Raw genomic sequence first — 57,314 nt, 5'->3', positions numbered from 1 at the left:
CGACGGGAAATGCTTTTTCCCGAAAGGATCAGGTCGTACAGAAGACCAGTAAACTGGCCCGTTGCCTGGGGGCTACGCTTTTGATGCAGCAGCAGGTGTTCCGTAACCGTGATGTCAGCCATTGGGGGCTCCTTACAACATCCAGAAAATTGAGAGGAACAATTGAGCCTTTACCCCTGAAAAGAAAAACCCGCCAAGTTAGCAAAAAACTTTACGAATCTTCCGCCGCAACAAAATTGCATGACAAAACTGGTTGCCAGCATGCGGACTTTTCAGGTTGCACATCTTCCAAAATACTTGCGCCGCCTCGGGGCGGCGCAAGTTTAGTCCAGAATGCGTCAGTTCCGCGGCCCGAAGGGGCTTGGCCGCCCACCCGGCAGTGCCGCTGGCTCTTCGCCAGCCGGAGCTGCGGAATCAGGCTTGGCCGCTGCCGGTGCTGCAGCTGGCGCCGCAGCCGGGGCATCGGTCTTGCCGCTGCCTGCGCTGCCGGTGGCGGCAGGCTTTGCAGCGTCATCGCCGTCCTTGGGGCCAAAGGGGCTGGGACGGCCGCCAGGCAAGGTAGCGGCATCTTCATCAGGCGCTATGCCAAGGCCGACAGGCGGCTTTTCCTTACCCTTGGGTGCAGAAGCGCTGGGGGCGCGGTCAACAGAGGCATTTTCACCTGCAAGCTGACGTTCCTGCACCTTGCGGCGTTCGGCATTTTTACGTTTGAGCAGCATGCTGTCCTTGCTGCCGGGCTGAATGTCCGCCCCGCCAGCAGGCTTGGCAGAAGGCTGATCAGCCGTGGCAGTGGCCTGTTCAGGCGTAACGTCCACGTTCAGGCCTTCTTCAAAGCGGTTCTTGTTCTTGCGCGCTTCGTGAGGCGGCGGGGTAAGCTTGGGGCGATCCTTGGGGAAGAACGCGAGCCCCTGCTCCACGCTGCCATTGCCCTGCGGGAAATTGCCCGATTCGGCTACGGCAAAGACCAGAGGCACATTACCCAGGAAACGCACGTTATAGTAGAAGGTGCCGTTCACGTTGGTGCAGGTGCCGGAAGTGCTCTTTGCGGTCACTTCGTCCCAGTTCACGCCAGCAAGCGGGGTCGAGGAGAAATCATACTTTCCTGGCCAGAGCAAAGCCTGCGGAGAAAGAATGACAACGTCCTGCGGCGTCTGGGAGTATTGCATGAGCGAACGCATGTCGAAGTTGGCAACAACAACACCGAGGAATTCCGTTCCGTCATAGAGCGGCGAGGCAAGCAGAATTTCAGGCCCAAAGGAGGAATTCTGCACGTCGGCGCGCAGGGCGCGCGTGCTCTGCTTTTTGTCTTCATAAAGCAGCGGAATGAAATCCAGCGGCTTCATGGGATTGGCAGGTTCCTGCCCAAGAATGGTGCCGTCGTACTTTACCCCGGCAAACCCACTGACCCAGGGGAAGGAGGTAAGGAAGGAAGCAAGCCACTCGCGCGTCGGCGGTTTGTCGGCATTGAGCATGGTCCGCTCAAGGCGGGTCAGCTCAACGTCAATACCCATCATGCTGTGCGTGAGGGAAAGCGCCTGGGGTGAAAGATTGCCCTTTTCTTCAAAATCCACAGTGGCCGGGGGGCTCACATAGGTGTTCCACAACGACTTTGTGGATTTCCAGACGTTCTTGGTGGGCTGGTATGAGCTGCAACCCGTTACAAGAGATGCAGCAAATGCCAGCAAAAAGAAATAACGCACATATGATTTCAACACAGTGTTCTCCCTCATTAACTGTGCGCTCTGGCTTCGACACGTTCAGCCAAAGCTTCAAGCATGCTTATCAGCTTGTCCTTGCCGCTGGCATGTTCTGCCGTTGCAGCGGGTTGGACAGGATCTACCGTCTGGGCGTTGCCCAGCCGCGCAGTCAACGTAGTAATGCGCTGACGCAAATCAGCGCTTTCTTCCGGATGTACCGCTGCTGCAGCAAGCTCATGGTAAATATCAAGTGCACCCTTGATGTCACCCTGTTCTGCCAGCACTTCGGCCATAGATCGGGTACGCAGCGAAAAACGCTCCTCCCCATCATCTGCATCGTCTACAACAACAGCTTCGGACTGTGTGACCGGGGCAGCATATGCGGCATACGCATCTGCACCGCGAGCCAGCATGGAAGGAGTGCCTTCCGATTCTGCTGGCAGGGCCTCATCGTCCGCCATGGCAAGATCAGGATCAAAATCAATGGGATCGTGAGCGTCAACGTCATCAATATGCGCATCAGCATCAAGCGGAGCACCCGCGTCATGCATGGCGGGTGCAAGGTCGGGAGCGGTTGCCAGGACAGGAGCGGCAACAGAGTGCCCAGCCGCCTCTGCCACGGGCGCTGCGGCCCCAGCTGCTGCCTGGTGTGCAGACGTTGAAACTGCTGCAAATGCCGCCTCATGTGCGGATGGGGCAGCAGAAGGGATGACGGCCTCGGAACGAGCCTGCAAACTGGCCCCAGCAGCGGTTCCAGCTCCAGACAGGGAGGCCAGCCCCTGGTTGATGACCTCGTGCAATGATACCGGCCCCTTTGAAAAATTGAGGGCCAGAAAACGCAGCACGGCGGCAGTATCAGGCGCATCGCCAGCAGCATTGATGCAGGCGGCCCATGCCTGCCAAAAGCCTGCATAGGTGGAAAACATTTTTGTCAGCCTGCCCACCTGCTTTTCGCAGGCTTCGAGCCGATTGGCGGTGTGCAGCAACTCTATGAGAAAAAGTCTGGCTTCAAGAAATTCCTCGTGCCGGGCAAGCCCCTGCTCCAGAATTTCAACGGCTTCATCTGTGCGGCCAGCTTCGGAAAGCAGACGCGCCAGAGGAAAAAAGACCTTGGAATTGGGCTCAAGCTCCAGGACTTCTTTATACCATTCAATTTTTTCCGTCATGGTTTCTGCTCCCGCCCCGTTTTCGCCACCTCGCCAAAAAGATAGAGCACCTCATTATCGCGAATATAGTGGAGGCGCTGACGAATGACTTTTTCCATATACTGGCTGTCGGACTGCAAAAGGCGAATTTCACGGCTCAGAGAGAGGTTTTCCGCATCAAGGCTTGCAATCTGCTTTTCAAGCTCGGCGTACTGGTGCTTGAGCTCACGGTATTCAATAAGGCCCGTGGGGCCCCAGACCATGCGGGCAAAAAACACCACATTGACAAGGCCCAGCACAACCAGAATGAAGGTACGCCAAAACATTATTGCAGCAGCCGTTGAGGTTGCGAACCGTTACCCGCTGAAAGACGCAGTTCTGCCAAAAAAGTGGCCGTGGCTTTTTCAAGCCGCGTAACGTCTTCTTCCGCAAGGTTCATCTGGTCTACCTGATGCAGATAATCCTTGAGGGTGTTCAGTTCCTGATCAAAGTGACGGCCCCAGACCCCGGCGCGCATGTCGGGCTCCAGCTCCAGAATGGTCTGGATGCAGTTTTTCAGGCGGATCTGCAACGTACTCATGCGTTGTTCCCGTTAGCCTGCCTGTTTACGCGTATTGCGGTAAAAATCATAGCAATAGTTGGCCCCTGAAACCACGGCCAGCACCAGCGCTATATAGAGCAGCACAAGGCCTAGCAACCGCAGATCCATGCCCCACAAGGGATAATGCAGGGCCAGAGGCACAATGGCAAAAATCTGGAGCACAGTCTTGGCCTTGCCGAACTTGTCGGCGGCAAGCACGATGCCCTCGTCAATGGCAATGGCGCGCAGGCCTGTGACCACAAGCTCGCGGCATACAATAATGATAACCACCCAGGCGGGCGCCCAGTCCAGCTTCACAAACATAATCAGCACCGAGCAGATCAGCACCTTGTCGGCCAGCGGGTCCAAAAACTTGCCCATGCTGGTGACCATATTGGAGCGGCGGGCGATATAACCGTCTGCCCAGTCGGTAAGGGAGGCAAAAATAAAGGCCAGAGTAGCCAAAATGCAGGTCATCGGGCCTTCAAAATAGAGCAGCAAAACAACCAGAGGGGTCATTAAAATGCGTAACAGTGTAATTTTATTAGCAAGATTAAGCATTTTTCCTCTCAGGCGCTCCGTGCGAATTTTTTAAATCGTTACCACAAAAGAACACGGGAGAAAAGGAGAAAAAAGCTCCCCCGGCGACCGTGCACCAGCCGCCAGGGAAGCCTGCATTCTATTGGGGCAAACCCGCAGGGGCGCAATTAGCTGCGCGAACCGGCAAGGGCTTCCAGGCTGCCGTCGGCGGCAGCGGCAATTGAATCTGCTAGGCTAAGAAAGGCTTCCTTGGCTGCGCTTTCCGCTTCAAGGTACACCACAGGAATACCTTTGTCAGCCGCAACCACAGTTGTGGGATCCAGCGGCACAGCGCCGAGGAACTTGAGCCCGTAGCGCTTGGCGAGATCTTCGCCGCCGCCCTTCTTGAACAGGTCGATTTCCTGATGGCAGTGCGGGCACACAAGGCCGCTCATGTTTTCCACCACGCCAAGCACGTTGGAGTTGGTGTACTGCAAAAAGTTGATGGCCTTGCGCACGTCTGCCAGCGAAATTTCCTGCGGGGTGGTCACAACCACGCAGAGGGCATCGGGAATGGACTGCATGACGGTCATGTGCTCATCGCCCGTTCCTGGAGGGGAGTCAATGAGCAGAAAATCAAGGTCGCCCCACTTCACGTCCGCGATAAACTGCCGGATAGCTGAAGTTTTTTTGGGGCCGCGCCACAGAATGGCCTGATCCTTGTCTTGCAGGAACGTATCCATTGAAATGACGGAAAGATTCTCGTCATAGGCGGCAGGAATCATCAGCTGGGTGGCTTCGTCGATCTCGACAGTGCTGGTGAGGCCGAGCAGATTGGGCACGCTCGGGCCGTGCATATCCACATCAAGAATGCCGACCTTGAACCCGCGCCGCGCAAGCGCCGCTGCGGTATTGACGGTCACGGAGCTTTTGCCCACGCCGCCCTTGCCGCTCATGACAAATATCTTGTGGCGTATATGGCCCAAGCGGTCAGCGATTACGCGGTCCTGCTTGGCCATAGGGTCATTGCACTCTCCGTTGCCGCCATTGCTCTTTGCACTGGAGCAAGAGGACGCAGAAGAACAGGATGAACAGGATCCCATGACATCTCCTTCAATTGTAGCGGACGCTTACGACGGCGTATCTACCAGCCGTGATCGCCCACCAGATCTACAAAAACTACCGGCCCCAGGTCTTCGGAGCTAACGCGCCCCTGCTCTTTGCGCACGCGCACAAGGCGCTGCGTACGGGGTTTTGACCCTACAGGGATAAGCATGATGCCGCCCTCGTCAAGCTGATCAACAAGGGGACGCGGCACTTCCGGCCCGCCGGCAGTAACGATGATACGGTCAAATGGCGCGGCTTCGGGCATGCCAAGCGTGCCGTCACGCCGCTGCATGTGGATACCCCTAAGTCCCAGTTGCCGCAAGAGGCCTGAAGTAATTTGATACAGCTCGCGCATGCGCTCAACGGTAAAGACCGTGCAGCCGATGGTGGCAAGCACTGCGGCCTGATAGCCGGAGCCGGTGCCGACCTCAAGCACGCGCATCCCCCGCTGCACTTCAAGCAGCTGGGTCATCAGGGCAACAATATAGGGTTGGGAAATGGTCTGCCCGTAGCCGATAGGCAGGGGAGTATCTTCGTAGGCCTGGGAGCGCAGCGCTTCTTGCACAAAAAGATGGCGCGGCACAGCAAACATGGCCCCCAGCACCGCCGGATCGCTGATTCCGCGCGCTTCAAGCTGCTCGCGCACCATCCTGCGCCGCAGACGTTTTGGGTCCACGGACGGAGAAGGCTCGCGGGGCGTACCCCCAGCCGCAGAATATTTGCTGTACTGCATACTGCGGAAGTGAAAACAGATTTTTCCTGCCAAGTCAATGCGCCATCGGGGAGGCTTGCAGAGATATCAAGACAAGTTCCAGACTTTCCCTTGAAACTTGCCATTCTTTATGCAACCCTTCGGGAAGCGAGAATGAGGAGTCGGCAATGCGTAAAAGAAGTTTGTTTTCATCGGTACTAGGTATTATAGTGGTCGCCATTCTGGTTTTAGGCGGCTATACTTTTTTTAAAGATCTTGAAGGCCCTGCTGTTGATATTACACCAAATACAGGCAGGGTTTCAGCCGCAAGCGTCCTCAAGGTCCGTATGAAGGATCCGTCAGGCATCCGCTCCATTACAGTTGGCGTGCGAAAGAACAACGTCCTCAACGTCATCTACAGCAAGCACTTTGACCAGTATATCCCCGAACGCGAAGTGGATGTCCCCATGAAGGACGCCAACCTGCGTGAAGGTGCTTTTGAGCTTGAAATCCGCGCCACGGACGGGTCACTTGCCGGTTTTGGTCAGGGCAATACGCGCACCGTCCAGTTGCCTATGCGCTTTGATACGCAGCCGCCGCGTATTTCCGTCAAAACTCTGCCCCCCAACGTGCGCAGGGGCGGCACCGCCGTGGTGCGTTATACTGTTGATAAAGAAGTGAGCAATAGTGGCGTGCTTGTTGCTGGCTACTTTGTGCCCGGCTACATGCAAAAAGACGGCAGCTATATCTGCTTTTTCCCTTTCCCCTACACAATGACCGCCAGAGACTACAAGAACAGCGTTGAGATCACTGCCACAGACCTTGCGGGCAACGTCACCAAGAGCCACCTCACGGTCATGTCCTTTGAAAGAACCTTCAAGAGCGACAGCATTGAAGTGACGGACAACTTCCTGATGGCGGTTGAAAGCAAGCTACGCGATCTGGCCCCCGATGCCACAAACCCGCTGGAGTGCTACCTGTATATCAACAATCAGGTGCGCGCCGCCAATGTGCAGACCCTGCGCGAAATTGGGCGGGACACTGCCGCGGCCATGCTGTGGAGCGGCGTTTTTGAGCGTTTGCCGCGCTCTGCCCCGCGCGCCGGATTTGGCGACCACCGTTTCTTCAACTATCAGGGCAAGCCGGTGGGTGAATCCTATCACCTGGGATTTGACCTTGCTTCGGTGCGCAATGCCGAGGTGCCCGCCGCCAACAGCGGTCGCGTGGTCTTCTGCGGCAACCTTGGCATCTACGGCAACCTCATTGTCATTGACCACGGTCTGGGCCTCATGTCCATTTACTCCCACCTCAACGATCAGATGGTTAAAGTGAGCGATGTGGTGCAGAAAGGCCAGATCATTGGACACACAGGCAGCACAGGCCTTGCCTTTGGCGATCACCTGCACTTTGGCATCCTGGTGGGCGGCGTGGAAGTGACCCCCCTGGAGTGGCTTGACCCCAAGTGGATCAAGGACAACGTCACGGGGCGCATTGATGCCTCCATGACGCAACAGTAGTTGTCGCAGCAAAGAATAGTTTAGCGTTTCAATATCCCTTTTTACTCCCGCTGATAAAATTACGGCCTGCGAATTTTGAACCGTTCCACGAGTGGATGGTTTAAAATCAGCAGGCCGTAATTTTTTTATGCAAAGGGGCTTGAATTCTTTTCACGTTCAAGTGTAGCCTGAATTTATGAAAGAAAGTAAATAAGTTCTGCTTCTACTTTCATGAAGACATCAGGCCCAAATCACATAAACCTGTTTCATGTGAGGACTTGTACGTGTCTCCACCACTCTTTTACCTCGGCCTTGATATTGGCTCCACCACAGTAAAACTGGCGCTGCTGAACGGCGACGGCACTGTTGCCGAAACCCGCTACAGCCGCCATGGCACGGCAGTTCGCGCCACAATGGCAGCCCTGCTTGCCGAAGCCTCACGGCTCTACCCCACAGCCACCGTGCGCTGCGCCATGACAGGCTCCGGCGCTCTTGATCTCAGCAATCAGCTCTCCATCCCCTTTGTTCAGGAACTGCTGGCAACAGCCCGCGCCATTTCTTATGCTGCGCCGGATACTTCCGTTGCGGTGGAACTGGGCGGCGAAGACGCCAAGCTGCTCTATCTGGGGCAGGATGTGGAACTGCGCATGAACGAATCGTGCGCAGGCGGCACCGGGGCCTTCATCGACCAGATGGCCCGACTGCTCAGCACCGATGCGGGCGGCCTCAATGATCTGGCGGCACGGCATTCCACGCTCTACCCCATCGCCTCGCGCTGCGGCGTGTTCGCCAAAACGGATATTGTGCCCCTGCTCAACGGCGGCGTACCGCGTGAAGATATCGCGGCCTCCATCTTTCAGGCAGTGGTGGAACAAACCATCGGCGGGCTGGCCTGCGGCAGGCCCATTACCGGCAAAGTCGCCTTTTTGGGCGGGCCTTTGCACTTTCTGCCCGAACTCAAAAGTCTGTTCATCCAGAATCTTGATCTTGCGGAGGCGCACATTGCGCACCTGCCCCATGCCCAGTGCACTGCCGCCATTGGCGCAGCGCGTTGCGCCATGTCTCTTGAAGAGCACGAAACAGACGCCGAACCGCTCGATCTGGCCGACCTTGCCCGGCGCACCAGCAGCCTTTCGCACGCGCCCAAGGTCGCCGCAGAAAAAATCCTCCCTGCCATGTTTGCCGACAGCGCAGAATACGCGCGCTTCTGTCAGCGGCATGCAACAGCCAACGTGCTGCCTTCCGCCGATATCCGGCAGGCACGTGGACCACTGTTCCTGGGGCTGGATCTCGGTTCAACCACAGTCAAGGCCGTGCTGGTAGACAACGAACAGCGCATTCTTGATTCCTGCTACGCCTCCAACGGGGGCAATCCGTTACAGACCCTGCTGCCTCCGCTGGCAGACATGCTTGAGCGTATCCCTGACGGGGCATGGCTTGCCGCATCCGGGGCCACGGGCTACGGCGCGCATCTGGCGGAATCCGCCCTTGGGGTGGATACCGTGCTGGTGGAAACCCTGGCCCATTTCAAGGCGGCCACACGTCTTGTGCCAGAAGTCAGCTATGTCATAGACATAGGCGGCCAGGATATGAAATGCCTCAAGGTGGATAACGGCGTTATCAGCGACGTGAGCCTCAACGAGGCCTGTTCCGCTGGCTGCGGGGCTTTTCTTGAGAGCTTTGCCAAAGGCCTTGGCCTGAGCATGCAGGAATTTGTGGATATTTCCCTGTACGCCGCGCATCCGGCTGATCTTGGCTCGCGCTGCACGGTTTTCATGAATTCCCGTGTCACGCAAGCCCAGAAAGACGGCATGCAGATTGCCGACATAGCGGCGGGGCTTTGCTATTCTGTTGTACGCAATGCGCTGGACAAGGTGCTGCGCATCAAGAATGTGGCAGAACTGGGCGAACATGTGGTTGTGCAGGGCGGCTCCTTTCTCAATGACGCCCTGCTCTGCGCCATGGAGCGCACGTTGGGGCGGCATGTGCACCGCCCTGCGGCTTCCGGCCTCATGGGCGCATACGGGGCAGCCCTGGAATCTCTGGAAAAAGCGGAATGCGTCAGCGTTCGCTCTTCCATCACCGCCCCGCTTATCCGTGGGCTGGCCATGCGCACGCGCAGCTTCCGCTGCCGCGATTGCGGCAACAACTGCCTGCTCACAGAAACACGCTTTTCGCACGGTTCACGCCACATCGCGGGCAACAGGTGCGACAGGTTCAGCGAGGCGCGCCGTGGCGCAACTGTCACGGCTCCCAACCTTGTGGCCTGGAAAAACCAGCGCCTGTTCCGCTACGAACCGCTGCCGCTGGAATCCGCGCCGCGCGGCAGGCTGGGCATCCCCAGAGTTCTGAACGTCTACGCGCACTATCCTTTCTGGTTCACCCTCTTTACCTCGCTGGGATTCCGGGTTGAAGTGTCGCCGCCTACCAGCCGCGCCCTGTTTGCGGCTGGCCTGTCGTCCGTACCCTCCCAGAGCGTATGCTACCCGGCCAAGCTGGCGCACGGCCATGTGCTGGCCCTGCTTGAAAGCGGCATCAAGAGCATTTTCTTCCCCTGCATACCGCGTGAGGCGCAGGAATTTGCCGAAATGTGCGATTCCTTCTCCTGCCCGGTGGCCTGCGGCTACCCGCAGGTGGTGCGCGAGAATCTGCCGGAACTCAAGGATGCCGGGGCCGTCATGCACTCGCCCTTTGTGAACCTCACGCACACGGCATCGCTGGTGCGCAACCTCTGCCGCGAATTCAACCTGCCAAGGGGCGAAGTACGCTCCGCAGTACGGGCGGCACGGCACGAGCAGGCGCACTACCTGCGCGAACTGCGCGCCGAGGCGGAACACATCTATGCCGAAACCCTGCGCAACAAGGGCGTTCTGGTGGTTCTGGCAGGCCGCCCCTATCATGCGGACCCGCAGGTGCACCACGGCCTGCCCGACTTTATCGCCTCGCTGGGCGCTGCGGTCATCAGCGAGGACGCCATGCCCCGCAGCTGGACAGGCCACCGCATGTCCTTTCCCCTGCGGGCGCGCAATCAATGGACTTACGCCGCCCGTCTCTACCGGGCGGGATTGTGGGCCTGCGAGGCAGACCACGGCAACGCGCGGGTGGAGCTCGTGCAACTGACCTCCTTTGGCTGCGGCATAGACGCCATCACCGCCGACCAGATGCGTGAACTCATGCGCGCCCACGGCAAGCTGTATACCCTCATCAAGATGGACGAGGGCAATGCACTGGCCTCTGCGCGTATTCGTATCCGCTCGCTGCTGGCGGTGAGCCGCACGAGGTCTGGAGACAGCACAGCAACCTCAGTTTCCCAAGCACCGCCGGTATTCAGCAAACGCGACGCCACCACGCATACCATTCTTGTGCCGCAAATGGCCCCGCTGCATTTTCCCCTCATGACCCAGGCCATCGCGGGCAGCGGACACACCATCCAGTTGCTGCCCACGGTGAGCGCAGAAGCCGTGAGCCTGGGGCAGGCCTATGTAAACAACGATGCCTGCTACCCGGCCATCGTGGCTATTGGTCAACTGCTGCAGGCTCTGCGCGATGACGGGCTTGATCCACGCCGCACAGCCCTGCTGCTTTCGCAGACCTGCGGCCCCTGCCGGGCCAGCAATTATCCGGCTCTGCTGCGCAGGGCGCTTATGGAATACGGCTACGACCCGGTGCCCGTGCTCACGCTCAATGCTTCGGGGTCAGAGAGCCAGCCCGGTCTGCGGCCGGATCGCGCCCTGCTCTGGCGCATGCTGCTTGGCATGCTTGCCGGCGACATGCTGCAAAGGCTTTCGCTGTTTACAGGCACCTACGAATGCCATGCAGGGCAAACCGAAGACAGGGTGCAACACTGGCTGCAAACCCTGATACCGGTGGTGCGCAAGGGGGATGAAACCGCCCTGCGGCAACTGCTGCCCCGCCTTGTGCAGGATTTTTCCTCCATCCGCACTGCTCTGGCCCCCAAGCCTCGGGTGGCTGTTGTGGGCGAAATCCTGCTGACCTACCATGCAGACGCCAACAATCACATTGTCGAGCAGATCAGGCAGGAAGGCGGCGAACCGCTTTTGCCGGATTTTGCCAACTTCATGCTCTACTGCCTGCGCGATGCCGTGTACGACTGGCGGCATCAGGGCGGGAGCGCCTGGGCTGCGCTGGGCAATGCCCTTGTGATGCGCCGCATTGAAGGTGTGCGCCGCTATATGCGCGGCGCGCTCAACACCTCGCCCCTGAGCGCCCACGTCATGCCTGTGGCGCATATTGACGATCTGGCCCGGCTGGGCGAAAGCGTCATGTCCCTTGGCAACAGCGCTGGCGAAGGTTGGCTGCTGCCCGCAGAAATGCTGGAGTTTCTCGAACACGGCACAAACAACATACTCTGCCTGCAACCCTTCGGCTGCCTGCCAAACCACGTGGTGGGGCGCGGCGCGTTCAAGGCCGTGCGCCGTCAGCGCTCCGAGGCCAACATCATGGCGCTGGATTACGACCCCGGCAGCAGTGAAGCCAACCAGCTCAACCGCATACGGCTTTTCATGGCTATCGCCAGGGAGAAGGAAAAAGAAAGGGAAGAAGCCGCCCGCCATGCCCGGCATACCTACGCGGGCGCAATGGGAAGCGACAGAGCTTACTGGCAGCAATAAACCGCAAAAAACCGCCCGCTGGAGTATTCCGGGGGGCGGTTTTATTACCTGCACAAAATCACATCATGCCCAGCATATTATCTGAAGCATAAGGGAACAAAATGGCCTGTTCCAGATACGCTGAAAAAGACTATTCTTCGCGTGGGGGGAGTTCCCTGCCGCCTTCTTCAAGGCGTTGCAGAAACTTGTCGCGGCATTCGTAGCTGCAGAAACGGTGAACTTTTTCGCCGTCACGCACGGAAATAGAGCCATCAACGGCCACATACGCGCCGCATTCGGGGTCTTTGACCATTTCGCCAGCGGCAACCTTACGCTCCATTTCAGCAGCGCTTTCCTGCTTGCTTTCCTTCTGCTTCTTGTTCAGATCATTGGCAAAAAGGCGATATAGGGCGTAGCCCGCCAAAATCAGAATGAGCCACTTTACCATTTGTTATGCTCCTTAATCCCGTAGCACGGGTCGCGTAAGGCTGGAGTGCAGCCCTTTCAGGCATATTAAAGCCGTTGGGAACTGTATCACAGAGGACGGCACCAGTCACTGAAAAATTCTGTCCCCTTCCACGCGGCAGACTGTACGCGCCAGCCAGTCCCTCACGGGCAGGCCCTCTACAACGATCAGGGGCGCGATATCAAGCAATGGCCGCATGACAAAAGCCCGCACCGTCAGCCGTGGATGCGGCACAAGGCAATGGGGATCGGTGCTCCGTTCCTGCCCAAAAAGCAGCAGGTCAACATCAATCACGCGCGGCCCAAAACGCAATATCGGGTCAGGGCTGCGCACTCGCCCAAGCCTGGCCTCGATGTCCAGCAAAGCGTCCACAAGGCTGCAAGGCCGCCAGCTATCGCCAGGAAAAAGCTCAACCACCTGATTGAGGAACCAGGGTTGCTCCGTGTATTCCTGCGGTTCTGTCCGGTAGACGGGGGATACTGCGCCAATGCCCATTTCCGGCAGTCCCGCAAGGGCGTCCAGCGCTGCTGCAAGTTTTTCTGCCGCAATGTCGCAGTTAGAGCCGAGGCTCACATAGGCCCGCAGCTTTGTTTGATCTGCCATCAGGTTTCCTTCAAATAGGTTCAGCCCGCTTTTTAGCAAGGTTTGCAGCATATCTTTTTTCGCGGAAAGGATAAAGCCCACCGCAGGCAACGCATCCGGGCGGTTTTGATTGCAAAAGGCTTGCTCCGTTGCGGCAAGGCGGCTAGCATGGACACATGGCACATCCACGCACCAAAGCCCCTGTCCTGGCAACCCTTTTACCCCTGTGGCGGGATTTTTTGCTGGCCCAGCGCGGCCTTTCGCCCAATACGGTTGAAGCCTACGGACAGGATCTTGAGAGTTTTTTTCTGTACCGGCAGGAGCTGGCCCAGGGCGTGGCGGAAGATTCGCTGCCCGACCCCGATGAACAGGAGATTTTTCTGTACCTTGCCTGGCTGCGCGCGCGGCAGAACACGGGGCGCACCCTGGCACGCCGTCTTTCCGCACTGCGGGCATTTTTTGCCTTTGCCGTTGAAGAAGGCCGGCTGCGTAAAAACCCTGCGGAGTTGCTGGAAAACCCCAAATTACCGCAACATCTGCCGGAGGTACTGACCAGGGATGAAATGGAATCCCTGCTTGCCCAGCCAGACTTGCGCGACAAAAGCGGCAAGCGCGACCGCTGCATGCTTGAACTTCTGTACGCTGCGGGTCTGCGCGTTTCTGAACTGTGCGCCATGTGCGTGCCTGATCTTGACCTGCAACGCGGCCTTGTGCGTGTTTTTGGCAAGGGTTCCAAAGAAAGGCTGGTGCCTCTGCACGACCTGATGCAGCAGATGCTGGCAGACTATATCAGCGCATGCAGGCCCCTTTTTACGCCCACAGGCAACCAGCTTTTCGTCAACCGCTCGGGCCGTGCCCTTACGCGCCAGTACGTGTGGAAGATGGTAAAAAAATACGCGCTTGAGGCGGGCATCCGACGCGCCATTTCGCCGCATACGTTCAGGCATTCCTTTGCCACGCACCTGCTGGAGGGCGGCGCAGACCTGCGCGCCGTGCAGATGTTGCTTGGGCATGCCGACATAAGCGCCACAGAAATTTACACCCATGTGCAGGCCGAGCGCCTGCGCGGCATACACCATCAATTCCATCCCCGGAGCCGCCAGTGATCCCTGCGCCGAAAACGACCACACAGACGGCATCCGCCCAAACCACAGCCGACCAGACTCCCCCCGTACAGTTGGCGTCCGCTTCTGCGGCCTCAGCGTTGCAGCATACAGCCGGAACAACGCTCATCACCTGCCACGCCAACGCAGATTTTGACGCCTTTGCAGCCATGTTGGCGGCCCGATTTCTTTACGCCCCGCACGTGCTGCTCTTTCCCGGCACGCAGGAGCGGGGCCTGCAAAAGCTCATTGCCGGGCTGGATACGGCGGCGCTGGGCATAGTGGAAACTCCTGCCATCCCGTGGGACTCCATAACCCGCCTTGTGGTTGTGGATACCCGTCAGCGCGGCCGCATAAGCCATGTGGCCCAACTGCTCGACCGTGACGACGTGACTGTGGAACTGTGGGATCACCATCCGGATTCCACAGATGATATCACAAGCCCGCACACGCACATGGCGCACATCGGCTCTGTCACAAGCCTCATTGTGCAGGCCATTTCGGAACGGGGCCTCAGCCTCGGCGCGGACGACGCCACCTTGCTGGGGCTTGGCATTTATGGCGATACCGGCTCTTTCACTTATTCTTCAACCACGCAGGCCGATTTTATGGCGGCGGCATGGCTGCTCGGGCAGGGCATGGATGTGAACCGCATCGACGCTCTGGCCGCCCACGAACTCACAAGCCTGCACATTCAGGCCCTGAACAGCCTGCTGGAATCCACTCAGACATACAACATCAACAATGTTCAGGTAACGCTTTCAGAAGCCGCCATGGAGCATTATCTGGGGGATTTCGCCTATCTGGCCCACCGCCTTATGGAGATGGAAAGATTCCCGGTGCTGTTTGCCATCGGGCTTATGGACGACCGCATTCAGGTGGTGGCCCGCAGCCGTAACGAGGCCATTAACGTGGGCGACATCTGCGCGGCCCTTGGCGGCGGTGGGCATGCCTACGCGGCTTCGGCCTCGGTGCGCACCATGACGGTGCATGAAGTGCGCGATGTGATTTTGCGCCACCTCTACGCCCAGGCCTACCCCGATAAAACCGCGCGCGAATATATGTCTTCGCCCGCCGTGGGCATTGAGGCCACCGCCACCATTCATGAGGCGGATGAACTCATGCTCCACTTCGGCCTCAAGGCCGTGCCGGTCTTCATGCCAGAAACCCGCCAGTGCATCGGCCTGCTGGATGCCCTCACGGCCTCGCGGGCCAGCGCCCACGGCCTTGGCGCATCCACGGTAGAAGACTACATGACCCGCAGAATCACCACCCTGCCGCCAGACGCAACGCTCAAGGATCTGACCACCACCATCGTGGGAGGCCGCCAGCGCCTTGTGCCCATTGTGGAAGACGACACGATTATCGGCGTGGTCACGCGCACCGACCTTATCAATGTTTTTGCACAGGAGCCGGGCCATATGCCGGAGCCGCGCACAACCGGCGGCAAGGAGCGCAACCTTGGCAAGCTCATACAGGACAGACTGCCCCTTGCCAGCCGCAACATGCTGCACCTTGCGGGCCGGCTGGGCAGGGAACTCGGCCTGCCGGTCTACGCTGTGGGCGGCTTTGTGCGCGATCTTCTGCTCCAGCGCCCCAACCAGGACATTGATCTGGTAGTGGAGGGCAACGGCATAGCCCTTGCGCGGGCGCTGGCAAAGGAGCTCAACGGGCGGGTGCGCGAGCACCAGAAGTTCCTCACCTCGGTGGTCATTTATACTGACGCCTCGGGGGCCGAAGCCCGCATCGACGTAGCTACGGCGCGCCTCGAATATTATGAATACCCAGCGGCACTGCCCACGGTTGAGCTTTCGTCCATCAAGATGGATCTGTTCCGCCGCGATTTTTCCATCAATGCGCTGGCTGTGCGGCTTGATTGCGAGCCGTTCGGCCAGCTGGTGGATTTTTTCGGCGGTCAGCGCGACATCAAGGAGCGCGTCATCAGGGTGCTGCATACCCTGAGCTTTGTGGAAGACCCCACCCGCTGCCTCAGGGCTGTGCGCTTTGAGCAGCGCTATAACTTCCACATCGGGGCGGGTACGGAAAAGCTCATCAAAAACGCCCTCAAGCTCAAGCTCATGGACAAACTCTCGGGCTTTCGTCTGCTCCACGAGTTCCAGCATATCTGCGATGAGGAAGACCCTTCAGCCTGCATCCTGCGGCTCGACCAGCTCGGCGTGCTCGAGGCGGTTTCTCCCCTGCTGTCGCTCAATCCCACGCGCAAAAACCTGCTGCTGCGGCTTCAGGAAACGCTCACGTGGTACAGGCTGCTGTATTTTGAAGAGGCAGCCCAACCCTGGCTGGCCTTCTTTCTGGCCCTCAACCACAACATGAGCTATGCCGATACGGCCAACCATTATCAGCGCATGGGCCTGCCCGAACCACGGCGGGCCGACATTCTGCGCCAGCGCGAGCACATGCGCGTGGTGCGCGGCAAGCTGGAGCCGTGGCAAAAAGACCATGAGGCAGGCAAGGAGGGCGTCAGCGCCCTGTGCGCCCTGCTGCGGCCCCTTTCGCTCGAATGCCTGCTCTACCTCATGGCAGACACAAGCGATGCCTCCCTGCAAAAAAACCTTTCGCGCTACATTACCCAGTGGCGCAAAGAAAAAACGGATGTGAGCGGCGAAGACCTGCGCATCATGGGGCTGGAACCCGGCCCCGCCTTTGGGCGCATTCTGGACGCCGTGCTCGCTGCCAAGCTTGACGGCACCGCCGCAACGCCAGAACAACAGATGGATCTGGCGCGCAGCCTCGTGTGCAGTATCGCCGCAAAATCCGGCAGTGGGAATGAAGAACAAACCAGTCGGAATTCTTCACTTGCCCAGCGTTTATAAGAGGTGTATAGAAACCAACTATGAAACAACTATGGGCTCCATGGCGCATTGAGTACATTCTTGGCCCCAAGCCAGACTCCTGCGTGTTCTGCCTCCCCGATCATACGGCGGATGACGAGCAGCGCCTGGTACTGCACAGAGGCCGTATGGCCTTTGTCATCATGAACAAATTCCCGTATAATAACGGGCATATCATGGTGTGCCCATATCGGCACGTTATGCTGCTGGCAGACCTCAAGCCGGAAGAAACCCATGAAATCATGGATCTTTTACAGCAGTGCACGGTAATCTTAAAGCAGCACTTTAACTGTGAAGGCATCAATATCGGCCTGAACCAGGGGCAGGCAGCGGGCGCGGGCATTCGCGAACACCTGCACTTTCACCTGGTGCCGCGCTGGACGGGCGACTCTTCATTCATGGCAGTGTTTGACGAAGTGCGCACCATGCCCGAACACTTGAGCCGCACCTATGCGGCAATGAAACCGTATTTCACGAATGGCGCGGCCAATGGCAAGCAAGACCGCGCCGCTTCCACGCCCGGGCAGGAAGGTTGCGGCTCGTAAGGGCTGCATGACCTTGTGGCGGGGATTGTCTTTTTCGCAGGGGGCGACAAAGACCGGCTGGAGAGCGCGATGCTGTGCCCTCTTGGGCGATGCGGCATTCTCAAAAAGCCCGTGAAGTTTTTTTGAGATAGCTTTATTTAGCCTGAGGAGTATGTCTATGCGGTATATCAAAGTATTTTTGCTCGCCATTCTCTTTTTCCTCGCCCTTGTGTTCTTTTTTCAGAACCAGGGCGCGCTCTCCCAGAGCATGGTGCTCACGCTCAACCTGTTCTTTATTCCCGCCATGTCTTCCATCGCCCTGCCCTTCTATTTTCTGGTCATCGCGGCCTTCGCCTGTGGCGCCTTGATGACTCTGGGCTTTCTGGTGTGGGACAAGGTCAATCTGACCGCCCGCCTGATGAAGCAGAAATGGCAGATCAGCAGCCTTGAGCGCGAACTGGAAAAGACCAAGAAAAAGATTGGCTCAGACACAGCCCGCACGCAGTTCTTGAGCAAGAACGGCAAGGCCGACGCCCAGCCCGCGCCCGTGGCGCCCGCCGCCGCTACGGCTGTTGCCGCCGAAGAATCACTGGTTCCGGATCCTGACAAGCAGCACTAGACGTTTTGCAATCCGCTTTGTGGCGCTGTTCGGCTGAGGGTCTGGGCAGCGCCATAATTTTTTTATGGCTGCGGTAATCCGCAACCGTCACCGTCACCCCAAGAATTACTATGTCTGAAGCCCCCGTAAAACTGACCCCCATGTTTGAGCAGTACATGGGCATCAAGGCTGAACACCCCGATGCCCTGCTATTTTACCGCATGGGCGACTTTTATGAACTGTTTCTTGAAGACGCCAAGGTCGCGGCCCGCGAACTTCAGATTGCCCTCACCAGCCGAAGCAGAGATGCAGAAAACCCCATCCCCATGTGCGGCGTACCGTGGCATGCGGTGGAGGGTTACGTGGCCCAGCTCATCGACAAGGGCTACCATGTTGCCATCTGCGACCAGACAGAAGACCCGAAGGCCGCCAAGGGGCTGGTCAAGCGGGCCGTAACACGCGTTATCACGCCCGGCACCGTGCTGGAAGATGCCAACCTTGCCAGCAAGAGCCATAACTTTTTGGGGGCCCTGTGCCCTTCCACCTCCGGTGGAGCTGGCGGCCTTGCCTGGGCGGATATTTCCACGGGCCAGTGGTCTGGCGTTGAGTTCAAGCGCGAAGCCGAACTGTGGCAGTGGGCGCAAAAACTTGCCCCACGCGAACTGCTGGTGCCGGAAGGGGTCGAGCCGCCCCAACGGTGCATTCTGGAAGGCATAAGGCTTGTGCGCATGCCTGCCCCCCAGTTTGACCTCAAGCGCGCCACAGAGCGCGTTGTGGCCGCTCAGGGCGTGCGCGAAGCCGGTGCTCTGGGGCTGGAAGGCAAGCCGGAACTCATGCGGGCCTGCGGCGCGCTGCTGGTCTATCTGAGCCAGACGCAGATGCGCAACCCCGACCACCTCATGCCCTTTGCGCCGCTTGATCTTGGCCGCCGCCTGCTCATTGACGATGTGACCGAGCGTAACCTTGAAATTTTTTGCCGCCTCAATGGCCGCAAGGGCAAAGGCACCCTGCGTCATGTGCTGGACGACACCATGACTCCCATGGGCGGCAGGCTGCTTGAAGACATGCTGCGCCACCCCTGGCGCGAGCTTGGGCCCATCACCCGCGTTCAGGACGCTGTGGCGTTTTTTCATGCGGACGATGCCCGCCGCGCCGCACTGCGCGAAGCTTTGAAAAATGTCTACGACCTGGAGCGGCTCTCCACGCGCATCAGCCTGAATCAGGGCGCGCCGCGCGATTTTATTGCCCTGCGCAACAGCCTTGCGGCCCTGCCGGACGTGTACGCCGCCCTGCAAGGGGCTGGCGATGCTTTTGCGGCAGCTCCTGCCACAGCTTTTGGCGCGCCCGGTGCTCCGGACAACATGCCCAAGAGCGTTGCCGATGTGGTCAAGTCCTGGGACAACATGCAAGACTGCGCGGCCCTGCTGCAAAGCGCCCTGGTGGACAGCCCCCCTGCGGTCATTACCGAAGGCGGCCTGTTTAAAACCGGCTATAATGCGGAACTTGACCGCCTGCTTGATCTGGCGGAACACGGCGAACAGAAGCTCCAGAACATGCTGGCCGAAGAACAGGAAAAAACAGGCATCAGCAAGCTCAAGCTGGGCTTTAACCGTGTGTTCGGCTATTACTACGAGCTTACGCGCGCGGCCCACAGCGGACCCGCGCCCTTCCATTTTATTCGCCGCCAGAGCCTTGCCAATGCCGAGCGCTTCACCACTGTGGAGCTGAAAGATCTTGAAGAAGAGCTTCTGTCTGCCGCAGACAAGCGCAAGACGCTGGAATACTCGCTGTTTCAGGATCTGCGTACCCACATGGCCGCCCAGCGCGAACGCATCATTCACGCGGCGGATATGGTCGCCCAGCTCGACTACTGGCAGAGCCTCGCGCAAGTGGGCCGCACCAACAACTGGTGCAGGCCGGAACTTGACGCGGAGGCCAATCTGGACATCCGCGAGGGGCGGCACCCTGTAGTTGAAGCCATGCTTGGCCGCGCCAATTTTGTGCCCAACGATTTTCGCCTTGATGCCGGACGCCGCCTGTGCCTGCTCACAGGCCCAAACATGGCCGGTAAATCCACTGTACTGCGGCAAGTTGCCATCATCAGCCTGCTGGCGCAGATGGGTTCCATGGTTCCTGCCAGCGCTGCCCGCCTTGGGCTGGTAGACCGCCTGTTTTCGCGCGTTGGCGCATCAGACAACCTTGCGCAGGGCCAGAGCACCTTTATGGTGGAAATGATGGAAACAGCCCGCATTCTGCGTCAGGCCACCCGCCGCAGCCTTGTGATCCTTGACGAAATTGGCCGGGGCACCAGCACCTATGACGGCGTGGCTCTGGCCTGGGCCGTGGTGGAAGACCTTGCTAAACGGGCTGGCGGCGACCTGCGCACCCTCTTTGCCACCCACTACCATGAGCTGACCGCACTGGAAGGCCGCATTGCGGGCGTGTTCACCATGAACATCGCCATCCGCGAATACAACAACGATATTCTCTTTCTGCACAAGCTTGTTCCCGGCCCTTCAGACCGCAGCTACGGCGTGGAGGTGGCCCGCCTTGCAGGTGTGCCCGGCCCCGTGGTGCAGCGGGCCAGAGCCATCTTGCAGGGGCTTGAGCGCGGGCGCGACAGCGCCAGAAAAACTGTGGTTTCTGCGGTGTCCCTGCCGGGCCTGAACCTGCCTGAACCAGCAAAAAAAGAGCCGGAACTGCCGGAAATTGCCGCTGCGCCGCCGCGCTCGGAACACCCGCTTGTTCTGCTGCTGCGCGAGCTGAATCCTGACGAGCTCAGCCCGCTGGACGCCCTGCGGCTGCTCATGGAATGGAAAAAACTGTGGAGCGACAGCCCGGAATCTGCCCCGCAAGCAGACGCCCTGCCGCCGGACGGGGATGCCCATGAGTGACGCCAATCCATGGTCTGTCATCCAGCTTGTGGCGGAACGCCGCATTGAGGAAGCCCTGTCGCAAGGGGCCTTTGACAATCTGCCCGGCGCTGGCAAACCCCTTGAGATTGAAGACCTGAGCCATGTGCCGGAAGACATGCGCATGGCCTACAAGATATTGCGCAATGCGGGCTGCCTGCCGCCCGAGCTTGAGGAGCGCAAGGAACTGAACAGGCTTGTTGATCTGCTGGAGCAGTGCGAGGACGAGCAGGAACGCGTGCGCCAGATGCAGAGGGTGCGCTTTATGATCACGCGGGCCAAAATGCGCTTTCAGCGGCCCATGCAGATTGAGCAGGATGATCCCTATTATGACCGCCTGCTGGACAGACTGTCCGCCAATCCGCGCAAGGCGGGCTGACGGCGGCGACAGGTGTAACACCGAACACAGGAATCACCCGGCCAATCCACTATAATTATTTGATTTTAAACACTTATAACTTTTAGAATGGCTTGATGCGCCTTGTTATAAAAGGCACAATCTCCTTAAATCACGGGCTCAGCCCAATTCGTTCCAGGTCCTCCATAACTTTTGTTATGGAGGACTTTTTATTGTGTGATGATAGAAATAAAAAAGCATTATATATTGAACTATTACGTAGATCTAATCACTCTGGCATCAAACCTGCTTTCTCTCCCGTTATCTGTCACGCGCTGCATGTAAGGCGGTAGTGCCAAAGCACTACCGTGCAGTTCAGCCATGTATGGCTGAGCGGTCACATCATGAAACAAAATAACGAAATGGGAGATTTCATGCTGACACTGCAACTTTGTGTCATTCTGGCCTGTCTGCTGTTGGGAACACGATACGGCGGCATGGGGCTGGGCCTCATCAGCGGCATTGGTTTGTTCATTCTCTGTTTTGTCTTCCACGTGCAGCCGGGCAAACCGCCCGTCGATGTCATCCTTACCATCCTGGCCGTTATCGGTTGCGCGGCCACGCTGCAAACGGCAGGAGGGCTGGATGTGCTCATGCGGGTGGCTGAACGCATGCTCCGCAAGCATCCGGAACACATTACCCTGCTTGCTCCCATCACCACATGGTTTCTTACGTTGCTGTGCGGTACCGGCCACGTGGCGTACACCATGTTCCCCATTATCTATGACATTGCCATCAACAAGGGCATCCGCCCTGAGAGGCCTATGGCTGTCGCTTCTGTTTCGGCGCAGATCGGCATCTGCGCATCGCCCGTTTCAGTGGCTGTTGTTTCGATGGTTTCCATGCTCGGGCAAGCCCACGGTGTGGGAACTGCCATAAGCATTGTCACCTTGCTGGCCATTTCCATTCCGTCCACCTTCGTGGGCGTATTGTGCGCTGGTTTGTGGTCCATGCACCGTGGCAAAGACCTGGACAAGGATCCGGAATTTCAGAAGCGTCTGGCCGATCCTGAAACCAAGGCCTACATATACGGCGGCGGCAGCACCCTGTTGGATAAGGTATTTCCCCCGGAAGCCTTCCGCGCCGTATGGTTCTTTTTTGCCGCGATAGCCGCCGTGGTGGTGCTGGGCGCCTTTGAGGGGCTGCGTCCCTTATTCGGCCCGGCCAACAAGCTCGCGCCTCTTTCCATGAATATTGTCATTCAGATGATCATGCTCATTGCTGGCGCGTGCATCCTCATGTTCTGCAAGGTCAAGCAGCAGGCCATATCGAGCAGTGCGGTCTTCAAAGCCGGCATGGTCGCCATCTTTTCAGTTTTTGGCGTGGCCTGGATGACTGACAGCTTCTTCCATGCCCACCTTGGGTTCATCAAGACGGAACTGGCAAGCGTAGTGACGGCTTATCCTTGGACTTACGCCCTTGTGCTTGTGTTCGTCTCCAAGCTTGTGAACAGCCAGGCAGCCGCGCTGGCGGCGGTTGTTCCCCTTGGCCTCAGCCTCGGCCTTGAGCCCAAGCTGCTGCTGGCCTTCATGCCCATGTGCTACGGCTACTTTATCCTGCCCACCTATCCCAGCGATCTGGCCTGCATCAATTTTGACAGATCGGGCACCACGTGCATCGGCAAGTTCATCGTCAATCACAGTTTCATTATTCCAGGTGCCATAGGCATTACCGTGGGTACGCTCGTGAGCTACGCCCTGGTCATGACCTTCCTGTAACCACGGTACCAGACAGGTATATCAGGAGAAATTATGAGTCAGGTTTTGTACAATGCCGGTGAATCGCCGCACACCAGATCCGAATCACGGCTGGATTTTTTTCAGGCGATATCAGGCGTGCTGCTCATTGCCTTTCTTTGGGCGCATCTGCTTATGGTGGGCAGCGTTATCATAAGCCCTTCTGCCATGAATGCTCTTGGCTGGTTTCTTGAAGCCACCTACATGGCCCAGATCGGCGGCCCAATCATCTTCATGCTCATGGTGGCGCATTTTGTAATCGCCGCCCGCAAGATGCCTTTTGCAGCCGGGGAATGGAGCCTTTTCTGGAACCACGCCGTACGCCTGCGGCACAAGGACACCTGGATGTGGATTGTGCAGGTTGCCACTGCTCTGGTCATTCTGATTATGGGCAGCATCCACATGTACACCATCCTCACCCATTTGCCCATTGACGCGGCCACGAGCGCAGCGCGGGTGCGCGGCGGCTGGCTGCCGTTTTATCTGGTGCTGCTGCCTCTGGCCGAGCTGCATGTGGGCATCGGTTTTTACCGCCTTGGCGTGAAGTACGGTTTTATAACCAGAAGCACGCGCTCCCGCTGGCAGCGTGGCGAATATATGATGATGGGCGGTTTTGTGGCCATTGGCCTTATGACCCTGCTGCGCCTCTGGCTGCTGGCCGGATAGGAGGACTTACGTGCGAGTTTTTCAGACTGATCTGCTCTGCATAGGTGCCGGACTCGCCGGCGAGCGCGTTGCCGTAGAAGCGGCCCAGGCCGGATTTGACGTTATTTGTCTGTCCCTTGTTCCCCCACGCCGTTCGCATTCATCAGCGGCGCAGGGCGGCATGCAGGCGGCCCTCGGCAACTCCATCATGGGCGAGGGCGACAGCCCCGACGTGCATTTTATGGATACAGTAAAAGGTTCCGACTGGGGCTGCGACCAAGAAGTGGCCCGCATTTTTGCAGACACAGCGCCCATAGCCATGCGCGAGATGGCCTATCTTGGCGTGCCCTGGAATCGTGTGGAACCTGGCGAACATACCTATTTTAAGGGGGGCAAACCCTTTCAGGCCAAGGAAAAAGCCGAAAACGAGGGCCTCATCCATGCCCGCGCCTTTGGCGGAACAGCCAAATGGCGCACCTGCTATACCGCGGACGGTACGGGGCATTCCGTGCTCTTCACCCTGGATAACCGCCTGCTGCAACTGGGTGTGGACGTGCACGACCGCATGCAGGCCGAAGCGCTCATCCATGACGGGCAGACCTGCCAGGGCTGCGTTGCCCGGTGCCTGCGCACTGGCGAGCTGGTGGCCTATCTGGCACGCGCAACGCTTATTGCCACTGGCGGTTACGGGCGCATTTATCGCGCCACAACCAATGCCGTCATCTGTGATGGCGGAGGGCAGATAGCCGCTCTGGAAACCGGATTGGTGCCCATGGGCAACATGGAGGCCGTGCAGTTTCACCCTACGGGCACAGTGCCCACCGACATTCTTGTTACCGAAGGCTGCCGGGGTGACGGCGGAACCCTGCTTGACGTCAACGGCTATCGTTTCATGCCCGACTACGAACCGGAAAAAGCAGAGCTGGCCTCCCGCGATGTGGTTTCCCGGCGCATGACCGAGCATATGCGCAAGGGGCTTGGCGTAAAAAGCCCGTATGGGGATCACCTGTGGCTGGATATCCGCCATCTGGGTGAAAAGCACATCACCACCAATCTGCGTGAAGTGTATGAAATCGCGACCAATTTCCTTGGCGTTGATCCCATTCACCAGCCCATTCCCGTGCGCCCGACCCAGCACTACAGCATGGGCGGTGTACGCACCAACAAGGACGGAGCGGCCTATGGACTGAAAGGCCTGTACGCCGCAGGCGAGGCCGCCTGTTGGGACATGCACGGCTTTAACCGCCTGGGAGGCAACTCTTTATCCGAGACAATTGTTGCGGGCCGTGTTGTGGGCGCCAAAATTGTGGAATTTCTTCAGGGGCACGACTCCCTATTTTCCACAGCCGCCATGCGTGATGCGGAAAATCTGGTCAAAAGCCGCATAGAGGCCCTGTGCCGTGGCGGTAGTGAAAACTGCTTTACGCTGCGCAATGCAATGCAGGACGTCATGATGGAGCATGTGGGCATTTTCCGTAACGGCCCGGATCTGGAGGAAGGCGTGGAAAAACTCCAGGCTCTGCTTGAGCGCAGTAAAAATATCGGGCTCAACGGTTCATCCGGCAGCGCGTTCAGTCCTGAAATTTCCACCGCCCTGCGCATGCCCGGCATGATCAAACTTGCGCTGTGCACTGCCTATGGAGCGCTCATGCGCACCGAAAGCCGTGGAGCGCACACGCGGGAAGACTTCCCCGAGCGCAATGACCAGCAGTGGCTCAACCGCACTCTGGCGCACTGGAAAGAAGGCGACACCTTGCCGACACTCAGCTACGAATCGGCAACTCCGTGGTATGAAATTCCACCGGGTGAACGCGGTTACGGCGGTGGCAAAATCATTGCCGCCGAGATTTCTCCCAGCATGATCAAGAAGCAAGGAGCATAGGCATGGCACGCACCCTTCATCTGGAAATATTCCGGCATAATCCCTCTGACCCGGAATCAAAACCGCGCATGCAGCACTTTGAGCTGGAAGAAACCGCGAGCATGACGCTTTTTCTGGTGCTTTCGCAGATCCGCGAAACCATGGACGCAACGCTCCAGTTTGATTTCTGCTGCCGGGCGGGCATCTGCGGCTCATGCGCCATGGTTATTAACGGTCGGCCTGGTCTTGCCTGCCACACGCGCACTTCCGATCTGCCGGATCACATCAGCCTGCACCCCCTGCCGGTGTTCAAACTGCTGGGCGACCTTTCTGTGGACACGGGCACATGGTTCAGACAGGTAGGGCAAAAAATCGAGTCCTGGGTTCATACCAGCAAACCTTTTGAGCCTTATGCCCCGGAAGAGCGCATGACCAACACGCTTGCCAATGAAATCTTTGAGCTTGACCGCTGCGTTGAATGCGGCTGCTGCGTGGCGGCATGCGGTACGGCCCTTATGCGCAACGACTTCATTGGGGCTACAAGTATCAACCGTCTGGCGCGGTTTTATATAGACCCACGTGATGAACGCACAAGCGATAGCTTTTATGAACTGATCGGTGATGATTCCGGCGTGTTTGGTTGCATGGGCCTGCTGGCCTGCGAAGATGTCTGCCCCAAGAAAATACCGCTTCAGGATCAGCTGGGCATCATGCGGCGCATGGCCACACTGGAATCCGTACGCGGCATTTTGCCCAGCGCAATCCGCAAAAAGTTTCTGGGCTGCAAAGAAAGTTGCATCTGCTGAAATTGCATCTGTTATGAAAACTGTTGAAATGCACCATTGGAGGCCAGGAACAAAACTATTGCCTGTTTTGTCGTAGCCCTCACAGAAGGGGGCAAGCCATACTGCCCCCTTCTGTAAAATGGCTTTTTTCAGCGGCTATGCGCGTTGTTCCACACTGCGCGCATGCGGAGATTTGTATTCTGCGCCATGCATGCAACATAAAATATATGTTAATGAGTTGACGCTTTAAAAAAAACACGGCAGGAATAACCATGGTTGCACTATTGGTACGCACTCTTCTGGCGCTCCTGCTTCTTTCTGCTGCTGTTTCAAACACCGCAGCAGTGGAATATAGTGAAAATGATACATCCGCAGAGCCCCCTGGGGTTCTGCGCTCCTTGCTTGTTGGCGGTGACCGTGACTACCCGCCCTATGAATTCCTCGACAAAAGCGGCAAACCTGCCGGATTCAATGTTGACCTGACCCGTGCTGTCGCAGAAACAATGGGTATGCAGGTTGAGTTTCGCCTCGGCGGTTGGTCTTCTGAACTGGCAGCTCTCAAACGGGGAGATCTGGACATGCTTCAGGGGATGACCTCTTCCGAAGATCGTTCCAGATATTTGGATTTCGTACCGCATACCATTGTCAACCATGCCATCTTTGCGCGCAGGGACACGCCTCCGGTTTCTTCACTTGATGAGCTTGAGGGAAAAAAGGTTATAGTCCATCGAGCTGGCTACATGAATGAAGTGCTGGCCTCCAAAGGGTTTGCACAGGATCTGATTCTTACAGACACCCCTGCCGACGGGCTGCGTCTGTTGGCCTCTGGCCAGGGCGAATATGCCGTAGTGGCTGTTTTGCCTGGCAATTACATTATCCGGGAGAACAAACTGCACAACCTTTACGTTGTGGTCAGTTCTGTGGCGTCAGTGCGCTATGGATACGCAGCGCTCAAGGGCAATGAAATGCTCATGTCCCGTCTGAGCGAAGGATTGGCCATCCTGCGGGAAACCGGACGCTATCAGGCTATTCACGACAAATGGCTGGGAGTGCTGGAGACCGGGAAAGTTCGCTGGGAAACAGTGGCCCTGTACGCCGGGGCGATTATTGTGCCCCTGCTGATAGTGCTTGGCGGCGTGGTGCTGTGGACGCATATTCTGCGCAAACAGGTGGCGCAACGTACCCGCTCGCTGAGCATGGCGCTTGATGAACTTTCGCGTAACCAGCGCCAGCTGGTGCAGGCCGATAAAATGGCGGCATTGGGCATACTTGTGTCTGGTGTTGCCCATGAAATCAATAACCCCAATGGGCTGATTCTTCTTAATATTCCAATTCTTCGCCGAGTATTGGCCGATGTGACGCGCATGCTTGATGAGCTGCGTGAGCGCGAAGGATTATTTACACTGGGCGGCATTTCTTATGAGCGCATGCGCAGCGAACTGCCCATGATGCTCGACGAAATGCAGGAAGGCGCGTTGCGGATAAAGCGCATTGTTAATGATCTTAAAGATTTCGCACGGCGTGAAGAAGGTGTGGGAAAGTCACTCATCGACATAAACGATGCCTCGCGCAAGGCCGTGCGCCTTGTTGAATCCACCATCCGCAAGCACACCGACCATTTTTCCGCCAATTATGAGGACGATTTGCCCTTTGTGTGGGGCAGCTCGCAGCGCATAGAACAGGTTGTGGTCAATCTGGTGCTCAATGCCTGCCAGGCCCTACCGGACAAGTCGCGGGCGATTGTCATAACCACGCATTACGACCCGGAAAAGGCTGTTGTTGATTTGTGCGTGCGGGATGAGGGAACAGGCATCAACCCTGAACAGCTGCAGCATCTGACTGACCCATTTTTTACCACCAAGCGTGAAACCGGGGGCACAGGGCTGGGGCTGTCCGTCTCTGCGGGAATTCTGAAAGAACACGGCGGTACGCTGACTTTTGAATCATGCCCCGGGTGCTGGACAAAAGCATCACTGACAATTCCTGTGGCCAAGGAGAACTGCGACCAATGAACTCCGCCCTTAATCCGGATTTCGGTATTCTCATAGTGGATGACGAACCCGCCTGGTTGCGGGCCCTTTCGCTGACGCTGGAGTCATCGGCAGGCATCACAAATGTCTTTTTGTGTGATGACAGCCGCAAGGCCTTGTCGCTGTTAAGCAAGGGCAACATTGGCCTCGTGATTCTTGACCTGACCATGCCCCATATTTCCGGCGAGGAGATTTTGGCCTCCATTGCCGAGCAGTTTCCTGAAACTGCCTGCATCATCATCAGCGGGGTCAGCCAGCTGGACACTGCCGTGCGCTGCATGAAGCTTGGAGCGTTTGACTACTACATCAAGACCGATGAGGAAGACCGCATTGTGGGCGGCGTGCAGCGCGCCATACGGATGCTGGAACTGCGCAGGGAAAATCTTGAAGTAAAAAACAGGCTCGTAGCGGGAGGGGCACAGCACCCTGAAGCCTTTGCCTCCATTATCACCCGTTCATGGGCAATGCACGGCGTTTTCGCCTACATTGAAGCTGTCGCCAAAAGTCCCCAGCCCCTGCTTGTGACTGGTGAATCCGGCGTCGGGAAGGAAAACCTGGTTGCGGCGGCCCATGCCATCAGCGGGCGTGACGGGCCATTGGTGGCTGTTAATGTTGCCGGGCTTGATGATGCCGTTTTTGCGGATACGCTTTTTGGGCATGTACGCGGCGCATACACAGGAGCGGCTACACCGCGCAAAGGCATGATAGAAGAGGCCGCCGGGGGTACGCTCTTCCTTGACGAAATAGGCGATCTTTCCCTGTCCTCGCAGGTTAAGCTTCTGCGGCTGCTTCAGGAAGGCGAATATTATCCCTTGGGCGCAGACCAGCCTAAACGTCTGCACGCCCGCATCATTGTGGCCACGCACCGTGATTTGGCTGTAGACGAGGCAGAGGGACGTTTTCGGCGCGATCTGTACTTTCGCCTGCGCACCCACCATGTGCATATTCCGCCACTGCGCGAACGCGCTGAAGACATCGGCCTTTTGATGCGGCATTTTCTTGCCGAAGCAGCCAGAACCATGGGCAAAACTGCGCCTGACATTCCTTCAGGTCTGGAAGAATATCTGTCGGCATATGCCTTCCCCGGAAATGTACGCGAGCTGCGGGCCATGATTTATGATGCGGTGAGCCTTAGCAACGGCCCGGAATTGTCTACCATCGGCATTCAGGCCATTGTCGGTTCCAACTCTTCACACTTGGCATCCCTTGAGGCCACAGGTAATCCCTTTGCCGTGTGCGAGCATTTGCCCAGCCTTGCCGAGGCGGACAAGCTGCTGATTTCTGAAGCAATGCTCAGGGCAGGAGGAAATCAGACAATGGCCGCTCGCTTATTGGGCATCTCTCAGCCTGCCCTTTCCAAAAGGCTCAAATCATCCCGGGAAGTTGCTGACCAGAGCTGACAATCTGCAGTTTTCTGGCAACGTGCCATATAACTTTTAGAATGCTCCAATGCAGCTTGTTATAAAAGACACAAGTAAGCGGGGCTGCGGGTTCTCTCTTACTGTTCCATCTCCGCCATAACTTATGTTATGGCGGAGATTTTTTTATAGGGGTTGGATGTTTTAAAAAGCATTATATTTACTATAGTTATATAAAAATAAAAAGATGGCATCAAACATGCTTTTCCACATTATCAATCTTGCGCTGCTAATGGCGGTAATGCAAAGGCGCTTTTGCTTCATCCGCCCTGCATGACTGGGATGTTGCTCGGCCTCGGCGAGCAACAAAAACAATGGAACGGGAAAAAGCATCGGCGAGTTCAACAGGAATCCTGATTCCCCAAGGTGTTTATGCGTACTCGTGCAGCTACCTTTTGCTGATAACCTCTTTGCAACCTTAACGGAGCGCGAAAACAGTATGCGAACCATACCAAGACAAACGATAGTGGACACTGTGGCTTCCATGTGTATGGCGGCTGGTCGCTATTTGCCAGATGACGTTCTGGACGCACTGGTAAAGGCCGAAAAGGGCGAATCCCTGGAATCCGCCAGGGGAATTCTGGCGCAACTGGTGGACAATGCGGCCCTCTCCTCCAAAACAGGTTTGCCCCTCTGCCAGGACTGCGGCCTTGGTGTGTTTTTTGTTGAAGCAGGGGAAGACGTGCGTGTGGAGGGCGGCACCCTGCGCGAAGCAATCAACGCGGGCATGGTACAGGGATACAAGGACGGATTTTTGCGCAAATCCACGTGCGACCCCTTTACCCGCCAGAATGTGGGCGACAACTCCCCTGCCATTATCCATTTTGACCTTGTTCCCGGCGACAAGATCAAGATCACCATGATGGCCAAGGGGGGCGGCTCCGAGAACATGTCGCGCGTCATCATGCTGGCTCCGGCGCAAGGGTGGAAAGGCATTCGCGAATTTGTCATCCGGCGCGTTGCGGAATCTGGTTCCAATCCGTGTCCGCCTATTCTGGTGGGCGTGGGCATTGGCGGCAACTTTGAGCTGGCCGCCATCAACGCCAAAAAAGCTCTCATGCGAGAAGTGGATGATGTTCACCCTGATCCCAAGGTCGCCGAAATGGAAGCCGATTTGCTGCAATCCATAAACCGCCTGGGCATCGGCCCCATGGGGCTTGGCGGCGATACCACTTGCCTTGGGGTCAAAATATCTGTCGTTCCCTGTCATCTGGCCAGCCTGCCTCTTGCCGTAAACATTCAGTGCCACAGCTCTCGCCACAAGGAGGTTACGCTCTAATGTCCGAACATTATTTGACCACACCGCTTTCTGATGAAGCTGTGGAGCAGCTGTGTATTGGCGATACCGTGTATTTGACAGGCATCATCTATACGGGGCGTGATGCCGCCCACAAGCGCCTTGTGGAGGCTCTGGACGCGGGGAACCCCCTGCCCTTCGACCCCAAGGGCGCAGTTATCTATTATGTTGGGCCGTCTCCGGCCATTCCCGGTTATGCCATCGGCGCAGCAGGGCCAACCACCAGCTACCGCATGGATTCCTACGCGCCGCGTCTGATGGAACAAGGGCTCAAGGGAATGATCGGCAAAGGCATGCGCTCGGCCGATGTGAAAAAATCCATGGTCGAGCACAAGGCCGTGTATCTGGGCGCAACGGGCGGAGCGGGCGCGCTGCTGAGTGTGCGCATCAAGGAAGCCAGGGTTATCGCCTATGAAGACCTGGGGCCTGAAGCCATTCGTGAACTTGTGGTGGAAAATTTCCCGGTCATTGTCATAAATGATTGTCGCGGCGGAGACCAGTACGCAGTTCCAAAACTGGAAGACGCGCTGGGACAAGCCTAAAATGACGTTGCATTAATACTGCAACATGCCGGAGATATTTTGCGGCATCGATGGATTCGTCTGTCGATGCCGCTCCAGTGGCCCACTAATACCCATGCAGACCTTTGACCTGCCTGTTGAGATAAAAAGGCTTGAACCGCTGTCGGCTGCGTGAAAGGAGAGCCTCTAACGCTGCCGATCAATACCGCTCTGATGCCCATCCCCCCAGGCGGGTTGAAAGGAAGCTGCGCACCTTAGCCACTTTTTGTTCTGCATGCCCTGTTGACCCGCAGGAAACCTGCTCCGAACGATTGTTATAGTCCCCAAGCTGTTGGCTCACGAGTAAAATATCTGAACAGCGATGGCACGGTATCAGCCGCCATAGAACACGTGTTTTTACGGCATAGATCAACACCTTTGCCAGACAGTTCGCAAGAATTTGAATCAATTCTGATCGTTGCACCATTCTGAATCCCGCATGCATTGAAGCAATCCCGCCTTTCACACGTCCTGGCGGGCTGCCGTTTTGTACACACAACAACAAAGCAAATCATAACAATATATTGGTATATATTTCCAACCCATACCAACCCCCGCTACAGAAAACAGCCGATAACCGTAACCGTATTTTCATATATAAATATTCAGCCACAAATTTTTTATTTGCATTGGTTATCAATAAGTTTCAGATACCTGTAACAAACCGAGTAGCCAACTAATATTTGCTTATCGTTGCATCTATTATCGACTACTAGTATACACCCGCGATGCAAAAAATAGCTGTATGCCTCACGGTGCTTCTGTTGCTCATGCAGAATGCTTATGCCGCCGCGCCCATGCCGTCTTTTTCGCCTGATCGAGCTACGGAGTTACACGATCAGCGTCTGCGAGAATTGGAAGATAACCAGCGCCGCAGGATGCTTCTTACCCCGCCCACAGAGCAGCCAGAGCCAATCCATCCACCAGCGCTTAAGGAAACAGGCCCATGCGTACCCATCAAGACGATCAGTGTTGAAGGGGCCACCCTGCTCTCCTCGCGTCAGGTGCGGACGATCACGCAGGCTCACGAGGGGCAATGCCTTACGCTTGGCGGCATCAACACGGTGCTGCAAGAACTCACCAACGCCTAACCAACAAAATGTCAAGCTGGTCGTCGGGGAAAAGCTGACCACGGTTTCCGGCCAGATCGCCAGCGTTGCTGGCGGCAACCTGACAGGCAAGGATGTTGACATGCATGTAAGCCGCAACCTGAACGTTTCCAGTGTGCAGAATTCCAGCTCGTTCAACAGCAGCTTCAACGTGGGCGCTGAGGCAACAGTGGCTATGGGGCAAATGTCCAAGTGAAACAGGGTGCAAACCTTGGTCAACAAACAAAAAGATTGGCAAGATGCATACAATCTTTTCAAGGAAGGCACCCTGCACAATGTTTCACCGGGCGCATTTTCCTATAGTCATAGAGAAACGACCCAAACCGCCTATGCCACCATTGGCAATGGGGAAATTACTGTGCGCAATAATCCCGGTCAGTCGCTGGACGGCTTGAACCGTGACCCTAATAATGCCATGCGCACAGAAACAACTTCAAAAACAAACCTGACTCTGGAGCCAGCTTTCAGCTATGTGGACAAAGTTCTCAATCCGGATCTATCCGCCAACATACTAAATTCGCTGCATGAAGTTGCGACCAACCCGAGCGGTTTTTTTCAGCGGATATTCTCGGGCTTGACAGGTGGCGATAAAAAGAAGGACGAGGCCAAGGGCAACGGTGGGGCAGACAGCAACGCGCCAGAAAACAATAAGTCAAAGGCTGCGGAACAAGCATGGCGGGATCTTCGTAATGATCCTTGGGGCTTTATCCAAAACGCTTGGAATGATATGTTTTCCTCACCCCCTAAAAACAAATAATAAGGCACCAGAGTTGTCTGCTGTCTGTTGTCTCAACACGGAAAAGTGAGAACTTCCATGCACAAAAACATTGCACTCTTCTGCCTGTTCGCCTTGCTCTGCGCCTGTGGGCCGACGCCAGATAGAAACCAGAGCGGCCTTTTGGGGGAGTATCCAGAAAACTATGACGATGGAAAGGGCTCCTGGCTTTGGATGCCAAAACATATGCACGCCCGCCAAGGCATGTACGCGTATGTTGTGCAGAAGTACATGAATTACTGTAGAAATGGAGACTATAATGGAGGAAAATTTGAGTCAGATGAAGTGTATAAAGAACTCCCTGACGGTGGACGTGTGTATGCATACTACTACTACTACACAGATGATTTTGATATTGGTGTCAATGCACCAGCATTCAATTTAAAACCAAAACAAATAAAGGTTAAATATTATACTGTAATGAACTTTATAGTTAACAAAGATGGAATAATTACAAAATGTAAATATATGCAATTTAATTAAAAAATGACCAGACGTTTGCCAATGTTTTCTTTTCGAGGCGAATATCAGCAGTTCAATTTGAGCCAGTATACTTTCCCTCAATCATTTTTTTCTGGGATGCATGTGCTCAGCATGCGCGTGCATGGGGTGGGCGCAATGCACATTGGCAGGCAGTAACGACGATTCGCAAAGCTCCAGAAGCCAACGGCTGCGGAACAGGCTTTTGCGTGCATGGGCTGACCTCTTTGCATTTGTGCAAAATGTGAGGGCGCAGGCGGGCATATTGGTAATAATGGCCCCAAAGCAGTACTCTGAACGATCTGCCTCTTTCAAGCTGATAGCTGAAAAGTGAGAACTTCCATGCACAAAAACATTGCACTCTTCTGCCTGTTCGCCTTGCTCTGCGCCTGCGGCCCATTGCCGGATACTAGCCAAAGCGGTCTATTTGGCCGCTATCCAGAAAATTATGATAACGGGAAAGGTTTCACGCTCTGGATGCCTGAGAACATGAATGCCCGCCAAGGCATGTACGCATTCGTTGTGCAGAAGTACATAAATTATTGTGTAAATGGCGACTATAATGGAGGAAAATTTAAGTCAGATGAAGTGTATAAAGAACTTCCAGACGGTGGCCGCGTGTATGCTTACTACTACTACACAGAAGATCATGATGTTGGAGTCAATGCGCCAGCATTCAATCTAAAACCAACACAAATAAAGGTTAAATACTATACAGTAATGAACTTTATAGTAAATACCGATGGCATAATAACGCAGTGTAAATACAAGAGATTCCAATAAATAATTGACCAAACAATTGTAAGAAATTGCCAATATGAACGAACAACAGCAGTTCAATTTAAGCTCGCATGCTTTCCCTTAATCATTTTTTTCTGGGCAAGCTGAAACGGGCCAAATGCGTGTATGGGGTGGGCGCAATGCACATTGGCAGGCAGTAACGACGATTCGCAAAGCTCCAGAAGCCAACGGCTGCGGAACAGGCTTTTGTGAGCGCGGGCTGACCTCTTTGCATTTGTGCAAAATGTGAACGCGCAGGCGGGCATGTTGGTAATAATGGCCCCAAAGCAGTACTCTGAACGATCTGCCTCTTTCAAGCTGATAGCTGAAAAGTGAGAACTTCCATGTACAAAAATATTATACTCTTCTGCCTGTTCGCTCTGCTCTGTGCCTGTGGCCCATTGCCGGATACTAGCCAGAGCGGCCTGTTTGGGCGCTATCCGGAAGACTATACTGATGGAAAAGGCTCCTCGCTCTGGATGCCTGAAAATATGAACGCTCGGCAAGGCATGTATGCCTTTGTTGTGCAGAAATATATGAACTATTGTGCCAACGGCGACTATAATGGAGGTAAGTTTAAGTCAGATGAAGTGTATAAAGAACTCCCTGACGGTGGCCGGGTTTATGCGTACTACTACTACTACACGGAAGACAGAGATGTTGGTGTCGATGCACCAGCATTCAATCTAAAACCAACACAAATAAAGGTTAAATATTATACTGTAATGAACTTTATAGTTAATAAAGATGGCATAATCACAAAATGTAAATACATGCAATTTTTTTAAAAAGCAGCAATTTATTTGCGGATAATCATCTGTTGAGGCGAATAACAGCGGTGCAATTTAAGTTCGCATGTTTTTCCTCAATCATTTTTTTCTGGACTGCATGTGCTCAGCATGCGCGTGTATGAGGTGGGCGCAATGCACATTGGCAGGCAGCAACGACGATCTGCAAAGCTCCAGATGCCAACGGCGGTGGAACAGGCTTTTGTGGGCATGGGCTGACCTCTTTGCATTTGTGCAAAATGTGAGCTGAGCCCCCCCTCGAACACGTCTCTAGGTGGAATGACGGATGGAAAATGGAAATATTTTTCAATGCCCCTGCTGTGGAAATAGATGCTTTTCGGAGCGAGGTGGCTATGAGATATGCCCTATTTGTTTATGGGAAGACGATCCATTGCAATCAGGAGACCCTGCCTATCGTGGCGGCGCAAATAAATACAGCCTGATTGAAGCTCGTAGCATATGGCTTGAAAGACATAGCATATGCACAAAAGAGAAATAAAAATTGAACAAATGCATCATGCACTGGTGAGGAACGACAATGAAAGTAGAAAATCTATTTTATTTTACAAAATATCCACTAAGGATATTGAGGAAATCAATTCTTTGTTGCTATATACAATGCAGCATAAGGTCTGAAAATGATTTATTTTATACTCTTAACAAACAACTAGAATTTAGCGTTTTTGGTTGGAATTGGAATGCATTGCATGATGCATTATCAAATTTTGAAGATGTAAAAGAGAAAAATATTGTTATAGTTCATGAAAAATTAAATTTACAAGAAAAATTTTTATATGAATATATATTATGCCTAATTAGTGCTACATTGCTTTGGAAAAAATACTCACATTTACACAGGTTTTTCCAGTTTTTTCTGATTTAGATAAGACAATAATTCTTGAAATGCTTTATTGTGAAGAAATGCAGAGGCGTTTTATATTTGAATGTAAGCGATTTAATTTTGTTTTGTAGTATTGGCAACTGTTTTTACTGGTGGATTTGTATGTTGTTTTTTGTAACGTATTACATGCTAGCCAACAACTAGTAAAAACGATTCGTAGTACCTTCCGCAGACATTGATTCACTATCTCGCAGTCGCGTGAGATGCGGGCTTCGGGCATCAGGCCACCAACACCGTGCAGGCACAGCCGGATGTGATGTGGCTGTCGCAGGCTCTGTACTGATAATCGGTGACGATGCCATCAGTGCCGGACGCGATATGAAACGACGAAGTGCCGTGGTAATCCCCCATTTTGCCCTTCCGCGCTATTACGAAAAAAGGATTCTTTTACAAACGAAAAAAGAAGCTGGGGAAGTGGCAAAGGCAGGCGTGGCTCACCGTATAGTGGGCTGCCTTCTGGTGAACGCACCCGGCTCAACGAGGCGCTGCCTCAACGACAGCCCCGCCCACCAACGAAAAAAGCTCCTGCGATTTCTCGTAAGAGCTTGCTTTCTTAATTGGCGTCCCCAAGGGAATTTGAACCCCTGTCTACGGCGTAAAAGGCCAGCCTCTAAAATTATGAATTCAATAAATTAGTAATGTTAGAGAGCATCCAAACACATCAAAAGACATCAGCATGCGCCCCGAACTCCCCCCCCCTTTAACCCCCCTCTCTAAAGAGCGCATGTGCTTAAAGCCCGGAGGTTGTAGGTTCAAATCCTGCCCTCGCAACCACTTCCTACATAATTCAATCACCGTCCCAGTCTAATTACCGAGAAACGGCGGCTGCATCCGATAGAAATAATTATTATTACTATTTTTAAAATCCTGTCGCGTCACGCAACTCAGCACCGAACCAGCGCTTGAAACTCATCAAGGGGCATTGGCCGCCCGAAAAGGAACCCTTGAAAGGCTTTGCAGCCCAAGCTGGTGAGGAAGCCCTTCTGAGCTTCGGTTTCCACGCCCTCGGCAATGACCGACAGACCCATGGCCTGTCCCAGGGCGACAATGGTTCGGGCAATGGCCGCGTCATTAGCGTCCGTCAGCAGATCCTTGACGAACGATCTGTCAATCTTCACCTGGTCCAAGGGAAGGCGTTTCAGGTAGGACAGCGACGAGTAGCCGGTCCCGAAATCGTCCAGCGAGAACGTCACGCCACGGGACCGCAGAGCCAACATCTTGGCGATGACGTCTTCAACGTTGTCCACCAGCATGCTTTCCGTGAGCTCAAGCTTGAGGTGCTGAGGGTCGGCCCCAGTTTGCTCCAGCGTCGCAACCGTCTGATCGATGAAGTTCGGCTGCCGGAACTGGAGGGCGCTGACATTGACCGCAAGCGTGAGATGGGCCATGTCCGGCTGGTCACGCCAAGCCGCAATCTGACGGCAGGCGGTTTGCAGCACCCACTGCCCCAACGGCAGGATCAACCCGGTTTCCTCGGCCAGGGGAATGAAGTCTCCCGGCGTCACCACGCCCCGCTCCGGATGGTTCCAACGTATCAGCGCCTCGGCACCGACAAGGCTGCCATGATCCCATTGCGGTTGGTAATGAAGAGAGAATTGTTCTCTTTCGATGGCCAGATGCAAATCATTTTCCGTCTCCACACGGGAATCGAGGGTGTTCTGGAGGTCAGGCGAAAAAAAACGTATCACATTGCGTCCTGCAGCCTTAGCCTGATACATCGCGATATCGGCCTGCATCAGAAGCTTGTCCGTTTTCTCATGCTGCCCCCCGAACATGGCGATGCCGATGCTGGTCGTGCTTCGGTATTCTCTGTCGGCAAGCTGATAAGGGTTATTGATGGCGGCAAGGATTTTCTCGCCGACTCCCTCGGCCTGTTTCGCCGCCTCTTCAATGGATTCACTCAACTGTTCGATGAGCACAATGAATTCGTCTCCGCCCAGTCGGGCCACGGTGTCGGCCTCGCGCACACTGGCGACAAGACGCGCGGCGACTTCTTGCAAAAGGAGGTCGCCGATGGCATGGCCACTGCTGTCGTTCAGGGTCTTGAAGTTATCGAGATCAACGAACAACAAGGCGCATTTGCACCTGTCCCTGGTGGAAAGGGCGAGAGATTGCTGCAGGCGGTCCATCAGAAGTCGTCGGTTGGGCAGATGCGTCAACGGGTCGTAAAATGCGAGGGTCTTGATCTCCTCCTCGGCCATCTTGATGTCGGTAATATCCCGTGTGACGGAAAGAATGCAGCGTTCACCATCGAGTTCGATGACCGACGCAGACATCAAACCCCAAAGTAGTTCCCCATTCTTTTTCCTGAATTGGGCCTCTACGTTCTGGCAGATTGAATCCTGCTTCAGTCGTTCGACCAGATACACGCGACTTTCGGGATCGCCCCAGATATCGATGTCGAAGGACGTGCGTCCCCGGACGTCATCTTGGCCAAAGCCCGTCATGTTGATAAATCCGTCGTTGATCTCGACATAAGCCCCATCGGCCAGACGGTTGATGGCGATGGCGTTCGGGCTGGTCTTGAAAACGAGACGATAGCGCGCTTCGCTGGCGCGCAGCGCCTCCGCCGAATGTTGTCGCTCGGCCTCGCGGGCGAAATTGCCCAGCGCGAAACTGATATCCATCGCCATTTCGATCAAAAGCTTGCGGGCCTCCTCATCGAAGGCATCGACTGTGTCGGCGTAGATGACGAGGCACCCGACCGCAGAACCTGCGCGATGTAACGGGAGGGAGGCCAGCCCGTGAATTCCGGCATTCGCCGCGCGTTCATGCCAAGATTGCGAGGTGGGACCGATCTCTAAATCATGGGCGAAATCTTGATACCATATTGCCTGATCATCGCGGATCGAGGTGGTGGCAGGTGCCCTCGAAAGCGGGTTCCCCACATCCATTGGAATCGAGAGATCATCCAGATACCCCGTGTCGTCGCCATACGAGGCGACCGGTTCGACCAGCGAGCCCTCCTCGTTGACAAAGCCGATCCAGGCCATTTTCGCAAAGCCGTAATCGACCGCGCAGCGACAGATCTTCGGGAACAGTTCGACTTCGCTGGCGCAGTGTACGATCGCCTGATTGCACTGGCTCAACGCCGCGTAGAGATTGGCTAGACGCCGTGATCTGGCCTCGGCCGCCTTGCGCTGGCTGATGTCATGGACGATGGACGAGAGGATGGGCCTGCCGTCGAATTCCACCGGCGTGGAATAGACCTCGACATCGCGGACCTCGCCGGAAGCGAGCCGATGACGGAAGTCGAAACAGTAGCGTTCCTCGCGAAGCGCCTGCTGGTATTCGAGCGCGACCTCCTCAGCGGGCAGTATATTGATCTGATTGATGTTCATTCCCGTCAAGCGTTCCGGCGCATAGCCGTAATAGGCCGACGCAGCGCGATTCGCGGCGATGATCTCCCCATTCGACGGATCGACCAGCAGCATGACCGAGCCATTATCCTCGAAAAACCTTCGGAATCGGGCTTCACTTTCGGCCAGCGCCTGCTCGGTTCTCTTGCGCTCGGTGATGTCGAATTGCGTGCCGATGTAATTGGTGACGTTTCCTTTTTTGTCCCTGACCACCGAGACGGTAAGCCAGGCGACATAAAGATCGCCATTCTTGCGGCGGTTCCAGATTTCTCCCTGCCAAGTGCCGGCATGGTCTATGGCGTCCCACATGGCCTGGTAAAGCGCCGCATCGTGACGCCCGGATGAAAACAAGCGAGGTGTTCGGCCGATCACTTCTTCTGCTCGATAGCCGGTGATCTCCAGGAATGCCTGATTAGCGCGCAGGATCACTTTATCCGGGTCTGTCACAATCATGCCTTCCTGGGAGTTGAAGGCAGCGGCGGCAATGGCCAGTTCGTCATTCTGCGCGGCAATCCGGGCGTGAAGCATGGATAGCCGTCGATTCCAGATCAGAACGCCCGCGAACAAAACTGCGACGGCAAGTCCGATTTTCCACATCAGGGCATAATCGAAGCCTTGCTCGTAGCGGACGGCGAGCCATCTATTGAGGATCTCCTGGCGTTGCTCCTGGGGCAGGGCATTGATCGCGGCCTGAAAAATGCTGCCCAACAGCGGCTCGTCGTTACGTGTCGCCACCGACATCTCGAATTTTTCGTCCAGTTGTCCGGCCACTTTGAGATCGAGAAGCGTGTGAGATTGGATCTGGTGGGCGACGATGGGCAACGCGCTGACAAAGCCAAACAATTTTCCCGTTCTGACTTGCTGCAACCCATCGATACTGCTATCGAATTCTGTGATGCGGGCCGTCGGATACTGCGCCTTGAAGGCCGCGACATAGGCCGTTTCCCTGATGCCGCCAAAGGATTCATTTAAAAATGGTTTTAAAGAGACGATGAAGGGTTGATCTTTCCGGGTCACGACGACAATGGGCATGGAAAGATAAGGGGTGGTGAAATCCAGAAACTCTTTCCGCTGTTCGGTCATCCCGGCATAGGAAAGGATATCGCATCGCCTGGCCTTGACGAATTCGATCGATTCGTTCCACGTCGTGGTCGGGACCAGGGTTATCTCCGTGCCGATGAGGTTCGCCAATTTCGAGATGATATCGGCGGCGATTCCATGATGGACGCCGTCGCTGGTAATCTGGGCAAAGGGCGGGGTCGACGGCGCGGAACACATCCTGATCGGCCCCTTGCGGAGAAGGTAGTCCCGTTGTTCCTCGGTCAGGTCGATGCGTTTGACCTCGGGTGGCGCTTCGCTGACGGCGCCGGTGCCGAACCACTTGGTTTGTAATTCCTGCAACTCGCCGGGTGCCACCGAGGCCAGCGCCTTGTCGAGCATGGAGACCAACTGCGGAGCGGTCTTATGCGCCATGAAGTAAAAAGATTGAGGCCTTCCCTTGTCGAATTCCTTGGCCCAGGCGGAAATCTTCAGGTCTGTAAATCCTCGTCTCCGCAGCCAGTACTCGGCAACTCCATCCCCTTGAACCGCAGCATCGGCCTCTCCGTTCGACACGGCCTCCAGCATCTGCTCAATGCTGTCGCGGAAGAGACGTTTGATGCCGGGGTACTGTGCCGCCAAAAATTCCGAGTCCGCCCACGTCTTACCGGTCGCGACGGTCTTGCCGTTCAACTGTTGAAAATCGGAAATGTTCGCGTCATCCTTGCGCGTGACGAATACCTGCTTCATGCGAAAGTAGGGCTCGGAGAAGATGCCAAGTTCTTTTCGTTGCGGTGTGCGATAAAGCGAATGCAACAGGTCCAGATTGTCCTGCTTGAACAGTTGTAGAAGCTCTTCCCGGGTCGGCCGGGTAACGTATTCCACTTTGAACCCGATACGCTGGGCAAGCAGGTTGGTCAGATCAATGCTGTAGCCCTGCGGCCGGTCCCCGACGGCAAAATCGAACGGTGGCAAGTTGGTTTGATTCCCTACGCGGATAACGGAATGATCTTGTAGCCAAGCCCTTTCATCATCCGTCAGCCCAAGACTCTGAGCCTGATCGGCGGCTACGGCCAGCGCGCTGGCCGCCAGAAATGTCGCGGCGGTCAGTATCATAAGCAGCCATCTGATACTGTTCATGAGATACTCCTGGCTTTGTGCGACGATCATTCCATAGCAACCGCCACTTTTCTCTGCACCTGCAAACTTCAATCCGCAGTCGATGGGCAGAGTATGGGTAGATATATTTATGCCACAAGCAAAAATATTTGTGAACAAACACCCCTTCTCGAATCCTTCAGGAACTACCGAATATATCTGGATATTCTCATTATTCCTTTCCTAAAATATTTTCCTGCACGCAACGTTATCTCGGATTCCGAGTCGCAATCCTCTTCAAAGCGAAAAATGAGACAATAATGGACGGTTGCAGTCTGCTTCATGGAACTGCATTTCTATCCTGGCAGAGAACACGGGGTGACAACTGCCCCCCACCCGATGGGGTGCAGTGCGGAACTGGGTATGCTGTGGATTGCCGTGGAGGAATACGACGAACGCGACATCTAGCTCGTCATGTATGCCGCCATACATCTGATGGCGACATCCTCTAAATAAACATTTCCCGGCATAGTGGTATGCCCCCCATCAGGAAGACAAAGCAAAAAAGCTCCTACGATTTCTCGTAAGAGCTTGCTTTCTTAATTGGCGTCCCCAAGGGGATTTGAACCCCTGTCGACGGCGTGAAAGGACAGCCTCTAAAATTGTGAATTCAATAAATTAACAATGTTAGAGTGCATCCAGAAACATCAAAAGACATCGGCATACACCCCGAACTAACCCCTTTTTAACCCTCCTACGAAAGAGCATATGCACTCGTAGGTTCAAATCCTGACTACGCAATCAGGCTTAATAAGGCACTCAGGCTAAAACCTGAGTGCCTTATTCTTTGTCTAATTTTTGATTTGTACCACCAGTGTGCCACTCAAAAATATTTTACTGCGTGAAAGTTGTGAATCTGGCATAGTGAGGCCAGAGGTTTACAGCATGAAAAAGCACATCCTTTCTCTTGCCCTGTTCGACAACCACGAGCAATTATTGCATCCCGCCGGGGGGAGCAATCTGATTGCTACCCTTCCATCCCTTGGAGTGGTAGAAGAAAGGAAAAGGTATGGTTCCCCCGACCATATACCATTACCGATGCTTATTGTGGCAACGCATCAAGGCGCGTCCTCATGTCATGAACAAAAGACCTCAATACACTGTTAAAATGATCTTTTTTCACGATAGCGGTGTTCATTCCAAGTCCCTTGTGCAACTTCAAATCATCCGAGGCTGGTGGAATACTATCTAGATACTTTTTCCAATTAGATAAAAGACGTTCCATCTCGACACGTTGTTTTAAGCTTATATTCATTGATACTTCTCCATTCCTCTTTCTAGCCTGGGATACCCAGCGAAGAAGGAGGGAGTTTTTGACCCGCGTAACCCAAGTAAAAGATAATAATGAAATAGACTAAATTGTGAAGTTGTGAATTTTTTTCAAGTATGGACGAGTACATTTCATTAGTGGGAGCTAATCGAACTTTTGTTGGCGGGCATATTCTGGAGATCTTCCTGATGAACATCTTCAAATTGTTCATACATTGAAAGAACGTTGTAAACATTGTCTTGTCCCTCTTTCGTTTCATCCCACCATGCAACCCCTCTATTTTTTAAAATCTTTACTATCTGCGAGACAAAGCTGTTACTTCCCCTAGTCTTGTACGATTCCCCGTCGTCAATATCAATTTTCATGGTTTTTCCATCACCTGATGGAAAAATTGTCATACTGTGCCCATCTTCAAGGGTGAATGTCTTTTTGCCGATGCTCTTGAGTGCCACGTCAGCCAACTTGAATAGATAATTCATAAATTCTCCTATCTGCATTTAGACTGTATATACATTACCACGGAAAACAATTTCTGTATTTATTTTTATAATAATTATAATTCTTATGTGTAATTAATGTCTCCTGACTGTCATATTAAAGCAATTAATACTATTTATTATAACAATATGCATATACAAACAAGAACATATTGGTCAAATATATTGCTTTTGATCTTGCATTTCCTTGGCGATAAGCAGCAAAAGCCTCGGCCTTTGGAGTGGCCGAGGCTTTTTGGGGGTGCGTCAGGAGTGTGCATATTTCTGCGGGTGGGGCAGACAGGAACGCTGGTCAGCTTCAACATGTAAAATTCATAAAAAGCCTTCCGTAATGACTCACATAAATTAAGCCCTTGAATAAATAGCTACATCTTCTCTAAACTCAGCAATCATCGATTCCGTCAAGGACGGCCTGAAAGAAGCAATTTTCTCAGCAATCATCTCTGTGGTCACAGGCGTGTTTACCCTTCTTTCACATTCTTCTTCAAAAGCATACTGGGCAACAATTTGGAATAGATACTCAATATCTGCAGGGGTAAATTTAGGTGTCAAGCTTACAATATGATCGACATCAACTACGCCGCAGTTCATCTTCGACAAATAGTATTCCAGAATTGTTTTTCTTCCATCGTCATCCAGAGTTCCTACCGGGATGATGCAATCAAAGCGCCCCGGCCGTAGCAGTGCAGAATCCAGTTGGCGGATGTAATTTGTAGCACATACGAGCAGAACCTTGTTTGGCTGGCTTTTTATAAGCGGTACCTGTTTGAGAAACTCGTTGGTAATTGACCGATCGATTCTATTTGCGCTATCCCGGCTGCCTGCAAATTCCTCAAATTTATCAATGAAAATAGTATGTTCATCCAAACTTCGCGCTTTTTCCATTATAGCCCGCAGATGTGCCCCAATTTTATTTACTCCGTCGCCCATAAGCATACCTGGCGCGATTTCTGTGAACCACCACGCCGATCTCCCGGCGATTGCCTTTTGTCCTTGTTGCTGGATTGCGTTGCGCGAGCCCTGCTTACTCAACGGAGATAAACTTGTCAGCCGCCGCTGCTGACCGTCATCCTCCTATAGCTGCCATGCTTTTTGGGGCATGGCCATTTTGTGCCTTTCGTCTATCAAATCTTGTGGAATAGTACTGGTGGCAGAGCTGGTTACCAGCAATATAAGTAAGTTAAGGAGGCAATATACATATAATTTTTATATATTACATATATTGATTTCAATAATTTAAAATGAAAAAAATTATAAATTAATATGTGTACTGTATTATATAAATGATTTATAAAATATAAAATAGGTTTTGGAAATTTTTTTACAATTAATTAACATTTTATTTTTACTGAAGTATTGTTCTCTATGCCTATACAACTGTACGATTTTTTCTCAATCATGGCACGTCAGGGGATCAGTAGATGAGTCGCCTACGGCATACAGGCGGCAAGTGATCAACGGGGTAATGTTGCCCGCAATAACTCAGTATACCTCACGTTACTCTGTATCATATTTTGGGATTAGTCGTAATGAATCTATTCAGTAAGACAGCTTCCGCCATGTTTTGCGCTTTGCGGGCGTTCTTTCAGGTAAAACAGATACCATGGAAGTACGCAGGTGAGGTCGGGCCATATCAACTTGAGCTATTCAGCTCTGAGCATCTTGGAGAACACGGCAGGCTGCTGGCAGAAAGACACCGTGTTGCAACAGAAAAGCACCCGGAAGTATTGCTCCCACGGCTTGTGGACAACGAAAAAATGTTTTTGTCCGTGCACAACCTGCTGAATGAAGATGTGCGGTGCGGCGTGCAGATAGCCCCCGCAGGAGAATGCCTTCTTGATAATTTTTATATCCTTGAAGAGCAGATTCGAGCAGTAAGGCGGCACTTGCCCAAGGGCTACAGCCGGGAACTGCCCCACCTGACCAAGGGAGTTGCTGCGGGGCTGCCCCGTGCCTACGACATTGCCCAGGAAGTCATATGGCATAGTGACGGGCGGGTGAATGCTGAAACTGTGGCAGCGGTTCTGTCCTCCTATCAAACCGTTGCTGTGCTCACGATGGGTGAATTATGGGCTGTTCCCATCATGTTTCGCTTTGCTCTCATAGAAAACATCAGACATATCACCGCTCTCATCGCTGCATACAGAACTGACCGTGCGCTTGCGGTGTATTGGGCCAGCAAGCTGACGCACACAGCTGCGGCCTCTCCCAAAGACCTGATCATGGTAATTGCAAACATGGCACGGTCAAATCCATCACTTACGGGTTCGTTTGTCGCCGAATTCAGCCGCCAGCTCAAAGGCATGGGGCCCTCACTGGCGCTACCGCTCACATGGGTTGAGCAGCAACTTGCTGACTCTGGTCAAACGATCGACCAGCTTGTGCATGTGGAAAACCAGATGCAGGCCGCCAGCCAGCTTTCCATGAGCAATTGTTTCAACAGCCTGCGAGCCATTGAATCTGTCGACTGGAAAGGATTTGTTGATTCTGTAAGCGTGGTTGAAGGCACTTTGCGTAAGGATCCGGCAGAAGTTTATGTCGCCATGGACTTCAATTCGCGTAACTATTGCCGCACTATTATAGAAGAAATGGCGAGGTGCAGCCACCTGACAGAGAACGAGATTGCCCAGAAAGCCATAGATCTTGCCCATGAAGGCATGAGCCTGCATGGCAAAAACGCTCGCTCTGCGCATGTTGGCTGCTATTTGACTGCGGAAGGCAAGCCTAGGCTTGAAACTGCCATATCTGCCCATTTCGGCCCGGTGCAGACCCTTGCCCGCGCGGCTGAACGTTTACGCGTTCCCCTGTATATCTCTACAATCATTTTATTAACGCTGTTTTTTACAGTGTTTTTCGCCTTTGTTGCCATGGCACAGGGTGTACAGAATTTATGGGCATCTCTATTCCTTTTACCCATTATCATTGTAGCCTGCCACCTGGCCCTAGCTGTTGCCAATAAAATCGCTTCCATTGCCGTCAATCCCAAACCTCTTCTTAAAATGGATTTTTCCACGGGCTTGCCAGAGCGTTTGCTCACTCTGGTTATTGTGCCAGCAATGCTCACCAGCAAAGATTCCATAAAGTGTTTATTCGATGACCTTGAGGTGCGTTTTCTGGCCAATCAGGACACCTCTTTATATTTTGGATTGCTTACGGATTTTTCTGATTCTGCAACGGAAACCACCCCCAATGACAAACTACTCGTCCGTGTGGCCCGGCAAATGGCAGCAGAACTTAATGCAAAATATGCAGCAGAAAAATACACTCCGTTTTTTCTTTTCCACCGTCCCCGCTTATGGAACGCTCAGGAAGGAATATGGATGGGGCATGAGCGCAAACGCGGCAAGATAGAGGAATTTAACAATTTTTTATGCGGCAGAATCCCGGATGTCTTTTCGGTTGTTGAAGGTGACAGGGCAGTTTTTTCGCGTGTGCGCTACATTATAACGCTTGATGCAGATACACAGTTGCCCCGAGATTCTGCCCGCCAGCTTGTGGGGGCCATGGCGCACCCCCTGAACCGCGCGCGATTTGATGAGGGTAAGAAGCGTGTAATCAACGGATATGGCATTTTACAGCCGCGCGTCGAGCCAAGCCTGGCCGGGGCAAATCGTTCGCGTTATGCCCGTCTCAACTGCAAAAAGAGCGGCATTGATCCATACACGCGCACAGTTTCTGACAGTTATCAGGATATATTTGACGAAGGCTCATACATCGGAAAGGGCATTTACGACCTGAATACATTTGATTCGATGCTGTCAGGACGCTTTCCTGACAACAAGGTGCTCAGTCACGACCTCCTCGAGGGGTGCTTTGCCCGCTCTGGTTTGCTGAGTGATGTTTCTTTTTATGAAGATTACCCCGTGGCATATCTTACCGATGCCGCAAGGCGTCATCGCTGGATTCGCGGAGACTGGCAGATCATAAACTGGCTGTTGCCCCGCGTCCCCGGTGGTGATGGGCAGATGCACAACAATCCTCTTTCGTTGCTCTCGCGCTGGAAAATTTTTGATAATCTTCGCCGCAGCTTAACCCCCTCCGCATTGATACTGCTTTTGATCTTTGGGTGGGGCATGCTGCCACGATCGTGGCAATGGACCTCTCTGGTGGTTGGCTTTTTGTTTCTGCCAGCCTTGCTTGAAGCTGTCTTTGCCATGCTCCACAAGCCAAAGGATACGTCTTTCAGGCGCCACATCACGCTTCAGCTTTCAGAAATCCCAGGGCATTTTTCTCAAACTGCTGAGGCATTACTCTACCTGCCTGTTGAAGCAGCCTCAAATCTGGATGCCATTTTTCGCAGTTTCTGGCGAATGCTGGCCTCAAAAAAACGCCTTCTTCAGTGGAATGTATCGGTCTGTTCTGGCAACGCTGCTCCAGAGCGCCTGAGCGAAACTGTGGCTGCCATGTGGGCCGGGCCCGTACTCGCCTTGCTGGGTATGATTGCCTGTATTGCTTTGGGCAACGGCATGGCAGCAAGCACTGCCATGGCTGGGGTTGTTTGCCTGCTGTGGTTTTTTTCTCCGGTCATGGCATGGTGGACGAGCCTTCCTCTTAAGCGGCATCAGGAAAAGCTCACCCCAGAGCAAACTGTTTTTCTGTTCAGAATTGCGCGTAAGACCTGGAAGTTTTTTGCAACCTTTGCCGGGGCTGAAAGCAACTGGCTTCCGCCAGACAACTATCAGGAAGTCCCCACTGGCAGAATAGCCCACCGTTCTTCACCTACTAATATGGGCATCGCGCTGTTGGCAAATCTTTCGGCCTATGACTTCGGTTTTATAACCGCCGGGGCATTTCTGGAGCGCACATCAAAGTCCCTGTCGGTGATGGAAAAGCTTGAAAGATACAAAGGCCATTTTTTCAACTGGTACGACACCCAGTCTCTGACCCCTCTGTTACCGCGCTATGTGTCGTCTGTGGACAGTGGCAACATGGTTGGGCACCTCTTGGTCTTGCGCGCGGGGTTGCAGGATTTTGTAGAAAAAAGGGTAAGCCATCCTCTGCTTTATAAAGACCTGCTAAAAACGCTTGCCATCTTGGTTGAAACAGCCTCCAAACCTTCCGGTGAGGCTGCAAATTCACCGATGGGCACTCTCAGCCTTGAGCTGGCAGCGGCCCTGCAGTCGCTTTCATCCTCTGCAAGTCAAGTCAGAAAAGATCTTGAACATCTGCAAACAACTGCGACAGCAGCCATGACCCAGCTGGATCAGGCTTCAGGCATTTTGGAAGAGGGCTACGATGGCAGCGTGCAGGAAACATTTTGTCTCAAGTTGCAGGATTCACTGAACGAGCTTGCGCTTTTTATGCCCTGGACATCGCTTCAGAATATGCCCTCTGCTGACCTGCAAGATTTTCAGATGCTTGACTCTCATCTCTCACTGTTTGAAATCGCGGCGCTTGAAGAAACCGTTTTGCCGCGCCTGGCCTTATGCGCCGCAGAGGAGAAAGACCCATCAAGGCAGCATCTTTTTGCTGAGCTTGCTGTGCTTGTTGGGGCAGGCAGCCGCCAAGCCAAAGCACACCTTGAACAGATAACGAAAATGATGGAGCAGTGCTCGGGGCTTGCGTGTATTGAGTATGATTTTCTTTATGATTCCACGCGCAAATTGCTGTCTATTGGCTACAATGTGGACGAAAACAGAAGGGATACAAGCTATTATGACCTGCTGGCCTCTGAGGCCAGGCTGGCAGTATTTGTGGGCATTGCCCAGGGGCATCTGCCTCAGGAAAGTTGGTTTTCTCTTGGGCGGCTTTTGGCAACCACCACAGATCAAAAGCCAGTGCTTCTTTCCTGGAGCGGCTCAATGTTTGAGTACTTGATGCCGCTTCTTGTAATGCCCTTTTATGAAAACAGCCTGCTTGACCAGACCTGCAAAGCTGCTGTTGCCGCACAGATTGATTATGGAAAAAAATCCGGTCTGCCGTGGGGGATATCTGAAAGCGGCTACTGCATGACCGATGCGCGCGCTGACTATATGTACAAGGCCTTTGGCGTGCCGGGGCTAGGTATCAAGCGCGATCTAACCGTAGATATGGTTGTGGCTCCATACGCTTCGGCCTTGGCCGCCATGATCGCACCACACGATGCCTGCCTGAACCTTGAACGTCTTTCACAAGGAGGCGTTGAAGGTGAGTACGGCATGTACGAGGCCATCGACTATACCGAATCGCGATTGCCCAGGGGGGAAGCATTTGAGATCGTGCGTTCCTACATGGCGCATCATCAGGGAATGAGCCTGCTTGCTCTGGAGGCATTGCTGCTTGATTACCCCATGCAAAAAAGGTTTGAAAGCGATCCGCAGTTCCAATCCGCCATGCTGGTTTTGCAGGAGCGAGCTCCGGAAGCAATCCCAAGTTATGTGCGCACGGCGACGCGGTCGGGTGTTCCAACCGTCCACAGGGCTGTGAAAGGCGCAACACGCATCATCGGTTCGCCGCATACTGCAAGGCCAGAGGTTCAGCTGCTTTCAAACGGCAGGTATCATGTCATGGTAACCAATGCTGGCGGCGGGTACAGTCGTTGGAATAACCTTTCTGTAACCAGATGGAAGGAAGATACGACGTGTGACGATTGGGGTACGTTTTGTTACATCCGCGATGTTGCCACTGGAGAATACTGGTCTACTACCTTTCAGCCTACTCAGGTAAAAACTGAGCACTTCAAGGTGATTTTTTCAGAAGGGCGGGCCGAATTTCATTGCTGTAACCTTAAGTATGATATGCATACGGATATTGCGGTTTCGCCAGAACACGATGTTGAACTGAGGCGCACCAAGATCACGAACAACTCTTTGGAACAACGAACCATAGACATAACCAGTTTTGCCGAGGTAGTTCTTGCTTCTTCTGCCGCTGATGCCTTGCATCCTGCATTCAGCAACCTTTTTGTCCAAACCGAAATAGTTGAAGATCAATTTGCAATTCTATGCACCCGCCGTGCCCGCTCTGAAGAAGAAAATAACCCCTGCATGCTGCATATGATGACCGTGCACGGCGTGCCTGTTGACGCCATTTCTTACGAAACCAGCAGACGACAATTTATTGGCCGTGAGCGCAACATAAAAAATCCAAGGGCAATGGATAGGGACGTTGTTGATCTTTCTGATAGTGCTGGGGCCGTTCTTGATCCGGTTGTTGCTATGCGCACTCGCATCACGCTTGAGGCCGGGCAGTCTGCAATAATTGATGTTGTTTCTGGCGTCGGGGAATCACGACCAACGGCCATGGCCCTCATTGAAAAATACCGGGATAAGGGAATTGCCGACCGCGTTTCCCGCATGGCCTGGGTTCATGGTCAAATTCTGTTGCGCCAAATCCACGCTACCGAGGTGGAGGCGCAACTATACACCTGTCTGGCAGATTCCATTTTATACGCCAATGCGCAACTGCGTGCAGAAAGCTCTGTGCTTGTGCAAAACAGCAAGGGGCAGTCTGGACTTTGGGGATATACGCTGTCTGGCGATCTTCCCATACTGCTGTTGCGGATAGGAAGCACTGATAATATCGAACTTGTTCGCCAGCTTTTGCGGGCCCATACCTACTGGAATCTTAAAGGTTTGTTGGTTGACCTGGTAATCTGGAACGAAGACCAGGCCGGATACAGGCAGCTTTTGCATGACCAGATCATGGGGCTTATTGCAGAGGGAAAGGGCAGTCTTCTTGGGAAACCGGGGGGGATTTTTGTCCTTTCCGCTGATCGCATAGTTGAAGAAGACAGAATCCTGATGCAGGCAGTTGCCCGGGTCATCATCACAGACGACAAAGGTCCTTTGGCGCAACTGGTAAGAGGTCGCATAGCGCCAGTTAATACAATTCCCTATCTCGCACTGTCAGACGGGCCAAGAGCTTCCCGTATGGAGAGCGCCCTACCTGTCGCCCGCAATGACCTTGTCCACTTTAACGGGTTGGGAGGTTTTACGCCCGATGGGCGGGAATATGTTATAATTACAAGTCAGGGGCAGGCAACGCCTGCTCCTTGGGCCAATGTGCTCGCTAATCCACAATTTGGAACAGTTATTTCGGAAACAGGGCTCGCCTTTACCTGGAGCGAAAATGCCCACGAGCACCGCATTACGCCATGGTCAAACGATCCCGTGAGTGATTCAAGAGGTGAGGCATTCTATCTTCGCGATAACGATTCCGGCTACTTCTGGTCGCCAGCTCCCCGCCCATGCCGGGGCAAAACGCCTTACACAACACGGCACGGATTTGGCTACAGCGTGTTTGAACATACGGAACGTGGCATAAAATCAGAGCTTCTTGTGCATGTTGATGTGGACGCCCCGGTAAAATGTATGCGGCTGACAGTGAAAAATGAATCGTCAATAACGCGCAGGCTGTCGGCAACGGGCTATGTGGCCTGGGTTTTGGGCGATTTGCCGGAAAAAACACGCATGCACATAGCCACAGAAGTTGACCAGATGAGCGGGACAGTTTTTGCCTGCAATTCCTACAATTCTGAGTTTCCTGGTCGAACCGCATTTTTTGGCACAGACGACATCATCAAATCTGTGAGCTGCGACCGCGCAGAGTTTTTGGGCCGCAATGGCTCGCTGGACAACCCGGCGGCCATGGGCCGCAGCCGCCTTTCTGGCCGAAACGGCGTTGGTCTGGACCCGTGTGCCGTTATTCAGGTTCCGTTCACTCTCGCTGCTGGCGAGGAGCGGGTTATTACATTCAGGCTTGGGGTAGGCAAATCCAAAGATGAATGCAGAGAACTTGCCATGCGGTTCAAAGGATTGGAAGCAACGCAGGAATCCCTGAGCAGGGTCTGGCGGCAATGGGATCACCTGCTTGGCTCTGCCTATGTGGAAACACCTGATACTTCCTTCAACGTAATGGCCAACGGCTGGCTACTGTATCAGGCCATAGTTTGCAGGATGTGGGGACGCGGGGCCATATATCAGTCTGGCGGTGCATTCGGATTCCGCGACCAGTTGCAGGACGCAATGGCTCTTGTGCACACCGCACCCCATTTGTTGCGCGAACAGATACTTTTATGCGCATCGCGGCAGTTTGCAGAGGGTGATGTGATGCACTGGTGGCATCCGCCGACAGGCCGAGGCGTTCGCACACACTGTTCGGACGACTACCTCTGGTTGCCACAGGCCGTTTGCCGCTATGTCAGTTCCACCCAGGATATCGGCATACTGGACGAGCAGGTTGACTTGATCACAGGGCGGCCCGTCAAGGAAGATGAAGATGCTTATTACGACCAGCCTTCCGCTTCTGGCAACACGGCAACAATCTATGAGCATTGTGTGCTGGCAATCCGCTATGGATTAAAATTTGGCGCGCATGGGCTGCCGCTCATGGGTTCTGGCGACTGGAATGATGGGATGGACAAAGTTGGCGCTGGTGGAAAAGGCGAAAGCGTCTGGCTGGCCTTTTTCCTTTATGACGTGCTTGCCAGGTTTGGTCCCCTTGCGGCGGCACGCGGTGATTTGCCCTTTTATCAGGAATGCTCAAGTCACCTTGAGGTGTTGAAAGACAGAATCGAAATCCACGGTTGGGATGGCGGATGGTATCGGCGCGCATATTTTGATGACGGCACCCCCCTAGGCTCGGCGGGAAACAGTGAGTGCCGTATCGACTCAATAGCTCAAAGCTGGTCAGTACTCTCAAAAGCAGGAAGTGCGGAGCATGCCAAGCTGGCTATGCGGGCGCTGGATGACTACCTGGTGCAGCGCGAGGACAAACTGGTAAAACTGTTTACGCCGCCTTTTGATGTGCAGGCCCCCAACCCCGGCTATATCAGAGGATACACTCCTGGTGTGCGCGAAAACGGCGGCCAATACACCCACGCAGCCGTGTGGGCGGCTATGGCCTTTGCCCAGTTGGGTGACTCCAGACGGGCATGGGAAATTTTCAACATTATCAATCCGGTAAATCACTGCAAAACCGCGGTGGATGTGGCACTGTATGAAGTGGAACCCTATGTGGCTGCCGCCGATGTTTATGCTGCTCCCAGCCTCGTTGGGCGGGGTGGCTGGACATGGTATACGGGGTCTGCCGCCTGGATGTATCGCTTGATGCTTGAATCTCTTATGGGAATCAACCTTGAAAATGGTGCGTTGCGAATTGCCCCCTGCCTACCTGAAAGTTGGGGCTGTTGCACCGTTCACTATCGCTATATTAGCGCGGTCTATCACATAAGAATCACTCAAAAATGTGCCGGAGGCAAAAACTTTTCCATCACACTTGATGGAACTGCACTAAATGACTCGCTTGTGCCCTTGATTGATGACCAGCGAGAGCATGAAGTGGCTGTTATTATTCAGCAATAACTAATGCGAAAATATTTTTATTGATTTATGCAACCACTATTAAAGGTATAGATATATGTAATGACATTCTAAAATTATGCAAATATAGTGTATAAATCTAGTTGATAGTAGCCAATCCATGTTTATGATAGCATTAAAATTGTATTACTATCATACAACTTGGAGGGATTACATATATGCTCTATTCAAAACTTGTCACACTTTTTTCGGGCGGAGTCAGTTTTTCAGAGGACGAAGTGCCTTTTGGCAATAACTTTGTCGTCAGAAATTTCAGCTTTCATTCACCCGCTCGGCAGAGGGGTGTCTCGGCATATTCTGGGATTGCTGCCAGCGCCACGGGATCAGAAGTTGATGAAGAAATTCAGGAGAATAATAATTTCAGATACCATGTGATGATGCCAGCTGGCATGGGAAAAGCCCGCAATGTTGTCATCATGCTCCATGGCCTGAATGAACGATACTGGACCAAATATCTGCCGTGGGCCGCATCCGTTGTTGAAGCGACTGGCCATGCCGTTGTTCTTTTTCCCCTCGCATTCCATATGAACCGCGCCCCGGCCAAGTGGGCAGATCCGCAACGCATGGCGCACCTGAGCCGCGAGCGGAAGCATAACCTGCCAATGCTTACCAGTTCCAGCTTTGTCAATGCGGCCATTAGCGCACGTCTTTGCGAACAGCCTGAGCGCTTTATCCAGTCGGGTCTAGAAAGTTACTATGATCTCATCAATCTTATTGAAATGATAAAGAATGGTCTTCATCCGGCCATCGATAAAGATGCTACAATTGATTTTTTCACATACTCCATCGGGACTCTTCTCGGTGATCTTCTTATGATGGCAAACAGGTCGGAGTATTTTTCAGCATCCCGGCATGTTTCGTTTTGTGGCGGGCCCGTCGTCAGCGGCCTGCACCCGGAATCAAAATTTATTCTCGACAGCGAAGCTGTGGGCAAACTCAGGGAGTGCCTGCTCTCAAAAGAAAGACTTGAAGTTTTGCTCTCAGACAACACCGAGTTTGAAAAGGCCTTTCGCTGCATGCTTGATTATGGGATAGGCAACAGTGAACGTGAGGAACGTCTGCGGAGCATGGGGGCACGACGCTACGTGATCGCCCTGGCCGATGATCGCGTTGTCACAGTCAATGAAATTCGCAATACTTTTAAAAAAAATATGAATAATGGCATTACGGTAGATATAATGCAGTATACTTACAAATACAGACATGAAGACCCATTTCCTGTGCTTACAAAAATGTACAGTAATATTGACAGGCAGTTTCAGCGAACATTTGACAAAATTTGCAACTTTTTGAAAAGATAGAAATTATGTGCGGTTTAATGCTGATAATCGGTCTTTAAAAGTTCTTCAACAGAGAATCCATCTGTAAAAAATCATAAAGAAAAATTCTACCGCCGATTCGGCGTTTCGTCCGGGAGGACAGCGGTATACGCAGCGCTGGAAGCGTCATCCACGCAGACGTGCAGGTATTCCCATCTGGGCCGTCTGCGATGAACTTGCCTCGCTCCCGCCGTTTCCATGCCCAGCACCCCCGAGTTTGTCCGTTCATTGTAAAACCTGGCGTGTCCAGTTAAGCTTTGAGCCTCCACCGTCTGACCTTACCCCACTGCGTAAACCATCGTAAGTTAATGGTTCCAATGGGTTGCAGGTTATATTCTTTGCGCGAAATTCTTCCGGTGTCAGCCAGCCTAAAGAACTGTGTGGTCGCCGTTGATCGTATCCTGCCGCCATACTTCAACCGTTCTGCGGGCATCGAGCAGGGACAGAAACACGTTTTAATTTAAACTTTCATCCCGAAATTTTCTGTTAAAGCTTTCAATGTGCCCATATTCACCGCATTTTTTACGGCAAATATTGCTTTTGCGGAGAATCTTTGCCATATTCACCGCAAGAGGTACGGAGATAATGCGTTATATTCACGAGTGGCCGAACTGGCCGACATTTCAGTGGGACATTGCAAAGCTGGCGGAACAGCTTGCCGCCATGCGCCACAAGCAGGGCTCGCTCCTGGGGCGTATGAAAGCCCTTGGCTTCTCCATTCGCGCTGAGGCTGGCTTGGAAACTTTGACCCTGGATGTAGTGAAATCAAGCGCCATTGAAGGGGAATCCCTTGATGTGGCTCAGGTGCGCTCTTCATTGGCTCAAAGGCTTGGAATTGACATCGGCGGCCTGATGCCTCCGAGCAGAAGCGTGGAAGGCGTTGTGGAAATGATGCTGGACGCAACACAGCGCTATGCTGAACCGCTTACAGCGGAACGGCTGTTTGGCTGGCATGCGGCCCTCTTCCATACCGGATTCGGGGCATCACGGCGTATCACCGTGGGCTCATGGCGCAAGCCCGAAGCTGGTCCCATGCAAGTTGTCTCCGGCTACATCGGCCATGAAAAGGTTCATTTTGAAGCCCCGGCAGCAGAACGCCTTGATATGGAAATGAAGCACTTTCTGGAGTGGTTCAATGCGCCGTTGCAGATTGACCCTGTAATGAAGGCGGGGATAGCGCACCTCTGGTTTGTGACTATCCACCCTTTTGAGGACGGTAACGGGCGCATAGCCCGTGCCATTGCTGATTGTGCCCTGGCGCGGGCCGATGATTGTCCACAACGCTTTTACAGCATGTCCGGCCAGATCGAGTGGGAGCGCAAAGAGTATTATGATATCTTAGAACGCACCCAAAAGGGCGGCTTGGATATCACGCCTTGGCTGAGCTGGTTCCTTGGCTGCCTTGGGCGGGCTATTGATGGAGCCGACGATACCTTGGCCGTCGTCTTTCACAAGGCTCATGTGTGGCAATATGCTAATCAGTACCCACTTAATGAACGCCAGCGAGCTATCATCAATCGCCTGCTGGCCGGATTTGAGGGAAAACTGACCAGCGGCAAATACGCCAAGCTGGCAAAGTGCTCTCCGGATACTGCCTTACGGGATATTCGGGAATTGATGGGATACGGTATTTTGCTGCAAGGCGCGAGCGGTGGGCGCAGCACGAGTTACACTTTGGCGGAGAAAACAGCCAATCAATAGCTCCCTGAATAGCCTTTTACGATTTTCTCAGAAAAGTGCCGTTGACGTTTTTTTGAAAAATCACTATTGAAGGATCGTCATCAACTTTTAACCAAAAAAAAGATTCGGGCCGACCGAAAGGTCTCCCCCCTGCCTGGTGGTCAGGAAGGTGGAAGTACTTCGCGATCAAAGTGACGGAACACTTTGTAACTACGTTTTTTCCCAACCCACAATTTGCGTAATGCGCT

General features: G+C 54.0%; 39 protein-coding genes and 1 pseudogene. 27 read left to right on the top strand and 13 right to left on the bottom strand.

Going from position 1 to position 57,314, the window contains the following annotated elements; all coding sequences use genetic code 11:
* The 8 genes and pseudogenes from VEZ52_RS02135 to VEZ52_RS02100 all read right to left on the bottom strand — a co-directional run.
* Positions 1–122, bottom strand: a pseudogene (locus tag VEZ52_RS02135) (class 1 fructose-bisphosphatase); the annotation flags it as partial.
* A 216-nt stretch (positions 123–338) separates the two neighbouring features.
* Positions 339–1,715 carry a hypothetical protein gene (locus VEZ52_RS02130; RefSeq protein WP_324835332.1) on the bottom strand — a complete coding sequence of 459 codons (1,377 nt, stop codon included), beginning with the start codon at positions 1,713–1,715 and terminating at the stop codon, positions 339–341.
* Positions 1,716–1,729: 14 nt separating this feature from the next.
* Positions 1,730–2,863 carry a tetratricopeptide repeat protein gene (locus VEZ52_RS02125; protein WP_324835331.1) on the bottom strand — a complete coding sequence of 378 codons (1,134 nt, stop codon included), beginning with the start codon at positions 2,861–2,863 and terminating at the stop codon, positions 1,730–1,732.
* Complete coding sequence (locus tag VEZ52_RS02120) at positions 2,860–3,168, bottom strand: FtsB family cell division protein (RefSeq protein WP_240824406.1); 309 nt, start codon at positions 3,166–3,168, stop codon at positions 2,860–2,862. Before VEZ52_RS02120 ends, VEZ52_RS02125 begins: the two co-directional genes overlap by 4 nt.
* Positions 3,168–3,422, bottom strand: a complete 255-nt coding sequence (locus tag VEZ52_RS02115; protein ID WP_022658717.1) for a hypothetical protein — start codon at positions 3,420–3,422, stop codon at positions 3,168–3,170. The genes VEZ52_RS02120 and VEZ52_RS02115 overlap by 1 nt, the downstream gene beginning before the upstream one ends.
* Positions 3,423–3,434: 12 nt before the next feature.
* Positions 3,435–3,983 (bottom strand): CDP-diacylglycerol--glycerol-3-phosphate 3-phosphatidyltransferase, encoded by a 549-nt coding sequence (gene pgsA / locus VEZ52_RS02110; RefSeq protein WP_192111859.1) that lies wholly within the window; start codon positions 3,981–3,983, stop codon positions 3,435–3,437.
* A 146-nt stretch (positions 3,984–4,129) separates the two neighbouring features.
* On the bottom strand, positions 4,130–5,044 hold the full coding sequence (locus VEZ52_RS02105; protein ID WP_298997350.1) for an Mrp/NBP35 family ATP-binding protein: 915 nt from the start codon (positions 5,042–5,044) through the stop codon (positions 4,130–4,132).
* A gap of 41 nt (positions 5,045–5,085) precedes the next feature.
* Positions 5,086–5,697 carry a protein-L-isoaspartate(D-aspartate) O-methyltransferase gene (locus VEZ52_RS02100; RefSeq protein ID WP_298997549.1) on the bottom strand — a complete coding sequence of 204 codons (612 nt, stop codon included), beginning with the start codon at positions 5,695–5,697 and terminating at the stop codon, positions 5,086–5,088.
* Positions 5,698–5,927: 230 nt separating this feature from the next.
* Between VEZ52_RS02100 and VEZ52_RS02095 the strand changes: the two genes are divergently transcribed.
* Entirely contained in the window at positions 5,928–7,256 is a 1,329-nt protein-coding gene (locus VEZ52_RS02095) for a M23 family metallopeptidase (RefSeq protein WP_324835330.1), read from the top strand.
* A 263-nt stretch (positions 7,257–7,519) separates the two neighbouring features.
* Positions 7,520–11,866, top strand: a complete 4,347-nt coding sequence (locus VEZ52_RS02090; RefSeq protein ID WP_324835329.1) for an acyl-CoA dehydratase activase — start codon at positions 7,520–7,522, stop codon at positions 11,864–11,866.
* 130 nt (positions 11,867–11,996) lie between these two features.
* Here VEZ52_RS02090 and VEZ52_RS02085 read toward each other — a convergent pair whose 3' ends face one another.
* A complete protein-coding gene (locus VEZ52_RS02085; protein ID WP_298997344.1) occupies positions 11,997–12,293 on the bottom strand; it encodes a transcriptional regulator in 297 nt (98 codons plus the stop codon).
* Between the two features lie 105 nt (positions 12,294–12,398).
* Complete coding sequence (folK, locus tag VEZ52_RS02080) at positions 12,399–12,914, bottom strand: 2-amino-4-hydroxy-6-hydroxymethyldihydropteridine diphosphokinase (RefSeq protein ID WP_324835328.1); 516 nt, start codon at positions 12,912–12,914, stop codon at positions 12,399–12,401.
* Between the two features lie 155 nt (positions 12,915–13,069).
* Between folK and xerD the strand changes: the two genes are divergently transcribed.
* The 22 genes from xerD to VEZ52_RS01975 all read left to right on the top strand — a co-directional run bounded on the left by xerD (position 13,070) and on the right by VEZ52_RS01975 (position 36,426).
* Positions 13,070–13,999: a site-specific tyrosine recombinase XerD gene (gene xerD, locus VEZ52_RS02075; protein WP_324835327.1), complete on the top strand. Its 930-nt coding sequence runs from the start codon at positions 13,070–13,072 to the stop codon at positions 13,997–13,999.
* A gap of 98 nt (positions 14,000–14,097) precedes the next feature.
* Complete coding sequence (locus VEZ52_RS02070) at positions 14,098–16,830, top strand: CBS domain-containing protein (protein WP_324835334.1); 2,733 nt, start codon at positions 14,098–14,100, stop codon at positions 16,828–16,830.
* Between the two features lie 20 nt (positions 16,831–16,850).
* Complete coding sequence (locus VEZ52_RS02065; RefSeq protein WP_324835326.1) at positions 16,851–17,393, top strand: HIT domain-containing protein; 543 nt, start codon at positions 16,851–16,853, stop codon at positions 17,391–17,393.
* Between the two features lie 157 nt (positions 17,394–17,550).
* Positions 17,551–17,991: a LapA family protein gene (locus tag VEZ52_RS02060; protein ID WP_324835325.1), complete on the top strand. Its 441-nt coding sequence runs from the start codon at positions 17,551–17,553 to the stop codon at positions 17,989–17,991.
* Between the two features lie 110 nt (positions 17,992–18,101).
* Positions 18,102–20,864, top strand: a complete 2,763-nt coding sequence (gene mutS / locus VEZ52_RS02055) for a DNA mismatch repair protein MutS (protein WP_324835324.1) — start codon at positions 18,102–18,104, stop codon at positions 20,862–20,864.
* Positions 20,857–21,261: a DnaJ family domain-containing protein gene (locus tag VEZ52_RS02050; RefSeq protein WP_324835323.1), complete on the top strand. Its 405-nt coding sequence runs from the start codon at positions 20,857–20,859 to the stop codon at positions 21,259–21,261. The genes mutS and VEZ52_RS02050 overlap by 8 nt, the downstream gene beginning before the upstream one ends.
* A 392-nt stretch (positions 21,262–21,653) precedes the next feature.
* Positions 21,654–22,997 (top strand): anaerobic C4-dicarboxylate transporter, encoded by a 1,344-nt coding sequence (locus tag VEZ52_RS02045; RefSeq protein WP_324835322.1) that lies wholly within the window; start codon positions 21,654–21,656, stop codon positions 22,995–22,997.
* A 33-nt stretch (positions 22,998–23,030) separates the two neighbouring features.
* A complete protein-coding gene (locus VEZ52_RS02040; protein WP_324835321.1) occupies positions 23,031–23,681 on the top strand; it encodes a succinate dehydrogenase/fumarate reductase cytochrome b subunit in 651 nt (216 codons plus the stop codon).
* A gap of 10 nt (positions 23,682–23,691) precedes the next feature.
* Positions 23,692–25,542, top strand: coding sequence for a fumarate reductase flavoprotein subunit (locus tag VEZ52_RS02035; RefSeq protein WP_324835320.1), 1,851 nt, complete (start codon positions 23,692–23,694; stop codon positions 25,540–25,542).
* A 2-nt stretch (positions 25,543–25,544) separates the two neighbouring features.
* On the top strand, positions 25,545–26,327 hold the full coding sequence (locus VEZ52_RS02030; protein ID WP_324835319.1) for a fumarate reductase iron-sulfur subunit: 783 nt from the start codon (positions 25,545–25,547) through the stop codon (positions 26,325–26,327).
* A 251-nt stretch (positions 26,328–26,578) separates the two neighbouring features.
* Positions 26,579–28,318, top strand: coding sequence for a transporter substrate-binding domain-containing protein (locus VEZ52_RS02025; RefSeq protein ID WP_324835318.1), 1,740 nt, complete (start codon positions 26,579–26,581; stop codon positions 28,316–28,318).
* Positions 28,315–29,736 (top strand): sigma-54 dependent transcriptional regulator, encoded by a 1,422-nt coding sequence (locus VEZ52_RS02020; RefSeq protein WP_324835317.1) that lies wholly within the window; start codon positions 28,315–28,317, stop codon positions 29,734–29,736. The genes VEZ52_RS02025 and VEZ52_RS02020 overlap by 4 nt, the downstream gene beginning before the upstream one ends.
* A gap of 457 nt (positions 29,737–30,193) precedes the next feature.
* Positions 30,194–31,033, top strand: a complete 840-nt coding sequence (locus VEZ52_RS02015; protein ID WP_324835316.1) for a fumarate hydratase — start codon at positions 30,194–30,196, stop codon at positions 31,031–31,033.
* Positions 31,033–31,593 carry a Fe-S-containing hydro-lyase gene (locus VEZ52_RS02010; protein ID WP_324835315.1) on the top strand — a complete coding sequence of 187 codons (561 nt, stop codon included), beginning with the start codon at positions 31,033–31,035 and terminating at the stop codon, positions 31,591–31,593. Before VEZ52_RS02015 ends, VEZ52_RS02010 begins: the two co-directional genes overlap by 1 nt.
* A gap of 746 nt (positions 31,594–32,339) precedes the next feature.
* Positions 32,340–32,702, top strand: a complete 363-nt coding sequence (locus VEZ52_RS02005) for a POTRA domain-containing protein (protein WP_324835314.1) — start codon at positions 32,340–32,342, stop codon at positions 32,700–32,702.
* Positions 32,584–32,916, top strand: a complete 333-nt coding sequence (locus tag VEZ52_RS02000) for a hemagglutinin repeat-containing protein (RefSeq protein ID WP_324835333.1) — start codon at positions 32,584–32,586, stop codon at positions 32,914–32,916. The genes VEZ52_RS02005 and VEZ52_RS02000 overlap by 119 nt, the downstream gene beginning before the upstream one ends.
* Before the next feature lie 15 nt (positions 32,917–32,931).
* A complete protein-coding gene (locus VEZ52_RS01995) occupies positions 32,932–33,477 on the top strand; it encodes a hypothetical protein (RefSeq protein WP_324835313.1) in 546 nt (181 codons plus the stop codon).
* A gap of 57 nt (positions 33,478–33,534) precedes the next feature.
* Entirely contained in the window at positions 33,535–33,978 is a 444-nt protein-coding gene (locus VEZ52_RS01990; RefSeq protein WP_324835311.1) for a hypothetical protein, read from the top strand.
* A 339-nt stretch (positions 33,979–34,317) separates the two neighbouring features.
* Positions 34,318–34,758, top strand: a complete 441-nt coding sequence (locus VEZ52_RS01985) for a hypothetical protein (protein ID WP_324835310.1) — start codon at positions 34,318–34,320, stop codon at positions 34,756–34,758.
* 341 nt (positions 34,759–35,099) lie between these two features.
* A complete protein-coding gene (locus VEZ52_RS01980; protein ID WP_324835309.1) occupies positions 35,100–35,543 on the top strand; it encodes a hypothetical protein in 444 nt (147 codons plus the stop codon).
* Between the two features lie 286 nt (positions 35,544–35,829).
* Positions 35,830–36,042, top strand: a complete 213-nt coding sequence (locus VEZ52_RS14610; RefSeq protein ID WP_414649496.1) for a CPCC family cysteine-rich protein — start codon at positions 35,830–35,832, stop codon at positions 36,040–36,042.
* A gap of 39 nt (positions 36,043–36,081) precedes the next feature.
* The gene (locus VEZ52_RS01975; protein WP_324835308.1) at positions 36,082–36,426 is read left to right on the top strand and encodes a barstar family protein; all 345 of its coding nucleotides are present in this window, start codon (positions 36,082–36,084) and stop codon (positions 36,424–36,426) included.
* 902 nt (positions 36,427–37,328) lie between these two features.
* Here VEZ52_RS01975 and VEZ52_RS01970 read toward each other — a convergent pair.
* The 3 genes from VEZ52_RS01970 to VEZ52_RS01960 all read right to left on the bottom strand — a co-directional run bounded on the left by VEZ52_RS01970 (position 37,329) and on the right by VEZ52_RS01960 (position 44,798).
* On the bottom strand, positions 37,329–41,981 hold the full coding sequence (locus VEZ52_RS01970; protein ID WP_324835307.1) for an EAL domain-containing protein: 4,653 nt from the start codon (positions 41,979–41,981) through the stop codon (positions 37,329–37,331).
* A 1,422-nt stretch (positions 41,982–43,403) separates the two neighbouring features.
* Complete coding sequence (locus VEZ52_RS01965; RefSeq protein ID WP_324835306.1) at positions 43,404–43,748, bottom strand: hypothetical protein; 345 nt, start codon at positions 43,746–43,748, stop codon at positions 43,404–43,406.
* Positions 43,749–44,111: 363 nt separating this feature from the next.
* A complete protein-coding gene (locus VEZ52_RS01960) occupies positions 44,112–44,798 on the bottom strand; it encodes an ATP-binding protein (protein ID WP_324835305.1) in 687 nt (228 codons plus the stop codon).
* A gap of 497 nt (positions 44,799–45,295) precedes the next feature.
* On the opposite strand from VEZ52_RS01960, the gene VEZ52_RS01955 reads away from it, so the two are divergent.
* The 3 genes from VEZ52_RS01955 to VEZ52_RS01945 all read left to right on the top strand — a co-directional run bounded on the left by VEZ52_RS01955 (position 45,296) and on the right by VEZ52_RS01945 (position 57,087).
* Entirely contained in the window at positions 45,296–54,049 is an 8,754-nt protein-coding gene (locus VEZ52_RS01955) for a GH36-type glycosyl hydrolase domain-containing protein (RefSeq protein WP_324835304.1), read from the top strand.
* 176 nt (positions 54,050–54,225) lie between these two features.
* Positions 54,226–55,368: a DUF6051 family protein gene (locus VEZ52_RS01950; RefSeq protein WP_324835303.1), complete on the top strand. Its 1,143-nt coding sequence runs from the start codon at positions 54,226–54,228 to the stop codon at positions 55,366–55,368.
* Between the two features lie 603 nt (positions 55,369–55,971).
* Entirely contained in the window at positions 55,972–57,087 is a 1,116-nt protein-coding gene (locus VEZ52_RS01945; protein ID WP_324835302.1) for a Fic family protein, read from the top strand.
* Positions 57,088–57,314: the final 227 nt, after the last annotated feature.

Origin of the sequence: Desulfovibrio sp. (genome assembly GCF_035644575.1) — a bacterium.
GTDB lineage: Bacteria > Desulfobacterota > Desulfovibrionia > Desulfovibrionales > Desulfovibrionaceae > Desulfovibrio.
The sequence above is the reverse complement of the archived record's forward strand: the minus strand, read 5'-3'. Positions and strand labels throughout refer to the sequence as shown.

Coding starts and splice junctions, on each gene's coding strand:
- VEZ52_RS02045 (WP_324835322.1), top strand. CDS start 21,654: ATGCTGACACTGCAACTTTGTGTCATTCTGGCCTGTCTGCTGTTGGGA.
- VEZ52_RS02030 (WP_324835319.1), top strand. CDS start 25,545: ATGGCACGCACCCTTCATCTGGAAATATTCCGGCATAATCCCTCTGAC.
- VEZ52_RS01975 (WP_324835308.1), top strand. CDS start 36,082: ATGAAAGTAGAAAATCTATTTTATTTTACAAAATATCCACTAAGGATA.
- pgsA (WP_192111859.1), bottom strand. CDS start 3,983: ATGCTTAATCTTGCTAATAAAATTACACTGTTACGCATTTTAATGACC.
- VEZ52_RS02015 (WP_324835316.1), top strand. CDS start 30,194: ATGCGAACCATACCAAGACAAACGATAGTGGACACTGTGGCTTCCATG.
- VEZ52_RS02050 (WP_324835323.1), top strand. CDS start 20,857: ATGAGTGACGCCAATCCATGGTCTGTCATCCAGCTTGTGGCGGAACGC.
- VEZ52_RS02100 (WP_298997549.1), bottom strand. CDS start 5,697: ATGGTGCGCGAGCAGCTTGAAGCGCGCGGAATCAGCGATCCGGCGGTG.
- VEZ52_RS02040 (WP_324835321.1), top strand. CDS start 23,031: ATGAGTCAGGTTTTGTACAATGCCGGTGAATCGCCGCACACCAGATCC.
- VEZ52_RS01955 (WP_324835304.1), top strand. CDS start 45,296: ATGAATCTATTCAGTAAGACAGCTTCCGCCATGTTTTGCGCTTTGCGG.
- VEZ52_RS02120 (WP_240824406.1), bottom strand. CDS start 3,168: ATGTTTTGGCGTACCTTCATTCTGGTTGTGCTGGGCCTTGTCAATGTG.
- VEZ52_RS02085 (WP_298997344.1), bottom strand. CDS start 12,293: ATGGTAAAGTGGCTCATTCTGATTTTGGCGGGCTACGCCCTATATCGC.
- VEZ52_RS02125 (WP_324835331.1), bottom strand. CDS start 2,863: ATGACGGAAAAAATTGAATGGTATAAAGAAGTCCTGGAGCTTGAGCCC.
- VEZ52_RS02105 (WP_298997350.1), bottom strand. CDS start 5,044: ATGGGATCCTGTTCATCCTGTTCTTCTGCGTCCTCTTGCTCCAGTGCA.
- VEZ52_RS01990 (WP_324835311.1), top strand. CDS start 33,535: ATGCACAAAAACATTGCACTCTTCTGCCTGTTCGCCTTGCTCTGCGCC.
- VEZ52_RS02020 (WP_324835317.1), top strand. CDS start 28,315: ATGAACTCCGCCCTTAATCCGGATTTCGGTATTCTCATAGTGGATGAC.
- mutS (WP_324835324.1), top strand. CDS start 18,102: ATGTCTGAAGCCCCCGTAAAACTGACCCCCATGTTTGAGCAGTACATG.
- VEZ52_RS01985 (WP_324835310.1), top strand. CDS start 34,318: ATGCACAAAAACATTGCACTCTTCTGCCTGTTCGCCTTGCTCTGCGCC.
- VEZ52_RS01970 (WP_324835307.1), bottom strand. CDS start 41,981: ATGAACAGTATCAGATGGCTGCTTATGATACTGACCGCCGCGACATTT.
- VEZ52_RS14610 (WP_414649496.1), top strand. CDS start 35,830: ATGGAAAATGGAAATATTTTTCAATGCCCCTGCTGTGGAAATAGATGC.
- VEZ52_RS01965 (WP_324835306.1), bottom strand. CDS start 43,748: ATGAATTATCTATTCAAGTTGGCTGACGTGGCACTCAAGAGCATCGGC.
- VEZ52_RS02005 (WP_324835314.1), top strand. CDS start 32,340: ATGCAAAAAATAGCTGTATGCCTCACGGTGCTTCTGTTGCTCATGCAG.
- VEZ52_RS02025 (WP_324835318.1), top strand. CDS start 26,579: ATGGTTGCACTATTGGTACGCACTCTTCTGGCGCTCCTGCTTCTTTCT.
- VEZ52_RS02115 (WP_022658717.1), bottom strand. CDS start 3,422: ATGAGTACGTTGCAGATCCGCCTGAAAAACTGCATCCAGACCATTCTG.
- VEZ52_RS02010 (WP_324835315.1), top strand. CDS start 31,033: ATGTCCGAACATTATTTGACCACACCGCTTTCTGATGAAGCTGTGGAG.
- VEZ52_RS01950 (WP_324835303.1), top strand. CDS start 54,226: ATGCTCTATTCAAAACTTGTCACACTTTTTTCGGGCGGAGTCAGTTTT.
- VEZ52_RS02095 (WP_324835330.1), top strand. CDS start 5,928: ATGCGTAAAAGAAGTTTGTTTTCATCGGTACTAGGTATTATAGTGGTC.
- VEZ52_RS01945 (WP_324835302.1), top strand. CDS start 55,972: ATGCGTTATATTCACGAGTGGCCGAACTGGCCGACATTTCAGTGGGAC.
- folK (WP_324835328.1), bottom strand. CDS start 12,914: ATGGCAGATCAAACAAAGCTGCGGGCCTATGTGAGCCTCGGCTCTAAC.
- VEZ52_RS02060 (WP_324835325.1), top strand. CDS start 17,551: ATGCGGTATATCAAAGTATTTTTGCTCGCCATTCTCTTTTTCCTCGCC.
- xerD (WP_324835327.1), top strand. CDS start 13,070: ATGGCACATCCACGCACCAAAGCCCCTGTCCTGGCAACCCTTTTACCC.
- VEZ52_RS01980 (WP_324835309.1), top strand. CDS start 35,100: ATGTACAAAAATATTATACTCTTCTGCCTGTTCGCTCTGCTCTGTGCC.
- VEZ52_RS02065 (WP_324835326.1), top strand. CDS start 16,851: ATGAAACAACTATGGGCTCCATGGCGCATTGAGTACATTCTTGGCCCC.